Annotated in this window: 41 protein-coding genes and 5 pseudogenes (1 of these 46 running past the window's edge); 26 read left to right on the forward strand and 20 right to left on the reverse strand. The window is 59.1% G+C overall.

Annotation, left to right across the window (positions count from 1 at the left end):
* Positions 1–49 precede the first annotated feature (49 nt).
* From ACFSNN_RS31785 to ACFSNN_RS31795, 3 genes and pseudogenes are all read left to right on the forward strand, one after another.
* Positions 50–1075, forward strand: a pseudogene (locus ACFSNN_RS31785) (tyrosine-type recombinase/integrase); the annotation flags it as partial.
* 270 nt (positions 1076–1345) lie between these two features.
* Positions 1346–1615: a DUF1488 family protein gene (locus ACFSNN_RS31790; protein ID WP_134466122.1), complete on the forward strand. Its 270-nt coding sequence runs from the start codon at positions 1346–1348 to the stop codon at positions 1613–1615.
* 486 nt (positions 1616–2101) lie between these two features.
* Complete coding sequence (locus tag ACFSNN_RS31795; RefSeq protein ID WP_244323276.1) at positions 2102–2281, forward strand: transposase; 180 nt, start codon at positions 2102–2104, stop codon at positions 2279–2281.
* Positions 2282–2381: 100 nt separating this feature from the next.
* Here the strand turns inward: ACFSNN_RS31795 and ACFSNN_RS31800 are convergent, their stop codons facing one another.
* Positions 2382–3215 (reverse strand): hypothetical protein, encoded by an 834-nt coding sequence (locus tag ACFSNN_RS31800; protein WP_134466124.1) that lies wholly within the window; start codon positions 3213–3215, stop codon positions 2382–2384.
* A 462-nt stretch (positions 3216–3677) separates the two neighbouring features.
* Positions 3678–4928 carry a hypothetical protein gene (locus ACFSNN_RS31805; protein ID WP_134466125.1) on the reverse strand — a complete coding sequence of 417 codons (1251 nt, stop codon included), beginning with the start codon at positions 4926–4928 and terminating at the stop codon, positions 3678–3680.
* A 300-nt stretch (positions 4929–5228) separates the two neighbouring features.
* On the opposite strand from ACFSNN_RS31805, the gene ACFSNN_RS31810 reads away from it, so the two are divergent.
* Positions 5229–6515 carry a hypothetical protein gene (locus tag ACFSNN_RS31810; protein WP_134466126.1) on the forward strand — a complete coding sequence of 429 codons (1287 nt, stop codon included), beginning with the start codon at positions 5229–5231 and terminating at the stop codon, positions 6513–6515.
* Positions 6516–6639: 124 nt separating this feature from the next.
* Here ACFSNN_RS31810 and ACFSNN_RS31815 read toward each other — a convergent pair whose 3' ends face one another.
* The 4 genes from ACFSNN_RS31815 to ACFSNN_RS31830 form a co-directional block, all read right to left on the reverse strand.
* On the reverse strand, positions 6640–7872 hold the full coding sequence (locus ACFSNN_RS31815; RefSeq protein WP_134466127.1) for an HNH endonuclease: 1233 nt from the start codon (positions 7870–7872) through the stop codon (positions 6640–6642).
* A 212-nt stretch (positions 7873–8084) separates the two neighbouring features.
* The gene (locus tag ACFSNN_RS31820) at positions 8085–10409 is read right to left on the reverse strand and encodes an ATP-binding protein (RefSeq protein WP_134466128.1); all 2325 of its coding nucleotides are present in this window, start codon (positions 10407–10409) and stop codon (positions 8085–8087) included.
* A gap of 567 nt (positions 10410–10976) precedes the next feature.
* Complete coding sequence (locus ACFSNN_RS31825) at positions 10977–11453, reverse strand: hypothetical protein (RefSeq protein WP_134466129.1); 477 nt, start codon at positions 11451–11453, stop codon at positions 10977–10979.
* 198 nt (positions 11454–11651) lie between these two features.
* A complete protein-coding gene (locus ACFSNN_RS31830; RefSeq protein WP_134466130.1) occupies positions 11652–16940 on the reverse strand; it encodes an NACHT domain-containing protein in 5289 nt (1762 codons plus the stop codon).
* A 436-nt stretch (positions 16941–17376) separates the two neighbouring features.
* Between ACFSNN_RS31830 and ACFSNN_RS31835 the strand changes: the two are divergent.
* Together ACFSNN_RS31835 and ACFSNN_RS31840 are read left to right on the forward strand one after the other, a co-directional pair.
* Positions 17377–18311 (forward strand): annotated as a pseudogene (locus ACFSNN_RS31835) (SOS response-associated peptidase family protein).
* A gap of 171 nt (positions 18312–18482) precedes the next feature.
* Positions 18483–18758 (forward strand): hypothetical protein, encoded by a 276-nt coding sequence (locus tag ACFSNN_RS31840; protein ID WP_134466131.1) that lies wholly within the window; start codon positions 18483–18485, stop codon positions 18756–18758.
* Positions 18759–19124: 366 nt separating this feature from the next.
* On the opposite strand, the gene ACFSNN_RS31845 is transcribed toward ACFSNN_RS31840, so the two are convergent.
* The gene (locus ACFSNN_RS31845) at positions 19125–19886 is read right to left on the reverse strand and encodes a hypothetical protein (protein ID WP_134466132.1); all 762 of its coding nucleotides are present in this window, start codon (positions 19884–19886) and stop codon (positions 19125–19127) included.
* 187 nt (positions 19887–20073) lie between these two features.
* Here ACFSNN_RS31845 and ACFSNN_RS31850 point away from each other — a divergent pair, with 187 nt between their 5' ends.
* The gene (locus ACFSNN_RS31850; protein ID WP_377779205.1) at positions 20074–21501 is read left to right on the forward strand and encodes a hypothetical protein; all 1428 of its coding nucleotides are present in this window, start codon (positions 20074–20076) and stop codon (positions 21499–21501) included.
* A 477-nt stretch (positions 21502–21978) separates the two neighbouring features.
* On the opposite strand, the gene ACFSNN_RS31855 is transcribed toward ACFSNN_RS31850, so the two are convergent.
* On the reverse strand, positions 21979–22506 hold the full coding sequence (locus tag ACFSNN_RS31855) for a hypothetical protein (RefSeq protein ID WP_244323235.1): 528 nt from the start codon (positions 22504–22506) through the stop codon (positions 21979–21981).
* Between the two features lie 234 nt (positions 22507–22740).
* On the opposite strand from ACFSNN_RS31855, the gene ACFSNN_RS31860 reads away from it, so the two are divergent.
* The gene (locus tag ACFSNN_RS31860; protein WP_134466133.1) at positions 22741–23361 is read left to right on the forward strand and encodes an SEL1-like repeat protein; all 621 of its coding nucleotides are present in this window, start codon (positions 22741–22743) and stop codon (positions 23359–23361) included.
* 376 nt (positions 23362–23737) lie between these two features.
* Here the strand turns inward: ACFSNN_RS31860 and ACFSNN_RS31865 are convergent, their stop codons facing one another.
* Positions 23738–24211 (reverse strand): hypothetical protein, encoded by a 474-nt coding sequence (locus tag ACFSNN_RS31865; protein ID WP_134466134.1) that lies wholly within the window; start codon positions 24209–24211, stop codon positions 23738–23740.
* A gap of 607 nt (positions 24212–24818) precedes the next feature.
* On the opposite strand from ACFSNN_RS31865, the gene ACFSNN_RS31870 reads away from it, so the two are divergent.
* Positions 24819–25082 carry a DUF4224 domain-containing protein gene (locus tag ACFSNN_RS31870; RefSeq protein ID WP_134466135.1) on the forward strand — a complete coding sequence of 88 codons (264 nt, stop codon included), beginning with the start codon at positions 24819–24821 and terminating at the stop codon, positions 25080–25082.
* Positions 25083–25145: 63 nt separating this feature from the next.
* On the opposite strand, the gene ACFSNN_RS31875 is transcribed toward ACFSNN_RS31870, so the two are convergent.
* Positions 25146–25586 carry a hypothetical protein gene (locus tag ACFSNN_RS31875; protein ID WP_377779206.1) on the reverse strand — a complete coding sequence of 147 codons (441 nt, stop codon included), beginning with the start codon at positions 25584–25586 and terminating at the stop codon, positions 25146–25148.
* A 385-nt stretch (positions 25587–25971) separates the two neighbouring features.
* Between ACFSNN_RS31875 and ACFSNN_RS31880 the strand changes: the two genes are divergently transcribed.
* Positions 25972–27354, forward strand: a complete 1383-nt coding sequence (locus ACFSNN_RS31880) for a hypothetical protein (protein WP_134466137.1) — start codon at positions 25972–25974, stop codon at positions 27352–27354.
* Positions 27355–27511: 157 nt separating this feature from the next.
* On the opposite strand, the pseudogene ACFSNN_RS31885 reads toward ACFSNN_RS31880, so the two are convergent.
* Positions 27512–28018 (reverse strand): annotated as a pseudogene (locus tag ACFSNN_RS31885) (sigma-70 family RNA polymerase sigma factor); the annotation flags it as partial.
* A 178-nt stretch (positions 28019–28196) separates the two neighbouring features.
* Between ACFSNN_RS31885 and ACFSNN_RS31890 the strand changes: the two are divergent.
* From ACFSNN_RS31890 to ACFSNN_RS31900, 3 genes are read left to right on the forward strand one after another with little or no spacing between them, the layout of a single operon-like run.
* Positions 28197–28832: a hypothetical protein gene (locus tag ACFSNN_RS31890; RefSeq protein WP_134466138.1), complete on the forward strand. Its 636-nt coding sequence runs from the start codon at positions 28197–28199 to the stop codon at positions 28830–28832.
* Positions 28829–30829 carry an integrase core domain-containing protein gene (locus ACFSNN_RS31895; protein WP_134466139.1) on the forward strand — a complete coding sequence of 667 codons (2001 nt, stop codon included), beginning with the start codon at positions 28829–28831 and terminating at the stop codon, positions 30827–30829. The genes ACFSNN_RS31890 and ACFSNN_RS31895 overlap by 4 nt, the downstream gene beginning before the upstream one ends.
* Positions 30830–30857: 28 nt before the next feature.
* Positions 30858–31835 (forward strand): AAA family ATPase, encoded by a 978-nt coding sequence (locus ACFSNN_RS31900; RefSeq protein WP_134466140.1) that lies wholly within the window; start codon positions 30858–30860, stop codon positions 31833–31835.
* Positions 31836–32650: 815 nt separating this feature from the next.
* On the opposite strand, the gene ACFSNN_RS31905 is transcribed toward ACFSNN_RS31900, so the two are convergent.
* Both ACFSNN_RS31905 and ACFSNN_RS31910 read right to left on the reverse strand, forming a co-directional pair.
* Positions 32651–33301, reverse strand: a complete 651-nt coding sequence (locus ACFSNN_RS31905) for a hypothetical protein (RefSeq protein ID WP_377689529.1) — start codon at positions 33299–33301, stop codon at positions 32651–32653.
* Positions 33298–33570: a hypothetical protein gene (locus ACFSNN_RS31910; RefSeq protein ID WP_134466142.1), complete on the reverse strand. Its 273-nt coding sequence runs from the start codon at positions 33568–33570 to the stop codon at positions 33298–33300. Before ACFSNN_RS31910 ends, ACFSNN_RS31905 begins: the two co-directional genes overlap by 4 nt.
* Positions 33571–34655: 1085 nt before the next feature.
* Here ACFSNN_RS31910 and ACFSNN_RS31915 point away from each other — a divergent pair.
* From ACFSNN_RS31915 to ACFSNN_RS31925, 3 genes and pseudogenes are all read left to right on the forward strand, one after another.
* The gene (locus ACFSNN_RS31915) at positions 34656–34967 is read left to right on the forward strand and encodes a hypothetical protein (RefSeq protein WP_377747638.1); all 312 of its coding nucleotides are present in this window, start codon (positions 34656–34658) and stop codon (positions 34965–34967) included.
* A 737-nt stretch (positions 34968–35704) separates the two neighbouring features.
* Positions 35705–35773: pseudogene (locus ACFSNN_RS31920) on the forward strand (hypothetical protein); the annotation flags it as partial.
* 568 nt (positions 35774–36341) lie between these two features.
* Entirely contained in the window at positions 36342–36938 is a 597-nt protein-coding gene (locus tag ACFSNN_RS31925) for a tyrosine-type recombinase/integrase (protein WP_341868470.1), read from the forward strand.
* Positions 36939–37245: 307 nt separating this feature from the next.
* On the opposite strand, the gene ACFSNN_RS31930 is transcribed toward ACFSNN_RS31925, so the two are convergent.
* Together ACFSNN_RS31930 and ACFSNN_RS31935 are read right to left on the reverse strand one after the other, a co-directional pair.
* The gene (locus tag ACFSNN_RS31930) at positions 37246–38229 is read right to left on the reverse strand and encodes a ParB/RepB/Spo0J family partition protein (RefSeq protein ID WP_134466144.1); all 984 of its coding nucleotides are present in this window, start codon (positions 38227–38229) and stop codon (positions 37246–37248) included.
* Positions 38226–39434, reverse strand: coding sequence for a ParA family protein (locus ACFSNN_RS31935; protein ID WP_134466145.1), 1209 nt, complete (start codon positions 39432–39434; stop codon positions 38226–38228). The genes ACFSNN_RS31930 and ACFSNN_RS31935 overlap by 4 nt, the downstream gene beginning before the upstream one ends.
* Positions 39435–40276: 842 nt before the next feature.
* On the opposite strand from ACFSNN_RS31935, the gene ACFSNN_RS31940 reads away from it, so the two are divergent.
* Positions 40277–41659: a replication initiation protein gene (locus ACFSNN_RS31940; protein WP_134466146.1), complete on the forward strand. Its 1383-nt coding sequence runs from the start codon at positions 40277–40279 to the stop codon at positions 41657–41659.
* Between the two features lie 391 nt (positions 41660–42050).
* Positions 42051–42770: pseudogene (locus ACFSNN_RS31945) on the forward strand (IS6 family transposase).
* Between the two features lie 76 nt (positions 42771–42846).
* Here the strand turns inward: ACFSNN_RS31945 and ACFSNN_RS31950 are convergent.
* Entirely contained in the window at positions 42847–43422 is a 576-nt protein-coding gene (locus ACFSNN_RS31950) for a hypothetical protein (protein ID WP_134466147.1), read from the reverse strand.
* Positions 43423–43854: 432 nt separating this feature from the next.
* On the opposite strand from ACFSNN_RS31950, the gene ACFSNN_RS31955 reads away from it, so the two are divergent.
* The 4 genes from ACFSNN_RS31955 (at position 43855) to ACFSNN_RS31970 (ending at position 48264) form a co-directional block, all read left to right on the forward strand.
* Positions 43855–44556 (forward strand): VirB8 family type IV secretion system protein, encoded by a 702-nt coding sequence (locus ACFSNN_RS31955; RefSeq protein WP_134466148.1) that lies wholly within the window; start codon positions 43855–43857, stop codon positions 44554–44556.
* Positions 44556–45437: a TrbG/VirB9 family P-type conjugative transfer protein gene (locus tag ACFSNN_RS31960; RefSeq protein ID WP_208949653.1), complete on the forward strand. Its 882-nt coding sequence runs from the start codon at positions 44556–44558 to the stop codon at positions 45435–45437. The genes ACFSNN_RS31955 and ACFSNN_RS31960 overlap by 1 nt, the downstream gene beginning before the upstream one ends.
* 111 nt (positions 45438–45548) lie before the next feature.
* Positions 45549–46403, forward strand: coding sequence for a TraB/TrbI/VirB10 family type IV secretion system protein (locus tag ACFSNN_RS31965; RefSeq protein WP_377765114.1), 855 nt, complete (start codon positions 45549–45551; stop codon positions 46401–46403).
* Positions 46404–46584: 181 nt separating this feature from the next.
* On the forward strand, positions 46585–48264 hold the full coding sequence (locus tag ACFSNN_RS31970) for a site-specific integrase (protein ID WP_134466150.1): 1680 nt from the start codon (positions 46585–46587) through the stop codon (positions 48262–48264).
* Between the two features lie 32 nt (positions 48265–48296).
* On the opposite strand, the gene ACFSNN_RS31975 is transcribed toward ACFSNN_RS31970, so the two are convergent.
* From ACFSNN_RS31975 to ACFSNN_RS31985, 3 genes are read right to left on the reverse strand one after another with little or no spacing between them, the layout of a single operon-like run.
* The gene (locus ACFSNN_RS31975) at positions 48297–48998 is read right to left on the reverse strand and encodes a hypothetical protein (protein WP_134466151.1); all 702 of its coding nucleotides are present in this window, start codon (positions 48996–48998) and stop codon (positions 48297–48299) included.
* A complete protein-coding gene (locus tag ACFSNN_RS31980) occupies positions 48988–52590 on the reverse strand; it encodes a VPA1269 family protein (protein ID WP_166799453.1) in 3603 nt (1200 codons plus the stop codon). The genes ACFSNN_RS31975 and ACFSNN_RS31980 overlap by 11 nt, the downstream gene beginning before the upstream one ends.
* Before the next feature lie 37 nt (positions 52591–52627).
* Positions 52628–54055, reverse strand: a complete 1428-nt coding sequence (locus tag ACFSNN_RS31985) for a hypothetical protein (protein ID WP_377689899.1) — start codon at positions 54053–54055, stop codon at positions 52628–52630.
* A 203-nt stretch (positions 54056–54258) separates the two neighbouring features.
* Between ACFSNN_RS31985 and ACFSNN_RS31990 the strand changes: the two genes are divergently transcribed.
* The 4 genes from ACFSNN_RS31990 to ACFSNN_RS32005 all read left to right on the forward strand — a co-directional run bounded on the left by ACFSNN_RS31990 (position 54259) and on the right by ACFSNN_RS32005 (position 57037).
* Positions 54259–55020, forward strand: a complete 762-nt coding sequence (locus ACFSNN_RS31990; RefSeq protein ID WP_208949669.1) for a hypothetical protein — start codon at positions 54259–54261, stop codon at positions 55018–55020.
* 75 nt (positions 55021–55095) lie between these two features.
* Positions 55096–56073, forward strand: coding sequence for a deazapurine DNA modification protein DpdA family protein (locus tag ACFSNN_RS31995; protein WP_244323237.1), 978 nt, complete (start codon positions 55096–55098; stop codon positions 56071–56073).
* Positions 56074–56279: 206 nt separating this feature from the next.
* Positions 56280–56762, forward strand: a complete 483-nt coding sequence (locus ACFSNN_RS32000; protein ID WP_134466154.1) for a DUF2778 domain-containing protein — start codon at positions 56280–56282, stop codon at positions 56760–56762.
* Positions 56759–57037, forward strand: a complete 279-nt coding sequence (locus ACFSNN_RS32005) for a hypothetical protein (protein WP_134466155.1) — start codon at positions 56759–56761, stop codon at positions 57035–57037. The genes ACFSNN_RS32000 and ACFSNN_RS32005 overlap by 4 nt, the downstream gene beginning before the upstream one ends.
* 37 nt (positions 57038–57074) lie before the next feature.
* Here the strand turns inward: ACFSNN_RS32005 and ACFSNN_RS32010 are convergent, their stop codons facing one another.
* Positions 57075–57671, reverse strand: partial view of a 3'-5' exonuclease gene (locus ACFSNN_RS32010; RefSeq protein WP_134466156.1) — the 3' end only. The gene runs 879 nt beyond the window's last position; 597 of the gene's 1476 nt are visible here — the last part of the coding sequence; its start codon lies off the right edge, out of view; the stop codon is at positions 57075–57077.

A 57671-nucleotide genomic window follows, 5' to 3' on the forward strand; every position in this document is an offset into this window, starting at 1 on the left:
GTGTCCGCTTTAACACAGCCTGCGAGTATCAGAGAATCGTTACTGACTTGCGCATAGGACCTGGCTCGCGCTGCACGAGTCGCCGGCGACGCAGCGCACCTATCGCAAGGAAGCGGAGCGGCTGATCCTGTGGGCCATTGTCGATCGCGGCCGCGCGCTGTCGTCACTGACGACCGACGATGCGATCGCGTACCGGGCGTTCCTGCGCCATCCGTCGCCGCGCGGACGGTGGATCGGCCCGGTGCGTCCCCGCACGTCACCTGACTGGCGGCCGTTCAATGGCAGCCTGTCCACGCGCTCGGTTGCGCACGCGCTCTCGATTCTCGGCGCCCTGTTCCGCTGGCTCATCGAACAGCGCTACGTGCTGGCCAATCCGTTTGCGGGCATCAGGGTGCGTGGTGGCAGGACAGCTTCGACGCTTGATGCGTCGCGCGCCTTTACCGATGGCGAATGGGCACTGGTGCGCACCATGGCTGACGGGCTCGAATGGTCGTGCGGCTGGACCGTGCCCGCCGCGCAGCGGCTGCGCTTCCTGCTCGATTTCGGCTTTGCGACGGGTCTGCGCGCGGGTGAGCTGGTCAGCGCGACGCTCGGTCACGTCGAGACGGACGCACGCGGCGAACACTGGCTGCGCGTCACCGGCAAAGGCGGCAAGATCGCGCGGGTGGCGCTGCCGCCGCTCGCGTGGGAGGCCCTTGCCCGCTATCTGGCCCAGCGCGAGTTGCCGACGACTACCGCGCGCTGGCGGCCGGACACGCCGGTCATCGGCAGTCTGGAAGCGGATAGTGACGCCGCCATCAGCAGCGTGCGGCTGTGGGGCGTCCTCGAGCGCTTTTTCCTCCTTGCCGCCAGTGCGATCGAGACCGATCACCCGCCGCTCGCGGGGAAGCTGCGTCGTGCAAGCCCGCACTGGATGCGGCACACCCACGCCACCTTCGCGCTGGGGCACGGCGCCGAACTCACCACGGTGCGCGACAACCTTCGGCATGCTTCCGTCTCGACGACGTCAATCTATCTGCACGGTGACGAGGTCAAGCGCGCGCGGCAGATTGGCGAGGCTTTTACCCGGAGGTGAGCGTGCCAGCGCGTGTTACGGACGGGCCTTTTCAGGAGCCCTCCGGTGGTCGGCTGTCTTTTTGATAACAGCCGGATTGCCACGCCCCGCCGGATTGGAGGTACGAACCCGTCGAGGGCGGTCCGAAATGCTCCGCCTACGCGCGACGCTAATGCCGAGGAGCCAGTATTATTATGTCGACGATAATCGCTGGGCATCAGCGGGCCGCTACAAGGCTCCTTTGCCCGCGCAGGAATTATCGCCACGTCAGACAAAGCACTAAAACCACTCATGGAAACACTTGATTCCGAGCCGCAAATCGTGGCGAATGGGCGCGGCGTGTCATTCGGCCTCGCAAGACGGGGCACCACCGTCGAATGCCTCATCACGATTGCAGCGCTCGAAGCCTGCTTCTGGCTTGAACCTCGCGCCAGCGACGCCCGGGTGCTGAAGACCTTCCGTGACGGATACAGCCGCATCCGCGCAATCGCCGAACGCAAGCTGCTCGCCCATCTGTGCGCACGCCTCGAACTGACGCCGGACGATTTCAGGCGCCACTGATTGAAGCGAACGACGCTGGTTACGCCACATCGCTATCCGCAAGGAAATCGCGGGTTGCGCAAACTTCGCATGCCCTTTTTCAGGCAGGGCGAGGTCGGCGCCTGCTACACCATCCTTCTGCCAGACGGGGTTGCGGCGGAGCTTAGCGGGAGGCCGGGCATGCTTGACAGTTAGTTGCGTTATGAGCGTCGGGACGCCTCAAGTTCGTACGGACTGCGACGCTATGGCGTCTGGCCGAAACGGAGAAACCGACGGACATTGTGGCAGGGCGTTGTACCCGATGAGCCGCTCGCCTGCGGCGATAGCGTGCAGCGTGTTGTCGCCGACTCCGTTTTGATCCGGATGCCGAGATTCACTTGAACCGGCACGACGTCGACCTCGTTCTGGCATGGCGGATTTTGCGATCTTGCCGACCGGATCATGGGCGCGTCGGCAACTGGTTTATTCTGGCGTCGGCAGCAACAGCCCTACGAGAAGTTTGCCGCGATGGTCGGGCGTCATTGGGACGGGATTGCTTCCTATTGCAAGCCAGAAAACAAGGTGCCGCTCCGCTTCGTTGAGGGACTCAACAACAAGATTCGGGTCATCCAACGACGCGCGTACGGATTGCGAGATGAGGAGTATCTGCGCCTGAAGATCCTCACTTGCATGCTGCCTCGAATCTGAAAAATGGTGATTTTTCATCACACTTTTCCGCGAAGACCCGTTTTTGTTTTGTTACTCGGTGTAGGGCTTTGGTGGGGCTGCGGGGAGAGGACAAGGTCTCTTACGGACCCGTACATTTTTTCCATCTGCGAGTTGCCCCTGGCTTTGGAATCTCGTAATACCCGCCTTCCCTGACCCACGCGTCTATCAAGGCATTGCGTTTCTGACCGGTTGCCAGCAGATCACGATAGGCTTTGCCGGCCGCTTTCGGCCACGCCAATGGGTCGTGCGGGTCGAGGTGAATTCCCGTGCAAGCAACGAACATGGCTTCCGTTGTTCCGGCAATACGAGCCACTGAGGTCGTTGTGCTAGAAGTCGACGTGCCCTGATATGTTCGGGTCAATCGGCTGGCCGAATCGTTTGCGACGAGGCGCTCAAGTAGCGCGTCGCTCAACTGGCACTTGGCGTTAGGGCCCACATCCCTGCTTACGACGGTTACTCCATCGCTGAATACGTAGTCAAGAAGTGCGGTGCGCTTGTAGACCTTACAGGTCAGTCCTGCCGCGGGCTTTTCCCGGCACTGCGCCTTGGGCACCTCGGATATTTTGTAATTCCAGGTCTTTGGTTGTTCGCACTCGCGCCCGATATCTTCCTTCCCGGGCTCCGATGACCACTTCGCTGTCTGTGGTGAGCCGGGGACAGCCGCGTAAGGTCCAGGCCGTATCTCCGTAGAGGGAAACGGTGGGCCAACCACATCGAACGTTACCTCCGACTTCTCGACCACGACACCGGCAACAGGAAACTGACCACCTGATTGCACTATGATTTGACGAGCAGTAGCGTTCGCACATTTTAAATCGGCTGCGCCTGTGTCGTCCGTGCACGCGCTCGTGACCCAGTCGGCGATGCGTGAAGCGTCCGCCACGGCGAGCAGCGTACGGCCGTGGAGTTCCATGTCAGGTGTGGTGCCGGCGCGCGGATGGTTTTTGCAATCCAGAAGCTCGACGCTTTCCCACCCCGGAAAGTCCCTTCTACGTGGACAATTTATTCCGGCGCTGTCGCCAGCCAGGTCCGTGCTCGCAAGGTGTGCCTTAAAGTAGCTAACCATCGCTGTATGTACCTGCGCCGGTGTTTCGGCATGGCTGTAAGAAGCACCGCTAAATAAAATCGCCGAAGCTATAAGAAATCGTACGCGTATGCACGATAGACGGTGCTGGACAGGCATCAACTGGTGCGAACTCTGCATCGCGACTCCGGCGGTTACACGCTTGATGTGCGTATGTACTTGGAGTGCAGTCTACCCAACTGCGATTCTCGGGTCGGGCATGGCGGTTTTGCACTCTTTGAATCGCTCTCCCAAGACTGCCATAGCAACGCGGTTCCGTTGCTCGCTGCGACGATAACGCGGAGTCAACGCCTACTGCAGAACATTGATATTGATATGCTTGGACGGAACAGCGTTTTGCCCATTCGCATTACCAGGCGTTTGCGGCGACTGCGTGGGCGTCGTTGCGCCTCCCCCTTGCTTGAGTTTGTCCGTTGCCTGTTGCAGAGTAGCGACTGCCGCCGGACTGAGGCCGTTGAACAGTTGCTTGACCAATGCTTCTTGCGGCCACGGGCTATAGTACGTGCATCCTGCCGTGGCGCCTGTCTTCACGGCCTGCACCGGACCGAGATTCGGTGGCAAGGTTGCCAGTTGCTGACAAATGGGTCCGTCTTTATCCTGCTGGTTCGGACTTCCGAACAGATACCAAAAGAGTGCGACAACCTGGTTATCGGCCAATGGCTGAATGGGGCTGAAGAAACCACTGATTGCCGTGAGCGCGGACTTGTCTATCACCGAGGTGAAATTCAGCGTTCCGCCATTCGAGTTTAACGGGTTGCCGTTGTTGTCCGTCCCATTTGGCTTCGCAGTCGTGATCGCCTGCCTGACCAGTGTCGTTATCTGAGGGATCGTACAGATCTCCTGATCATCCATTATCGCGACGAGTGCCGTATATCCCGTTAGTGCGCCAGGATCGGTTCTCACCTTGTTCTGATGTGTGACTAATGCGTTCAACGTCAGTGTGCGCACCGAATCGATATTCTCGGCAGCGAATAGAAAGTCCTTGGTGTAAATGCTGGTGCCCGCGACGAACGTCGAAGTCACCAGAGCCGTCGCCGTAACCGCGGCGGACCCAGCGTGGGTCAGCGCGAGTATCGACGTCGCCAAAGTACCAGCGGCTGCCACGTAGTCGTTGGCGACGATGATCCAATGCTGTTTTTGCCCCGCCGACCGGAAATAGTCCCAGCAGGACGCGTAGATCAACAGGAAGCCCGCCTCAAGCATCGTATGTGCGGAGCTTTGATCTGTCGGAGTGTTCAGGGACACGGCTGCCGCGGCATTGAACTTGTCAGCCAGCAAGCCCATACCGCTTGCCACTGCCGGAGCCGCTGAAGCCGGTATCGGGGCCGAAGCTTGTGCGGGTGCCGCGGCGGTGGCGGATGGCGGAGCCATCCAGTTGGCGGTCATAATTGGCGTGGGGCCGGTTGGGATACTGCAGCCTGTCGCGAATAGCGCGCAAATGCACGACGCGGCAACGTTGCGCCATTGCCTGGCAAGCAAATGATTACCCACTCGGAATGATTGTGCTCGCGACACTTCTTTCCTCTTCTTCACGTCGTGCACGCGTGCGGTCCAGTAAAGGAATCATTCCGCACGCTGAGCACGAGGAGTCACGTCGCCAACCAGCAACTAAGATCTTTCATGTTCCAACTCTAGATGCCAATAACTCTGGCGACCTCGATTTTTCTCATTAGAGTGTTCGCTAGTGAACATTGCTGCGTAGTTCGATTTCACCCGATTTCTACCAATGCCTAGAATTTGCACTTGGTTGTTGATTCAATAATTTGCTGCCCGAATTAGCTGGCGCAGGCCAATGCAACCATCCGATGGGCGAAAACGCCGTCGTACAGGGAGGGCTGGGACATGCGGGAAAAGATAACGTTAGTGGCGTTCGTCCTGGCTCTCAGTTTCGCTGCCAATGCAGCAAAGGCGGCTGGCCCTGCAAGCGAGGCGGGTACGATCGCCAGAGATTCGGATATTCTGTTCCAGCTTCCGGAAACAGGTCAGCCGATCAACGATGGGCAATTCGGATTTGTAACGACCTTCAGGCAACACCTGGTGGCAATAGCCGCTCGCTGTGAGCTTTCGCTGCCGCAGCAATTGCTGGTGCCAAGCGGGAAGTTTGACAGCAAGACGGCGCAGGCCATTATAAAAGTTGCCGCATGTCACGAAGTGTCCTCCGCTCTGCCCGATGACGACGCCGCACGGAAGGGGGCGATTACATCCGCCTTGTGGAAGGTTGTAGTGCCTGACGCTCCTGCACCTGGGCTACTTGACCGTGTGCAGGCAATGACCTTTCAATTCGAAGGGACCGACTATGTGACTATCGAGTTCAACGTCGGGACTAAAGACCTCGGCATACTGACATGGGGGCCCCTTGGTGCAACGGTGGGGCAAGCGCATCAGGTGCAAACAATCTTGCGCGAGATCGACGCGCAGTTTCCAAAGCTTATTGACGATGCGTTTCCCGAGGAATCGGTGAGCATTCGGACGCTATATCGAACGGACTCCGACGCTGATAACGCCCGTCTGGTTCAGGCAGTAAAAGCTTCGCCCACCCGAAAGGCAGCCTGGCAACGCGGATTCGCTGCGCTCGGCTCCAACCTTGATGTCCGTAAAATATATAACGCTGCGATGGCAGAGACGGGCAAGTCGGGTTTGGTCGAGGGAATCGCTGACTTTTACTGCTCTTACTGGGCGCATGGCTGGGTGCCGACTGAAGTGGACATGGCTTTCTTTTTTGACCGTGCCGTTCAAACTGCGGTCTTTCAACCCAACACTAATCAGGCGGTCGGTGCGGCGAGCGGTGTCCTGGGCAAGAGCCGCGGGACTCCATCAGCGGCGGAAAGAAGGCGTGCGGTAGCCGCAAACTTCATTCTTACGACGGGGTGGGCAGAAGACCGGCTCGCGCGTGACGTCTCGTACTATGTAGGGGCGATACCTGAGGCCAGTATTACTGAAAAGACGTTCGTTGCGCTGCAACTCAAGAAAAATCTGGTGGGTGCTGACAAAGGGGGCGAAGTCGCCATTTGGCGCAAACGCTCGGGTTTTGAGGCTTCTAATTTTGGGCTTTCCGATGATAGGCTGGCTCCGCCCCCGACGATGATGGCAAAGTCTCGCCCGAAATGTATTGAGCCCGCCCATCCTTAGATGCTATGTGGGAGGGCAGCGACAGAAAGCCCGACTGCAGTAAAACGGGACTTGCACACTCGTTTTCTCCGAAGGAGCACGCAAATGGATACGCCTGACACCGCCCTCCCACATAGCATCTAAGTCACTGCCTTTTCTGCCGCTGCAACTCTAGATACTTCGAGTAGTGCTTGTCGAGCGCGTCTGCAGCAGGAGCGTCTGTGAAGCGATCCGGTACGACCGCCAACGACTTGCCATCGTACTTCCCGTAGTCAGTCAGTCGGAGCTGTGGTGCGACATGGACGATAGATCGTGAGTCGACGGACAGGATATAGAGGTCAAACAGTGTGTGAATGTCTGTCCGGAGTAGCAGCCCATTGCGCACGTTGTAGTCCGTGACTAGCGAGTGGGGGACGATGTGCGCTGCGTCCAGAAGCTCTTCAATCCGTGAGCCAGTGACGGCACACCTCGTTCGATACGCGTCCAAAAGCGCGCGCCGGAATTTCGCCTGACCACGGCGTGTCTTGATGGCGCGGTTCTGTACCTCATCGTAAGGGCCATCTGCTTCATCGGTTTGATCAATGTTGCCATCGATGGGCTTTTCGAACCCACGCACGATCACGCACGCCCCGCTGAAAAAATCGTAAGAGTGAACGTACCACTCCTGGCCGTCCAGATAACGCTTTTCAACCTTCGCTGCGCGTTCGGCCCGCTCTTCGCCCTCAGGTCGCTTTCCCGCTCCAACAATCACCCGCACCGGAAGTCGTCGCTCATAAGACTCCCGGATGGCAACGTCCAATGCCGCCGCACGCTGCGCCTGAGTCTTTGCCCGGTTGCGCACATTTGTATCCAGCGCGAGATTGTTGGCTATTCGCGCCCGTTCCTCTTTCCCAGCACGGGCATTCCGGTCAAAATAAATCCAACCGTCTTCGTTGATTTTAAATTCGCTGTACCAGAGGCAAAGGACGAAGCCCTCGGTCACCGATCCGAAGCACCACTCGTAGCAGAAGTTGGGATTCGACTTGAAGCCTTCATTCCAACCATCAATCGACACGCCCGCTTCGTGTAGAAGATCGTAAAGCGTGTCTTTCGATACTGGCTCGAGGCTCTGCAGTGATTCTGTTGGACGAGCATCTAATCGCCTGAATGTGACGAGTCGATTGGCTTGGTCCAGTTTTACCTGCCGCCAGCCTTGCTCCATCCAGAATCGTCCCGGATGACCATCCTTAGCTCGTGAGTTTGCCCAGAATGGCTTGAAGCGGTCAGCGGTCGGTGGTAGTTCCTCACCGATTATTCTTTCTACATCAGCAAACGAGAGTGTCACTTCACTGGTGGATTGCACTGCCAAGTGTGCTGCAAGCGACTGATATTTGGCCATGAAGCGCCTCTGCGGTTTTTGGTATTGGCGAAAATTTCAAACGGCTTGGTCAATAGTTCAACTGAGTGAAAGCAGCGTGAGGCCGATATCAATCAGATGGGTGCGCGAAGAGTGGGCCTCAGCACCTTGTACTCGGTGTGGACATGTTTGTATAGTCTCTGCAACCACCCGTCCGCCTCGGTTGCGCGGTCACTCGTCTGGTCCTGACCGCGTTAAGCAAGCTTCATCATGGCGTCGTAGTGGCCCTTGTCGTTGGCTTCGATGAGCGCGAGCAAATCCGCAAGGACGGCCGGTGCCTCGGAGAGTACAGAGAGGTCGTGCTCAGGCTCAGAGACCTGCTCCATGTGTGAATGCGTATGCAGGAACCGGACAATCCTCGCTTTCGCCGCCGCATCACCGGAAAGTGCGTCCATTTGTTGAGCGAGGTTTCCGGCTTTTCCCGGCACCCTGAATGATAGAAAGGACTCCAGCAATCGGCGTGCGATGTTCGGCAGGCCGTACGCCTCCGCTAAGCTCTTGGGCGCATCCATCGCAGCCCCTTCCTTCACGCACTTGAATAGATAGTGGTATTCGGACTCATACTCGTGCAGTAGCGGGTCAAGGATCCGCAAGTAGGCGTTCCGCTGTCCACCGTCGACTTTCATCGCCAGCATATAGAAGTGGCTTACCTTCGACCTGGCAGGATCGTACGGGTTATTTCTAATGTTGCCGGCAAAATTGAACCAGTTCTTGACCTGCCTGAAGAACCCAAAGTTGTGAGTCAGCACGAAAAGCTGTTTCGCGTCCTTTGTGCGTTCTTTCATGTAGCCGAACGCGCAATAAAGGGAATTCGCGTCAAGACTCGATACCGGGTCGTCGATCACCACGATTCCATCTTTCAGATTGAAGCCGGTGTCTCCCAGGGTCTTGAGGAAATACATGAACGCAATGGCGGTGCGCTCACCATCGCTCAGGTGCATCGCCGGCTGCTTGCCGCGCATGATTGTGTAGCCATTATCCTTGGGTTCGAAGCGCAACTCATCGCGTCCCAGGTATGCCGCCATTTCACGGGTCAACTCCTCAGCGGGCCGGAGATGCTGCCGGATCGCGCGTTGAAGCACAGCAATCTGCTCTCCAATGGGGCGCAGCCCTTCCTGCATTGCTTCGTGCGCTGCCGCCAGATCCTTCACCTGTTGTTGGCGCGCCGACCATTCGGAGAGCACCTTCACACCCTCGTCGAGCTCCAGTTGGGCACGCGCAGCGGCGGCGGATTTCTCGAAGTTGTCCGTGTACTCGTTGTGCGTGTTCACCAAACCCGCGATGGCCTGCATAGCCACCACCCCTGAGTTTGCTCCGACCGCCTTGATACCGTTGAGGATCAATTCCACGAACTTCCAGAACCCGGTGACTGCGGCTGTTTCGAAACCAGACAGAAATTGGCTAAGGTCCAGTTCCGCGAAAGGCTCCCCTTTCTTGGCGTCGACAGCCCGCGAGAGTCCGTCGAGATACATATCCACGAGCATGGAATGCTGGTTGAGCTTCTCAACGGCGGCGTCATAGTCCGCGTGCAGATGTGGATATAACGCCGCACGCTCCGGAAGACCTCGCTCCCGCGAGGTCTTCCGGAGCGACTCGATGTCTGATGACAGTTTTCGGAGGCGATCCTGTTGCGCCTTGAAGCGATCATTGAAGTGCGCTTCGAGTGCAGCAAGCCGCGCGGGCTCCAGCTCCTGCTTGCAGAAATGGCAATGCGTCTCACCGGCGGAATGTAGACGCAAGCCTCGCTCAATCCAGTTTGCGACTTCGGGCGCATCGACCAGTTCCTGAATCGTACTCGCAACGACAGTCGTCCTCAGCTCGTCGGCTATGGTCCCCGTGAGGCTTGCAAGGTCTACGTCCGCAAAGGACGATACCGCGATCTTTGGCAGCGGCCTTCCAGCAAGGGCATGTTCCAGCCGCGCCCGAATGGCGCCGTCAAGTTCCGCTGGTGGCATTCGGGTCGACGCAATACGATTCATGAGGTCCTTAAATTTCGGCGCCTCATAGTTGATATATCGCGGATCGCCCAACAGGAGATTCCGTATGCTCCTGGCCTGGTTGGTACAGAAGGTATTGAGCTCCATTGTAGCGACGACCTTCTCTTTCGCGACCGCCGCGAGTTTGTTCGTCAGCTCGTCCTGCTGTGCCCGTAACGCCACAATTTGCTGCTGCTTTTCGGTGCTGTCTTCGCCTAGATAGAACACCGGCGGCAATTCATGCCCCGGCGTCTCGAAGACGCTGCGATCGACAAAGTCCCGATTGAAGACGCGTACAGCTGGTATGGCGACGGACGCAAAGTCGGTCCCTGTTACGACGTTTCCGTCGATCACCATTTCTACCGCACCGGTATCAGGAAGCACCTTTCGTTGCATATACCGGAACAGCGACGACAGGGATGTTTTTCCCGCACCGTTCCAGCCATAAATCAGGTTGTATCGTCCAAAATCAGGGAGACCGTCCCATTTGAAGTCCCGAAAAATCCGGTAGCCCTGCAGTTTTTGAATTCTTGTAATCGCCACGTTGGCCTCTCAGCGCCCAATAGAATTTGCAGCCCTGCCTCGGCTATGGCACTGGCCGCAACTGGAGTGCAATTATGCATCCAAATCGGACCGCCCATGCCCAGGTATTCGCGCTAGCTAGGAGCAAAATCATGCGCGATCTGTCGAGCACGCTTGACATCATCCGACAGCGCATAGCGTATCGGCATCGGAAAGGTCCGTCGGGCTGCCGACACGGGACTCGCGGGCAACGAGGCGCGTTTTTATACGCCTCAGATTGCCGCCCAAATGCGTCTGCAAAGGCGATTCTCAATCGAGAATATCTTTAGGGGCTATTCCGAGTGCTTGCTTCGTGATGTTAACTGGGATGCCCTGCTCATGACAGTTCTATTCGGTAACGTCCACAGGCAGCGCGACTCACTCAGTGCTCTGCCCTGCGGCAGTTTGCTGGAGTCACTTTTGAACCGTTTCCTTCGGGCGTAATGGCTCTCTTGCCACAGTGGATGAATCAGGCATATGGTTCAACACCCTGGTATTAAGGCAAGTTCGGCGTTCCCACGCTTGTAGGAGCAAGCGGCGGCGCCGACTCTAGCCGTGATTGTAGGCCCCGCGCAGATCCGTTGGGCACTGGTCGACTAGCGCGACGAGCAAAGTCAACGCAGCGCGCACCAACCGCTCGTCGCGGCCAGCTTCTGCCTCAGGGGTGTGCTTGCCACCATGAAAAAGGTTGTGCCTTACCCGTGTCGCCGCGTCGACGGCCTGAGCAATCGCGCTGGCGCCACGCAAGGGCACGGCCTGCCAACCATCTGCAAAGGACAGGAGCTTTGGTGGATCGCTTGTGAGCAGTGCAAGCGCCAGCGCCACGTCGCCTCCTCGCGGTACGTCGAGCCATGTGGATGCATCGTTGGCCAATCGTTGCCACGCCGGCGCAGCGATCCCGTGGTCATCGCGCTTATAGCTGGTTTCCTTCATCGCATACTCGCAGCGGGCGAATACCGCAAAGAATTCTGCGACCAGGTCTCTCGGGACCGCAACGCCGTCGAACGGATCCACCAGCGCCATCATTTCACTCCGATAAGTTCAGCGATTGCGTTCCGGCTGACACGCAGCCAGCCGTCGATCGAATCTGCCACCTGAACCCAGCCGCCCCGCGTGGCCTAAGGGTCGAAGTTGAAGACCCTCGCGCGGGTAGCCGATTCTACTTCGCCGCGCCGTTAGACCAACCTAGCCTTCGCAACGACCCACGATGGGTGACTACAGAACTCACCCGGTTTTGGCCTTTCGGCGAGCCGCGAGACGCTCCTCAAGTGCCCTCGCCAACGGCGTACCGGATTGCACCAGGATGTCCACGATCACGGTAAGTTCTGTGCTGTCAAGCACTGTTGGCGAGACTGGCGTGTCGAGTACCGCCTTGTCGATCCAGTCGCACAGGCGCCGCCCGATCCCGTGATCGATCCAGAACTCGGCATTCGCACCCTGCACGCGCCACCACGCCGCCACCGCACGGGCCATGAACATCAACAGATTCGCGTGCGGTTTGACTTCCAGTAGTCCGAGGAACGCGATAGCGACGAACATGGACCCGGCTGCTTCCTCGGCCAATTGCGTGAGCATGGTCAGGAGCAAGTCCGCGCGTGCGGCTCCAGGAGGAAGGACGTAGCAGCGAGGTCCTCGTCCGATTTCGTGCTGCCCCATGAACATCGCAGCAATAGCTCCAGCAACATGAACTTCAACGCCCGACGAGCGCTCGGACGCCAAGCGGCGCCATGCTCTGGTCATTACGAGCCGCTGCGCCAGCGTGTCGCGGATCGACACGGCCGTGCTGTCCAACACGTCGCTGTCATTGAGCCACAGCCGATCCAATTCATGGAGGACGGCCTCCACGGCATCGAGGAATCGTTCTTCCGGCAATTGGGCGAGCGGATCGAGCACATACTCATCAATGCCCGCGCTTCCGGTCGAGACGGCGCCAGCGAGCGCGGCCGCGAAATAGGCGTCGTTCCATTCGTAAGCGAGCTCGCCCGGCTCCTCGTCGGCCCCGCACCCCACACCATTCGCGCCAGCGGTCCAAGGCCAGCAATGCCGCACCAACGCGCGCAGCAGATCGGGATGATCTGTACGCCAGAGTTCAACCGCAACCGGCAGCCATCGCGCCGCTACCACCGCGCTTAGCGCAAAAACGCGTGACGGCACAGGGGATCGCTTCTGTCGTCGCCGCGTATTGCGCAGCGTGATCCCGTGTCGCTCCTTGGGCGGGTACGGGTCGGGGAGTTCAGGCCAGTCGGGCTCTGAATCCTCGCCCGCAAGCCAGTGCAGTTCTGCGGTCACCGCGCTCTGCAGTCGCGCCAGCTCTGCATCCTTGCGCGCTGCCTCTAGAGCTCGCTGTCGCGCAAGATAGTCGTCGACACTACCGAAGTCATCGTCGTCGTGTTGCGGCACGGCATAGATAGCAGATGCAAAGCCAAGACGAAGCAGCGACCTTTCGACCTCCGGGCGCAACGGGCGCTTCGCGGCCACCTCGGCGCGCAGCACCGATGCCATGCCCGTATCGCGTCGAACCGTAAGGTGAAGCAGGCTCGTTAGAACCGCAAGCTCTGGATCTTCGCGGTATGCGGCAAGCAATCCTACGGCCGCGATCGCGGCCGGGTTGAACTGCAGTTGCTTCGGGACACCGCTATCGTCCGGCTCGCGTAATGCCGCTTTTGCCAGTTGCGCGCGCGCCCAATCGCCGTGCGCGGCTTTCAGTTCCCGCGAACCATCGCGCATCACCAGCGCCGCGAGGATAACCCGGGTGCGCTCGATCCATTCATGCTCGTCATTGTCTGGATCAACCTGCGACGCCGAAGCGTCGCGCGTCGCCCACTGCACGCCCTCCTCGAGGATCTGTACCGGACAACTCGCTTCGGCGAGTGCCCGCATGAGCCGCCCCCGGATCGCAATCTCGACGCTGCCGCGCTGGGCCTTTTCCTGTAGTTCGGCCAGTAGCCGCGCTTCATCGGGCGGGGACACGTATTCGACGGTCGGCTGGCCGTTCTTATCCACGCCGCCTGACTCGTAGTTCGCGAGATCGAGCTGATTCAGCGCACACATGGCGGCGAACCTGGGATCAGCCATGCCTCGACTCTCGCCATCTGGCGCCCCGATTCGTGCCGCCTCACCCTGCAGTGCCTGCTTCATCGATTCGCGCACATCCGCGGGGCCATGCAACGCGAAATCGACGAGCACGGCGTCGAGCGGCATGCGGCGTGACGGCCGACGTCGCAAATCGTCTAATCTGACCGACCCCGCCGGCTCTGGATGCACCCAGACAGTGTAGATGTCGTTGCTGTTCAAGTAGTCGTTGGAGTATCGATCACGATCCCTTGCCAGTAAGTCGGCCGTTGCCGCAAACGGCCACAGGCACTCCCGCGACTTTGGCCAGTGCGACAACATCACATCGACCGCGACGAGCAGACAGGCCGCTGGGGATTCCTCAAGGCCCAAGACGTCATCGATCACCGCCGGCACAGGCTCGTCGCGCTCGATGCGCAGGTGTGCCCACGCTTCCAGGGCCATCAGAGCCGACGCCACGATGCTGCTGTCCGGCGAGCGGGACCACATATAGGTCTGGCACCATGGGAACGAACGCCGCCCGCTGGGAAGTGGAACTTCGATGCGGTTGTCGCCAGGCTCACTGCCGCGAGAGCGCCGCCGCACCGCGTGCGTCACAACACCACGCACCAGCCGCAGCCCCTGCTCCTTGTCCGCCTGCAACAGATCGAAGAACGGCGCGCGCGCCGGCGACGCGGGGAAATACTCGTTGTCCCATGCCGAGAACACGTCCCTCATCCGCGACGAGCGATCTTCGTCTTCGTTGTCCCTTTTGGTCAACGCCTGCAGGAACAGATCGGCCATAGCTCGCGGCGCCGCGTAAGGAGCGGTGCCAACGAATCGCAGCAACCTGCGGAAAAGATCGTGCCAATGCGGGTGGGTGGCCACCCCCTTGAGGTAGGACTCTGCGTCGGTCGGGCGAAGCCTGCACCACATAAGAAAGGCCGTTCGAAGATCGTTCTCCTGTGCCGTCGTCATAGAGAGCCCCGGCGCATTCTTGGTGGCTATCCATGCGTCGAAACCCGAGGCCCTCGGGTGATTCTTCGCTTCGACCTCGACCAGCCACACATACAGGCGTGCAACCAGCACAGGCGACCATCCGTCTTGCCCCGCAAACACGTTGCACCAGCGGCTGTAGAGGTCGACGAACTGTGGCACTGCGGCGTGGGGCAACTGGTCTCCAATGGCGAGAGACCAGACAATCAGGTTCAGCCACGCGGGGCCGCTTGGCGCTACGAAGTCTTCAGTAAGCTTGCTCGTGTCGATACCGAGCGCCGCCCAGAGTGGTGCGGCCGGTTGAGAGTCGACGGTGATAACCGCACGAACGAGATCCGCAAGTGGTTCAGCTTTGTCCGCGGCCAGTGCCGGCAAGCAGCGGTTGAGCACCTCACCCGCGCGTTCCGAACGCGAGAGGGCGAGCAATACCGCTCGTCTCCACGAACCGTGCGCGCCGGGTACGCTGACTCGATCAAGCAAAGCCCACCATGCCGTCGCGTCGCTGCCCAACTCCGCGGACAACTGCGCAGCGAGCTCCACGCCGCGTAGCACGCGCACAGGCGTGGGAGTATCCAGAACAATTGCAGCAAAGTGTTCAGGTTCTTCATGGAGGAGGCAGCCAACCGCCCAGTCACGTAGCACATCATGTGCTGGTTCAACGCGAATCGAGCTGAGCGCACGCAGCGAACCGCTTCCGGTCAGCGCGACGACCGCTTCTGCCGGCAACGTGCTGGTGTCCATCGGAGTCGATGACGCCAGCGAATGCACCGCCAACGACCGCATCAGGCGCCGTCGCTCCAGGCGACCAGCGGCTTCAGCCGAATCACCCGTTGTCCACCACTGCCATGCCATCTGCGCTTCGCTAAAGGGCGCCGAGGCCTCGGCTACCACGCCACGCGCCAGCCGGTCCAGTCGGTACAGGTTACGCACTAGCTTCTCGGCGGGATGCCCGGGTCTCAGCAACGCGGCAAGCGCGAAATCCGCATTCCGCAGCTGAGCGACCTCGTCGCCGGTGAGTTCGTCGATAATCAAAGGCGACGCTTCGCCTAGCTCTTGCAGCGCTTGCGCCGGCAACCACGCGCGCGCGTCGGCATCGAAGTCCGGCCGCGCAGTCATGACTACGCGGAACCCGCGCACTTGCGCTGCAGCACGGATCAGGTCCGCGACGGTGGCCCGCTGCCCAAGGTCGTCGAAGCGATCGAGGCCGTCAATGAACAGCGTTCCCCCACCGTCGCCCGCCAGGTCAGTCAGAAACTCGCGCGCCGACAACTCACAACCAAGCTGTGCCGCCAACGCGGCCCAACCTCCCTCCGGGACGCGATGCGGTGCAACGATGACAACACGGGACTCGACACCGATACGTTGCGCCAGGTCCTTCAGCACACTGGACTTGCCGACGCCGCCAGCGCCGCGGATCTCAAGATACCTGCCCTGCTCAAGCGCAGAGAGTGCGGCGGCAACATGGCCGCCACGGTCGATTGCCACGCCGTGCACGCGCGAGCTGATTGTGGACAGCGTGTTCTCGGCGGTCTCGGCGAGCCGTCCGCGCGCGACATGCAAGCGCCGGTCGCCTGCGAACCGGTAATCGCGCTCGGCGGCAAGTCGCTCGCGCAGTGCGGGGCCATCCACATCCCCTCCAGCTGCATCGACCTGCAACGCGATCAGTTGCAACGAGTCCCACAGTTCGCCGGCTCGCCCCATGTCCTGCGGCGCGAGTAGCAGCGCGCAGCGCTCGCGGGCCAACTGCGCACAGACCGACCCGGGTTGCTCGAAGTCAAACGCCAGCACTTGGAAGCGAGACAGCAATCTCCACACGGCCACGTCGTCGTGCGCCGCGCCAGCCGTGTGCATGTGCTTGCGGAACGCCGCTACGAAGTCGCGCATTGCTTGGTGCGCACCACCGGGCTGGTTCAACCTACCGAAGAAGTCTTCAGCGCCCTGATACTCGCGTGCCCACCTCAGCACATCCTGGATGTGCTGCTCGATCCTGGTCGACGTGCGTGCAATCGCTACCGCGAGCTCGTAACGCGTCGTCGCGAACTCGGGCTTGGCCACAGCCCGGCAGGCGAGCGCGACCACGTCCGCAAAGATTTTGTCGCTCGCTGTGAAGGAAATCGTGCGCTTCGCCTGCAGTTCGAGGATGGCTGGGCGGCCTTGGCGGTCGTGGCCGGTGACAATGACGTCATCCATCGGGTGGTTGAGCCCGGCACGTTGGAACGCTACGCGCGTGACAACGACACCCGGAAGTCCGCGCGCCTCCGCACCCGACAGCAGCGGCAGCAGGTACTGCGCGCCGACATGCCCCTCAAGCAGAGCGCCGGAAGGCCCAGCTGCGGCCGGACTGACGACGGCAGGCGCGTCATCCGCGCGGCGAGGTGCGCGCCTGGCTCCCGTCGCCGCGGAATTCTCGGCAACCTTCTTGCTCTTGCGTGTGGGCTTGGAGGACTTGGTCTTCAGTTTCGCCATGTTCGTCTTTCGCTTTTACGTCGGCCGCCGCCAGTCTCAGGTTCGTTTGGCGCACGACGGACGGGTAATTGTAGAGCTTGTAGCGCCGAGCGTGCCTTGTCATCCCGATCGAGAATCGAAGATGCAAAACGAATTGGCCCCAGCTCAAGGATGCTACTTCCTAATGTCCGCTGCTTTGGCATTCGAGTGTCGCCAACGAGCCGGGTCCGGGCATCGACTCTCCGTGGTCATTGTTAGGGCAGCCATCACGAGTGGGCCAGCGTCGATGACCGCTATGGTTGAAGAGCGGTAGTCGAACTCGCGCGGACGGCTGTCCTCCCAGTTTGAGAAGGACCCTACGCTCCCGACGAATCGTGGGACCGCTCAGGGATCGGGTTGAGATGGATGTCATCAGGTTCTGAGAGTGTCTATCATCAGAACAGGAAACGGAGGCGTCATGTGCTACTCGGCCCACATTCAGGCGGACTACCGTCGGTATGTCCGGATGTTCGGCGCTCACATGAGCATCGAAGAGTTCGCGCGTCTCTATTTCGCGCGCGCTGAAGGTAGTAAGGCCAATATTCCAAAGGGCATGGAAGACGCTTTGTCGGAGCCGCAATCGGACGCCGAGTGCGAAATCAAGGCATTCATCGATCGCTTCAACTCGGACCAGATGGTGCGACTTGGGCAGGCCCTGTTCAAGCAGCGAGGTCGCCTCGCCGATGCCGAACGCTCACTCCAAGCCAAGGTCGCGAAAACTGCGACTGAGAGCAAGCGTATTGCGACAGATAAGATTGGATGGACGCTGGCCGCGTCGACGACATCCAGTGAACTGAGCCCAAAGCGCGTGACTTGCGCATATTCCCGGGGCATTTCGCACCTGTGATGATGATGGAAAACGGCCAGCGCGTTATCAACGCCAATACGCTATCAATGCCGTCCTGCTGGAAGGCCTGCCTTCTATGACACGAAATGTCCCGGAAGTACAACGCGCGCCGCGACAATCTCGATGGCTTCTGGAAGCCGCTATTCGGTTATTCTCACGGCATCATCCTGGTCAGCTCTTTCTACGAAAACGTCTCGCGTGCGCGTATGGAGGGGCGTGAACTCGAGCCCGGTGAGAAGGACGAAAATGTCGTGCTCGAGTTCAAGCTCAATCCGCCACACGACATGCTGGTTGCATATTTATGGTCTCACTGGACTGGAAAGGGTGAGCCGGATTTACTGTCTCTTGCGGCGATTACTGACGAACCACCGCCCGAAGTTGCAGCGGCAGAGCATGACCGCTGTGTCATCCCGATCAAACCCGAGAACATCGATGCTTGGTTGAATCCGGATTCAGGCAACCTCGAAGCGCTGCATGCGATTCTGGATGAAAAGGATCGTCCCTAGTATGAGTACAGATTGGCTGCGTGAAAGCTGTTCATCGAGGTACTCTTCGCTAGATTTTCAGCCCTAGTTCCATACGCAGTACGCGGAGGTTGACTCGCAAACTTCCGTACCTCAGATTGAGGCTCCGCATCGTCGTCGATCTGGTGGAACCCACACAGCTACGGAGTTTCTGTGAACGAAGAGAGTGAAATGATCAAAGCCCGTCTTGATGCACTGGAGACGGTCGTTTCTCTTATGGCGAGGCGCGATCCTGGGGCTCTTCAGGCGGTCCAGATGGCCCTAACCAAAGAATATGAAGCAGCTCTGCAGGAGGCCAACACACCACCTGAGACTGGATTTCCCGCTGCGGTTAGAACTGAATTCCGCCCCATACGAAACCCGTTAGCAGAGCAGGCCCGCGTGAACGCGTACGAGGATCTCCGTCTGAAAGTCGGAGGAGCGACCTAACCCAACTTTTCGCTAAAGCGTCGGCGCATTCGTGACGTTAAGATGACTAGACACTGGGAGTTGAAATGATCTATGCCATCTTGACGCCCGAGGGCGATACGCCTCTCGGCTATTACTCTGCCACCGAGGCACCAGCTCGCCGACCATATGGCGAGAGCAACTGGATTTGCAGGTCGCGACGAGTGGATCGCGCAGACGCGTCTTGAGATGCTCGGGTACGCCCCCGTCCATTGAGGGTGCGTTAATTTGACCAACGCAGCAGCACGAACAAGAGTGCTGGGGGGCTCAAGCCGTAGCGACATATCACGATGAGACGAAGCCCGCGTCTACTCCTGAAATGAGGCCGCCCCTGGCAGACCTTGCGTCTCAGCGTCGGTACTCGGGATTGCATTTCCCGGTCGCGGCCCAATACATCACGAGGTCGAGGTCCGTCGGCTTGTTTTGGTGAAACACCGGACCGCGTCGGATGACCTCAGAGACGTTTTCGTCGACTTGGGAGAAATCATGCATTCCGCAGGGTGCCGATTTCGGCGAACGGCCGCGTAGGACCAACAAATAGATTTCGTCGCCTTTCTCGTCTCCAACACGCAGATTCTTCACCGCCTGGACCATGATCGACTCGACCTTGATGTGCTGGCGCGCGAGAAGCTTCTGCAAAGGCTCACCGGTGTAAGTTTTGAACGGCGCCAAAGCGGCCGCAATGTTACTTTGACCGTCGATTGACTTGGCGTCAGCGGTGACCAGACAGTCGGCGTAGTAAGCGGGCGCCGCCCCATCCGGAGTCATGTTCTTCGCGAACCCGCCATAGAGTTGCTTGACGAGAGCTAACACTGTCGGCGGGTTGATCTCGTTGCCAGTATCGCCCAGGATTTCCGTAAAGGTGGTTGCCGCGTTCACGCCCGCGTTTCGGGCGGCGGCAATCTTATATGCGAGCGCGCCGACTCTCTGGCATTTTCGTTTGGTCGCTTCGTCCGGTTCGTTGCTTGCTGTGTCAGCTACGCCGGAATCGAACTGACCAGGTGCTCGGTCTGCATTACCTTGTAAAGCCGCTGACCGTCCGCCGGTTGTCGAAGAAGCGCTGCATGCGGCTCGATAAGGCTTTCCGGCTGGCATTGCATCTGCTGTCATGGACGCTCCTGATTGTCTGTCTAGCATGGCTTGTATGATGGGAGGCTATCACCAATTTCGGGGTCGTTCACGCACGATGAATATCTACGATCTGTACAAGCCATTCAGGAATCAACTCCGGAAAGTGGCGTTACGGCCAGCGTTGGAGTGCATATGGCAATGCCAGTTGCACGTGGATGTATCGGGGATGCTAAAACTTCGGACGAGAGCGGGCGGCCCAGTCTTCGAGATCCATGTGTGGGAGCTTCATCTTCTATCCCGTGAAATATTGCTGCACGCGGCAGGCGACGAAAATACACTCGCTACGCCTCAGGGTCTCTTTCAGATGATCAACCACATTCGTCGGATCAGCGAAGGGACCTCGGAGCGCACGATCAGCTCTGGTGACGATGCGATGCGCGCGTTGCATACATTGATCCACCAGCAGGCTCGCTGGCAATATCCGCAAGACGAGGCCCGTATGTTCCGAGCCTTTCATATCTACAGCGATCCCGAGTTGGCGCCTATTTTTGAGCGGGTAACGGATCTCTCGGTGAGAGAGATGTTTTTTCTAGCGATGGGCATCGCTGGCGCGGGCAAGAAAAAGGTGGTTACCAGCACGGCACAGGATTACTCGGCGTTCGGCGTAACCCACGAGGCGCGCGACAAATTCTTCAAGATGGCTGGTACAACCCTGACTGAGATTCGTCGAAATATCGAAGCATTGCAGCGCGACGATGAGGGCTGGGCATTCACATGGAACCCGATGGAAGCCACTCCCCTGATCAACCTGGACGATCATCAGACACCTATCTACTGGCATCCCTTCCCTGAATTTCTGCTTCGGCGCGTTACCGAAGGACTCTTCTATGATCTCGGCAAGGGGAAAAGCCAACTCGGGATCGAGTTTGGCAATGAATACGGACGAGCTTTCGAGCGTTACGTACTGCGTGTCCTATTTGAGATCTTCGATTTGGGGCGGTTTTCCGTCACGGGCGAGCAGCCTTACGAAGTTTCCGGAAATATGCGACATGGCGTGGATGCGATCGTAAGCGACACCACGGGAAACATATTTATCGAGTCTAAGACGCGCCGGATGAAGCAAGGGGCCAAGGAAACAGCGGAGGGATCAACGCTTGAGAAATCGCTCGATGAGCTTGCTGAAGCCGTCGTCCAGTTATACGAAAACATCGATGATGCGATTAATGGGCTCTCGAAATGGACCCCCAACGGGCGACCTATCTATCCCTTCGTCGTAACCTACGAGGACTGGTATTTGTTCGCTCCACAGGTATTCGAGCTCCTCAACGAGTGCGTGAGGCGGCGACTCGAAGAAGCTCAACTTCCCTCAAGCCTAACTGAGACGATGCCGTTTTTCGTCACGTCTATTGGCGAGTTCGAAATAGCCGGACAGGACATTGCCCGTCTGGGTGTCGAGCGTTTCTGCGCCGCCGGCACGCTCAGTGAGCATCGACATTTTAAACTCAGTATGTTGGCAGAGACGACTTTCGCGGACGAAAACATCATCCACCGACGTTTGCTCGAAAACAGTTGGAACGAGATTTTCCCCGAGATGCAAGCCTGGGCTGGCATGGCCGGGCAGACCGAAGGTTGGTGGACTACACCCGCAGGCTAGATAAGATAACAGGTGTGTTGAGTCTCGCGCCCACCCGCTTTGTTTCCGGCAGTCGCAAGTTCGAAAGTGAGATCGCGAACGATATGGTGAGCGTCCGTTTACTGAACGAAGCCGCCATCTGAGCGGCCGACCATTGGTCCGGACGAATGACGCTTGATGGCCGACTTACCCCTCTCGACTAACGGCGAATCCCGGCAATCAACTGTCTTTTGATAAATTGCGGAAGGCGTCCACAGTCTGGATCCTCGGCGTGCCCGGGCGTCGGGTGACGGGCGCCCGTGGCACGACATCGAGTAGAGTTCACCCATAGTTTATTGCGCCATAGACCCGGCCCGTTGTCGCGCGCACTGCCGCAACCAGGCCGTCCAGAAAACGTGCGTTGTCCGCCGGGCAGTCCCGGTCGAGCGCCGCAACCGCGCACATGATCGCGCGCACCGGCGTGGCACTCCATTCGATGCGGGTCGTCCGACGCCCCTTTCAGAACAGCGACGCCTGACGCGGATCGCGCGCGGGCGGTCGCGAAGCGGTGGCCGCCTTGCGACTGCGTGCGGACGCGCGCCGCTGTGCGACGCGGCGTAAATGCGCGATCAGGAACACGCTCTGCATGCTCACCGTAAGCGTGAGTGCAAAGAATCCGATGTCGCCCGGCATGCCCGGACGGTATGCGCGCAGCGACGGCCGCAGCGCAAGACGCCGGGCGCGGGCGATTAACTGGCTGCGGCTCATCCCGGGCCAGCAGTCAGCCATGAACTGGCGGACGGTGGCAGGCAGTGACTCGGGGGCGACGTCGCCGGGCAACGCCAGGGCAACGAGTTCAAATGCATCAGCCATCGTGGGACAGCGCTCCTTCTCCAACGTCGTGCGAAGCAGACTGGCGAACACTGCTGCCTGCGGGCTTGCGAGCCCGTATCTGCCATCAGGTTCGTATCCTGCCACAAGTCGCGACAGGAATACCGCCGGTATCCATGCCTGACCATTCACCATGGTTTGCGCCACCGCCTTCATGTAGGAGGCGCCAATGCCTGCAACCGCTTCCTGTCTCCACGCACGACTAACCCCGCGCTGGGCGACGCCAACAAGATCGAGGCGTTACTCTGAATCGCCACCTGATTGGACGTGGCACCGGTGCGAGCCCTCCATCTGGCGAGCGCATGCGACGGGACGCACGAAATCTGAAAGTTGCAATCCGCAAAAGGTGAGCTAGAATCAGGTGCATTCTTCACCAAAGGATCGCTCACCATGCAAATGGAAAGCTGGGTAGGAGCAATCGAGCGTGAATGGCATCAGTTGCGCCGCGCCGACCCTACACTGGATGTTGAAAAGTTTTCCCGTCACGTCATTGCGGCAAACAAGACGGGCTTCCTGTCGCCAGAGTCGCTGGCCGCCATCGCCAATGCCCTTCTCACCAGCACGCTCAATCGCGCGCCGCATCTGGGCCGCTGGTTGCTGGAGCGCATCGGCGCGAACCGGCATCCAGCCTGGCGGATGGCAATGGCCATTTCGCTGGTCACACCAACGGGAGGCGAGGCAGACCTTGAGAGAGGTAATGCGATTTTTGAAGACGTGATGAAGGATGAGACCGCGGACGGCCATCTTCGCGGCATGGCCGCCGCCGCGCTGGCCGATAGTGCACGGCTCGGGCGGGGCATGCAGGAGGACGTGAGCCGCGCGCTCTGGCTCTACGAGCAGGCCATCAAACTGGGCCACAAGGCATCGGCACACAATCTCGGGCTTTTCTGGGAGGGCGCGTGGGGTGCAGAAGACAGGAGCGGTATCCCGGACCGCACGAAGGCCATACAGAACTATCGGCGCGGTGGAGATGACATACGTTGCCAACGCCGTCTGGCAGCGCTGCGGTGAAGCAATCCGACCGCCTGCCAGTCGAGCCGGGGGAAGAAGTCAGGAGGTGCAAACGCGTTGCGCGTGGTCGCAGATATGTGCCGGCAGGCAAACTGATGCCGCATTTGCCGGCGCCCGAATTGAAACAGTCAGTTCTGTAAGTCGCCAGAACCTCACGCTTCGCGGGGCGCATTCATGACGACACAAACCGAGTACTGTCGGCACGCCCTCCCCCTGGGACTGGCATCATGGACTGGCGACATCCGGCACCCGACGCACGCCCTGGTCAATGGATAACGGCGAGGTTGCGGAGGAGAGAGGGTCCGCCGAGGATGCCATTTTGGTATGGGTTTGATAGGAGGGGGGCGAATCTATCCGCCAAACGCCCCACCAAAGCTTATGAGCCTTCCAGCACCACAACGTTGCCATCGGCCCACGGCCAGAACGTCGAGTGGCAAAGGTCTTGAATCTGAGGCACGGTCATTGAAGTGCCATCAATACGCGTGCCGTTCACCGTTACGCTGTCGAAAAGGAACTTAGGCTCGAGATTCAAGCAGTCCTTCTTGCCAAGTCCCTTGGCGGTGATCGAATAGCCCATACCGTGTACGCCATTTTTGTCCACCGCTGCGAACGAGAGCTTGGACCGATCCAGCGTCCCTGTGAGCGGCTTCGCGATTCCAAACGAGTCAGCGGTCGCGTCAGATAGACTGGCGAACCGGTCGCCAGACTGAATGCCGTAGACCTTGAGTTGCGCCGCTACTGTTTGAGCATCGGCGAGCGTGAAAACGGACCGCTGACTCTCATAACCCAAATAGCCACTGTACGCAGCGACCAGCGCCGGAATAAGGCCAAACCACCAAGGAGAATCCATTCGTCAGAGCTCGCGAGTGTTGTTTCCCTTGTTTACGGCGTGTGCTGAAGAAACTGAAGTCGAGATCTGGTACGCGGCGCACACGCTCTAGCGTGCAGGCGCGATCAAATCGCCGCGCTAGCGAGCTCATACCAGCGGTTCCAATATCCTGTGTTTGGTGGAGGCAGTAGGTTTGAAACCGGCTGAAGGCAGCCCACTTTGCAGGCCGCCGGCCAATCTCAAGCTTCACCATTAGCCAAGGTGTCCTTTGGTTCGGTGGGAGGTGGCGCAGCCTTTCTTTTCCTCGTTTTGCGCTTCTCAGGCGGATTGTTCTGCTCCTCGGCCAGCTTGATCCCGGCCCGTATCAGCGCTATGCAATCCTCCCATGTGCAGCTCGCCGTTATCGATGCGACAAATTCTATGGAGCCGCACGCGTCTTCGAGCGCGGCCTCCTGCGCATCGAAAATTGTCTGCCATTAATGCCTCAAAAACCGCCTTCTGAGCGCGCTCGATCTCCGCCTCGACCGATTCTCGATGGATTTCGATGGCGGCAGAGCTTGTATATGGAGCAATTGGTTCGTTTGCCATATAAGGTTGGACGCTGAAGATAAACGGGAGACGGATCCATATGAGCCGTTACTTGAATCGAGACGAACTGGCTGAACTGGTGGGTTGCAAGCCGCGGAGCCTAGCATGCATGAAACGATGGCTCGCCCGAAACGGGTGGGTCTATGCCGTCAACATCGCTGGGCTGCCGCTTGTCGCACGCGAGTACTACGAAGCCAGAATGTATGGCACCCTCGCCAAAGCTGACGTCAACATCCCTGAACAAGAGCCCAATTTTGCCGCGCTTGACGCGATCGCCCGGCCGCGCAAAGGTACGCGGCTGTGAGGTATCAACCCGCTGCAAACCGGCCTCGACGTCGACGGTCTGATCAACAATTCGCTGGCGTTATTAGCTCAGCAGGGTTCGCGTCTCGTCGACCATGACCCGACGCAGGTCATCGATGAGCGCCCGGATCTGATCTCCGCTAGTCTCAGGCAAACCGAGGCGCTCGACAACCTGGTCTGGCAACCTGTCGAGCCCCTTCCCAAGCCGCTCCAGCATTGTGGTCAGGGCCTGCCGCATCTGCTCAGCGACGACCAGCTCGCCACGATCGCGGCGCAGCTTGTCCTCGAGACTCTCCGCCCTTCGTGATGCGAGGGCGCGCATTGTTTGAATGCAGGTCCTCACGAAATGCAAGGTGACGGGATCACGGCGGCAATTGGCTAACAGGCTTTCCTGATCGATACCAGCAATGCGATTCAGCAAGGTGCTGTGTGTGCTTCTGTAGCGCTTCGGAGGTTGGCAGGCACATGTGCCGCTGACGATGTGAGCGCGAATAATGATTAGCACTAGAAATCATTTCGGCCTGAAGAAATCCAGCCGGTCTCTTTTGCCTGGCTGACTGCGGAAGTGGCCCATTTCCTGATCATCGACGGATCAACCGCCGGCGGGAGCTTTGACGCGGAACGTGAGAGAGCCGGCGAATCGGTCTTTTATCGCCTGCCTGATATCTGAAGGTTTACCGTGATCGGCGGAAGGGAGACGATGGGTTGCCTTACAGGTCGAACTTAACCAGACCGCGGCTCGAAAATGCAGAGACAGACGCAGTACCGCACTATGGCCTGGCTCTCCGCGCGTGTTTTCGCCCCACGGTGTCGTTGACGCGTCAAATGCCAGCATCGCCTCATCTATAATCGCAGGGTCAGCAAACCAATGATCGCAGGAGCCCTACTTTATGAGTCAACCCCGCGGAGGATATGCGGGATCCCAGGACAGCGGCCAGCGCAAATCTCGTCACGCGAAGCAATCTCAGCCTAGCCGGCAGAGATCACCGTACGTCAACGCGCCTGCTCGAGACTCCGCCCAGACTGCCTCCATTTTCAAGACACGATCGTTCCAGTTTCTGGTCGATACGGTGGGTGCAGAGAATATCGCCCTGGGACTTGGATCGAACATGGCGCGGGTGGCCGAACTGGCGAAGGGCGAGAGGTTCACGCCCGAGACCGCCTTTCACATGGAAACCACGCTTGGGTTACCTCACGGTTTCTTTGACCAGCCCAATCCGGCGCTCGCGGCTGAAACCATCGCCCGCCTGAAATCACCGCTCGATTTTGTTCCGACCGACGACGAACCAGAAGCCGTGTCGGAAACACCCATGCCGCCTTCCGTCCTGAACGGCGGCCAGCAACCATTTCTTGAAGACAGTTTGTCCGGGGAAGCGCAGATGCCGAAGAAAGCAACGGGCGGGTCGCCCAAGGCTGTCAGGAATAGTCGAAACCAGATGGCCGAACCGCCTGCTCCTCAGGCGCCGCGAAAGGGCGCGCCCTCGAAGCACAGGACATCGCCTGGAACAACCCAGCAGCAAGCGCTGGCATTAGACGACAGCGCCGCGGTCGAGGCCATCCGGCGCGCGAACCTCCACATTCTCACGGGTCGCAACGGATCGAAAGCAAGACTGGGTGTAGTCATGGCGATGAGCGGATCCAACATGGCCCATCGGCTATATGGCAAGAAACGCCTGGACGGTGTTGAAGCAAACCGTTTCACGGAACGACTTGGTTTGCCAGCTGGCTGGCTGGACACGCCGCACTTGGAAGCCGAAATTCCGGAGTCGGTGTCGCGTTTGCTCACGCCTGCTGCGCGCGGTCGTGCATCCGTTGAACAGCACGAGCCGCTCGCGGCCACAACGAAGGATGGCGTGCCAGAGAAACCCGTCGATGCGAAGGCGCACACGGGGCGCGCGCGGGCGGGCGTCCGGACCGGTCCGGAAAGCTCCCCACCTGCTTCGGCGGATGTCGCAGCAGAAAAAAAACCGGTAGTCGCCAGCCAGCAGGATCATGCTAGCGATGCCCCTGACGTGCTCGCGGGTCGCTCACCAGAAGAAGGTGATGGCGAACACCCGGCAGCCGCACCGGCAACCGAGGAGTCGCTCCCAGTCGCTGCAATCCCGCAGCAATCCCCGGTGTCGCTCCCCGCTTCCGTGACCAGCCTGGACAATCTTCACGGTATCGCGCCGATCGCGGAAGCCTTGCTCAAGACGCTGGCAGGTAAGGCACGCACGGGTCGGCTGGACGAACTGAAGGCGCTGGAGCTTTTGCAGCAGGCAGTCCTGTTGTGAATGGGTCGTAGCGCGCCACGACCTGTTCTGCAATGACGCATGAAGCGCATCGGGGTAGCCTGGCCCCGGCGCGCGCGAAGCATCGCCCTGCCCTCTGACCGGCGGTGAGATTCCGTCCTCCCGGACAACGCAACGCGCCGAAGCCCGGGTTGGCGGCTCAACGATCGAGAAATTGCCGCAGCTTGTCGGCCCGACCCGGGTGCATCAGTTTTCGCATCGCCTTGCTTTCGATCTGCCGGATCCGTTCACGCGTCAGATCAAACTGTTTGCCAAGCTCCTCGAGCGTATAGTCAGACGCGGTATCGATCCCGAAACGCATCCGCAGCACCTTTGCTTCACGCGGCGACAGCGCATCGAGCGCCTCATCGATCGCGGCGCGCAGGTTTGCCTGTACGGCTGCATCCGCGGGCGATGCCGCCATCGGATCTTCAATCATATCGCCCAGCGTCGCGTCGGCGTCCTCGCCCACCGGCGTCTCGAGCGACACGGGTTGCCTCGCGACCTTCAACATGCCGCGAACCTTCTCTTCCGGCAGTTCCATGCGCTGCGCGAGCGTCGCAGGATGAGCCTCGTGTCCGGTCTGCTGCAGGATCTCGCGTGAAATCCGGTTGAGCTTGTTGATCGACTCGATCATATGCACTGGCACGCGAATCGTGCGCGCCTGACGTAGGACGTAAAAAATCTGTCACCGGTCCTCCCCAGCAACCGGGGCAAGAACGCGCGCATATTGACACTTTTATTGCCCTTTGAATCGGCATGAAAGTGTCAACTCACGTATGTCCGTATTAAATTTGCCAACTCGCGTCCTACACTTCGAATCCCGTCCGTAGGAGCCCGACCTCATGGCGGATACCCTTCAGGTAACCAGGCCGATCGCGCTTGGACGTCCACGCGGCGCACACCGATTCGAAGCCTTCAGCCCCAAGCTCGCGCGACGCGTCATGTTCTACCGTCGTGCGTTGCTTGAACAATGGTTACTGCTCGAGGCGAACCCGAAGGTGATCACCTTCTGCGAGCGACCGGGCTATGTGCAGATCAACGAAGAGCGTCACCTCGTCGATTTCTGGGTGCGCTACGTTGATCGAGAGGAGTTGGTTGTACTAATCGAACCGCTTCGGAAATGCAATGTAGATGGCTCATGCGCCGAGCATGACGCTTGCAACGCAGCGGTCCGGGTTGTTGCATCGGCTGAACTCGCCGCGGCGCGTGCGTGGACGGACAACTGGCAGCGCATCCTCCCCTACCTTGTTGCGAACCGGGGTCTCGTGCCGGCAACGTTACCGCCCGCCATCATGCAATTCGTGGAGGAGCCACGGCGACTGCTCGATATCGAGCGCGAGTTCCAGACCAGCGAACCGGTGATCGTTCGCGCTGCCCTGTTCAGCCTGCTCCACACCGGTCGCGTCAGCGCGTCGGCACTTCAGACGCAACCGCTGTCGCTGCTCACCTCCTTCACAGCGTTAGAGGCAACATCATGAGTCGCCGCAAGCCGGAGTTGCAGGCAATCGATGTCAACGCATGGCCCACTGTCGCCCATACCGAACTCGACGAGCCAGTCCGCCGCAAGTTCGAGGCACGTCGGCAGGCCATATTGCGCTATATCGCTGGCGAACCGATCAGGGCCATCGAGAAGTCGACACACTTCAATCGCCGGCAGCTGTACCGCTGGCTTGAGCGCGCCCAGACCGTTCACCCTGACGGCCGCCCTTTCGGCTTTCGGGCGCTCATCCACTATGCGCGCATCGCAGAATATGCGCGAGTGCGTGACGTGCAGGTGCGCGGCGAGCGCGGCAGCCGCGGTGCTGCCGGAGCGCTCACGCAGCTGCTTGAACGCTACCCGACGTTGACGGGGTGGCTGCTGCTTCAGCTAAAACAACGCAAGGTATGGCTTGAGCAGGTCCATTCTGACGGGCACCTCCGCACGCGTCTGCGCGGCCTGCAGTCTCTACACGACAATTTCCTGCGCCAATGCCGCTCAGTCGGCTTGACCGCGGCCGACTACCCGCTGAACACGGCAGACCACGCGATTCGTTCGCTTTCGCGAAGGGTGAAGGCGGAGATGCTGGGAAGCTTTGGCTCGGCTGCACGCTCCGCGGGCGCCACGCATCTCAAAGGCCTGCCGCGTGTTGACGACTCTGGTCCACCCGCAGCGGTCCGACCATACCAGGTCGTCGAGTTCGATGGCCACCGGCTGGACGTCCGTCTGAAGGTGGTCGTGCGCGATCCGCTGGGTTTCACGCACGAATTCGAGATGGAAAGAGTATGGCTGCTGGTGATCATCGACGTTTGCACGCGTACCGTGATCGGATATCACATCACTTTAGCAAGGGAATATGGCCGCTACGACGTCATCAAGACTATCGAGAATGCACTGACGCCTCATCGCCCGCGAACGTTCACAATACCTGGCCTCACGTACGGACCACACGACGGCTTTCCGTCAGGGCGCTTGCCCGAACTGGCCTATGTGACCTGGGAGTGGATCAGGCTCGACAACGCGAAGGCCAACCTCGCAAACGAGACGATGACGGCGTTGTGCGAATTCGTCGGCTGCCTCGCTGATGCCGGCCCGAAACACAGCCCGGACGAGCGGCCCTATATCGAACGCTTCTTCGGCACGATTGCCAGCCGGCTGTCTTCACGTTTGCCGGGATACACCGGTTCGCACATACGGGACCTTCGCCGGGCGCTCTCGGATCCCAGGGGCGATCTGCGTCTCTACGTCTCACTCGATGAACTGGCGGAACTCGTTGAGTACGCCATTTCAGGCTACAACGGCACACCGCACCGGGGGCTCAACAACGCGACTCCGCTGGAGGCGATGGAGTACTTCGTGCGGGGCCGCGAAACGATGCTCGTCTGGCTAGCCGAACACCAGCGAAGGACGCTCTGCCTGATGCAGTCGGCACGGCAGTGCCGCGTACGCGCCTACCTGCAACAGGGCGTGCGTCCGCACATCAACCTGTATGGCGTGCGCTACACAAACCATGTCCTTGCAACGAGTGCGCACCTCATCGGTCAGCAACTGCTGATCTACATGAATGCCGACGACCTGCGCTCCGTGCGGGCTTTCCTGGCTGACGGCATGGAGCTGGGCGTACTCGAGGCGCAAGGCGCGTGGCGTGTGGTGCCACACAACCTCAAACTTCGTCAGCAGATTCTCAGGCAACCGGGCAGGCGGCGACGCAACGCTAACCTCGGTCTCAACCCGATTGAAGCCTACGTCGACGAGAAGATGAGGCAGGCAAAGAAGACCCGCAAGGCTGCGACGGAGCTCGCTCATGCGACGCGACTGCTCGGTTCGGCACCGACTGTTCGCACTCCCGTCGGTCCGCCCCGCCCTTCCGGGACAGATAGCGTCAAACCGGCTACGGCACGAGAGATGGAGGCGCAGGCGGCCACGGTCAGCGAGCTTGCTCCACGCACGTCAGTTCGGCCGCGAAAGCTTTCGATCGGCACCGGTCAGGTGTTTTAACTCCGCTGTTCAAGCTGCGAGGTATGTCATGTCGCTTCAGATTCCGCGTCCGGTCGATCCATCGCTGCACCCACTCGTCACCGGCAATTATCGTCTTGCCACCCCGGCGATCGAGGCGTTCTACGAACTCGTCACACGCTGCCTGCGCTACCGCATCATGGGCGCGCTGATCTATGGGCCGTCGCGGGTTGGTAAAACGCGGGCCATCGAATACGTTCGGCTCCTGCTCGCGCGTCAGTACCCGAAGATAACGACCTACCATGCGCAGTGCGAGCACAAGCCGCGGCATGCAGAAGGTCCCTTCTTCGCGAATCTGCTGGAGGCGGTAGGCGATCACGCACCGAACGCCGGTACCAGTTCGGCCAAGCGCTCCCGCCTGTCGCTGCGTATTCGCGAGGCAGCCGCACGTTCAGGAAGCAATGCCGTACTCCTGTTCTGTGACGAAGCCCAAAGGTATAACGAAAACGAGTACGAATGGTTGCGAGACGTGCACGACGTGCTTGATCGCCAGCAGATCAAGCTCTTCACGTTTCTCGTCGGGCAGGAGGAACTACTCGCGCAGAAGACCGCGTTGCAGATCGCGCGCAAGACGCAGATCGTTGCGCGCCTCATGGTCGACGAACTCGCGTTCTACGGTATCCGCAATGCCCACGATGTAGCCACGTGCCTGAATGGTTACGATCAGACTGCTTACCCGGAGGGCACTCCATGGAGCTTCACACGTTTTTACGTGCCAGAGGCGTTTGACGCCGGCTATCGTCTCGTCAGTGACGCCGCGCTGTTATGGCAGACGTTCGAGGCTGCGCATCGTAAGGCAAGCTTGCCCGGCAGCCTTGAGATTCCGATGGAATCGTTCGCACGCGCCGTCGAGATCGTACTCAAGGAAAGCGAGGTCAAGGATGCACCGGGTTACTGCCCCGAGGCAGTCTTGTGGACCCACGCCGTTCATCATTGCGGCTATATCCAGTCCCGCCATGCCACCGGACGCGTCCTCGCCACAGCCTAGCTGCGAAGTGCTCAAGGCACTCCGCTTCCCTATCCTGACATTTGACGAGTGGCAGACCAGGCGACCGCCGCGCGGCGGATTCAACGTTGATTGGCTCATGCCAGGCGAATCCCTCGTCTCGATCCTGTGGAAATTCGCCTGCGCCAACACATTGCCAGGCGATATGCTGATCCACCTGATATGCCCCGATGCTGATCCACTCGAGGGCGTGATCCCGCTGCGAAGCACGCTCGACCCCAATCACCTTCGCCGACTGCTTCGACTACCTGTGCACGTGTTGCGCACATCGTTGCTCGACAGGACGCGGGGCGACCGGTACCACGCGGCTTTCAGGTATTGCCGGCAATGCGCGGCTCACGGCTACCATAGTGTGCTGCATCAGCTTGCGGAAGAGGATCGCTGTGCGGCCCATCGGCAAGAACTCCGCACGCGCTGTCCGCAATGCCACCGGGAGAGTCCGTTCATTATCAACAGCGCCGTGATCGAAGCGCCATTCCGCTGCGTCTGGTGTCGATCACACTTTTGCTATGGGCTCCTCCCGGTCCGTTCGACGAAGTCCGCGATGCGACGGCGGGACCGCCTCGCGATCCAGGATCGAGTGCTTCTACGACTAGGCCGTGATGCCCCGGGTGTGTCGAGCGGGTAATCGCCGCATTTCGGTGCCCGCCGCGGGGTGGCAAACTGCCACCTTTTGCCGACCGGTTCGTGGCGAAGCAGTGGAAAGGGGTTGCGGCGAATGACGGTTAGTTGCGTATCCGCAGCGCCGACGCGAGGTGGCACATTTAATTACGCAGCAGAGACAGATTTAATACGTTCTACGGCGTTGCGCCGGCCGCGCGCGCCGTCGCGTCAAACCGTCGATCCTCGAGACGTCGCACCCACGTCGCAAGCGTTCGGTCGCCGAGATGCCGTTGGTTGAATGGGTACAGATCCGCCGTGACCCCCGCGCGCCGACATTGATCGAGAAAACCCCGATGCATGCGACGAAGTCCGCGCAGCACCTCACGCCGGCGGCCATTTTTTCGCTGGCGTTCGCTGACCCTGAGTTCTATCCAGTCGGCGATGTCCGGATACCGGCCAAGCAGTTGCGTAAATGCACCGCTCGCCCCACTCTTTCCGCCTTCTTGAGAGGTCTCGACCGCCGTGCGGCGTTGATACGCTCTTATATGACAGTAAGGGACCAACGCACGCAATCCAAAAATCCGCCCGTCAGCATGCAGCGCGACGCATCGCTCAAACAGCCGGTAAAGATCGCCGGGCTTCACACCGGTGGTCCGCCCAATCTCGCGCAGAGGCGGATGTCCGTCGACGAACCGCGCCACGGCCTCGACGCGCCGTCGCAAGACATGCTGGGCACTGGAGGACAGTGCGACCTCATCGACGCCTGGCCAGCAGCTGACGTCACGAAGCTCTGCCGGTATGGAATGGCGATCGAACCTAAGGTCGCCAAACGCGATTGTCTTCACGCCGGCACCATGCGACTCGTGCGGCTGAGCGGCGCGCTGGCGAGTGTCGGACAGCTGAGGCGCTCGTCGAGCAGCAGCGCGAACGCCGCCGCTCGCGCGAGCATAGTGCCAGTGAACGACGGGTCGTTTTCCAGCTCGCCCAACGTTGTACCGTCCTCACACCGCGCGAGCACCCGCCGTTTCATTTCTTCTGTGACCTGTGCGCGCGCAACCGCGACATGTTGAAGGATGCTGGCCTGATTCCCAAAAAGCACGGCATTGGCATCCACCTCCTGCGGTGGGAGGGGGTAAAGCGCCGCCCGCTCCCGATTCGCCCAACAGGCAAATCGAATCGCTGGATCTGGGCATCCTGTGAGCACTCAGCACCGCGCAATACGATCAGGAAACGATCGCCGTCGACGGCGCGGACCCAGAAGTCGACCGTCCGGGGAGGCCGTAAGTCCGGAATGCGAAGTGGTCGTTCGCAGTAAGCCATGACATTGTGGTCAAACTCGAGCTGGAGCCATAAGTTCAAGAGCCGGTTACCAAAAGCGTCAGGCGGCGGCCGATCTTGGGACCATACACGTCGTGACGATGCACGCCGTACGGACGCTCATCGTCGATTGCACGAACAAACGGCAGGTCGGCCATTGCAGCCCCCAACCTCCAACGCGATGCTAAAGTTCAAGTACATAATGCAGGCTATCGATACAGCGCTTGCTGGCCGTGGCCGGTAGCAGCGACGCAAAGGCGGCAATCGTCCTGCCAGCCATCCCAGCGGGAGTTCCGCGCCGTCGCGTGGTTTTACCCGCTTGCGTACAAAATACAACGATAAACGTATTGATCACTACAGCTCCGGCCAACTGCAGGTTAAAAGTGCTCCGGCGCATTGAATTGACCCCAGCAGATCGCGTCACCCCCGCGGCATCGCCGAAACCTTCGTGAAACATTTCTAGCGCGGACATAAATAAACGTTTGGAAACAAGGCGTTGACGTCCACTCGCTTGACTCCCCTCTGTTTCACGAATGGACCGCACCGGCCACACCTTAGTCAAAGCGAAACATTTCGTAGTCCGAAGGAATTGACGCGTTTTCTAAACTCTTCTTCGAGTCGACGCGGATTCAAATCTTTCCTTCGTCTATGCCGAAGCAAAAAGTTGGCTCGGGAGGGTCGAGTCCACGCGCAGCTCACAGTGGCTTCGCGGGGATCGTGGCATGACTTTCCCTTCGGCGGACGGAAAGCGCCGTGATGCGCCGAATCAAGGCGACCGTGCGCCAATCGTCGGCCGCGATGCTAGACCTAACGGTTGGCGTCGATAATTATTCAATCCCGATTAGCAGCGCCTTGCGACAGCCGGGCAGCCGCGAGTACTTCATGGACGTCCCGCTGCGCGCCGTGATCGCACTTGGTCACAAAAACTTTGCAAAAACGGCCGGAACCTGGCGCGCGCTGCTGGCGGGCCTACATGGCACCACGTGGTCCGACGACGCCATCACATACTTCGAATCCGAAATCGGCACGCAGCATTTCCCTGCGCCCGACGCAAACCTTCCGCTGGATCAGGTGGCCGTCGGCGGTATGGTAGGCGTCTCGAACGGCATGCATCGCGCAACGGCTGCCATCTGCTGGCTGGCGGACCCAAGGCGACGATGCCGTCCTGCGCAAGGTCCGCGTCACTGTCAGTGATGTCTGGCCGACCTTGTGCGCATTCGTGGCGAAAGAAACCGCGCAAGGCCATACGCTGGACTTGAGTCGCAACGTCCGCGGCCCCTCGCAGCGATGGCTCCGCGTCGGCCGCGGTTCGTGTGTCGAGGTTTCGAGCTAAGAGATGACGAGTTGGCCCACGTCGCGGACACTCGATCCGCTGCCCGGCGGCTTTTCGATGACGCGCGCCGCATCAGGTGGAGCTATGGTGCGGACTGGTCGAACGTGACCTGGGCTCGGCTGTCGACTCATGCCGCTGACGCACTGCGGGATGATGCATGGCTGCGCGAGCAACAGGCAAGCCCGCGCTATAGCGAAGCGACGACCTGAAAGGACAACCATGGCCAATCAGCGCCAGACTCTCACGAACGAGCGCGCCTATTCGCGCACCGACTTCACGGCGCTGCGTGCCTTCGTGCAACGCGTGCCAACCGCGACCATCGCTCGCTTGTATTTCACTGAAGATGAGGACGGACACGAGCCGACCGCAGCATGGGTCGAGGCGTACCTGCGGCGCATGGAGGCCGTGCTGGTGGAACTGGCGCTCGAGCACGGCTCTCCTGTGCTCGCCGACCACCTGAAGGCCTCTGCAAAGGCGCACGGCAGCGCGCGCCTGACGGCAGTCAGCCTCAAGATGGTTGAACAGGCTGCGGCGCTGGCGGCCGCGCAGCCGCAGCCTGGCCTGAAAGCGGAAAGGCATCGCGACCCTTGGCGGTCTAATCGACTCCTGCAACGGGCGTGGCGGCAGCTGGTGGCGAGCCGTGCCGCGGATCGGCGCGAGTCGTGCCCGGCTGATCGTGGCTTGGTTGCGCCGCCATGAAGCGGTCCTCGGGCGACGCGTCGACGCGGACGTGGATCTGGCCGACCCGCTGACCGCGCCGACGAGCGAACGCGTCACGGTTGGCGGAGGCTCGCGCTCGCTGGTGCCGCTGGAGCGTATGACCATCGGTCATGCCCTGTCGGGCGCGAACGGATCAAACCGGTCCGTTGCCTTTCCCTACATCAGCGCACACCACGATCTCGATGCGGTGCGCGCCTACCTTTATCGCTTCCGTCAGCAGCCCAAGACGCTACGGGCATACACGAAGGAACTGGAGCGTTTTCTCTTATGGTCAGTCACCGTCTGCCAGAAGCCGCTCAGTTCGCTGCTCGCCGACGACTGCGAGGCATACAAGGACTTTCTGGCCTCGCCCGATCCGGATTTCGTAGGCCCGAGGGAACCGCGCAAAAGCGGCCGGTGGAAGCCATTCGCATCGGCCGGGCTGGGCGCGGACAGCCAGAAGTACGTGATCCGCGCGCTCCGTTCCGCGTTCGGCTGGCTCGTCAGCGTCCGCTATCTGGCGGGCGGTGCGCGTTGTGCTGTTGCTAGGTTGCGACTCAGGCCTTCGGCGAGAGGAACTGGCGCGGGCCACTCGCGAACGGCTATCGCCTACTTCGTTTGGCGATGCGAACGCCGCAGTATGGCAACTGCTCGCGATCGGAAACCGCAGCAAGGAGCACGTGGTGCCCGTCAGCCCTGCGACCATCGACGCGCTCCGGATGCACTGGCGCGATCGCGGCCTTGACTTCAGTACGGCCACAAGTGGTCCCTTGCTCGCCCCGATGTATATTCCGCGAACCCGGTTGGCACAGAAGAAGCATGCGGAGGGAACTCCCCTCGCCTGTCATCCCGACTCGCTCAACACGATGGTTGACTGGGCCATGAAGCGGCTTATCGCCGGGATGCCGGATTTGACGACGGCCGAAATGAAGTTGCTGGCTGGTACGTCCCCTCACGCGTTTCGCCATACCTTCGGCACGCAAGCGACCGCTGAAGACGTGCCGCTTGACGTCGTGCAGCGGGTCCCCGGGCATGCATCGCTGCAGACTACTTCCATCTACGTTCAAGCCGAAAAGCAACGGTTGCTGCGCGAGGTTGGCGACTTGTACCGGAAAAACGGCGGCGCTGAGTGATCGATTCGCCTTGCGTTCCGGCTGGTCGTCGGCGGTGCCAAACTTAGTATATAAGGTTACCCGGCACAGCCCTGCTATGGTCTGATGGGCCTCGTTGGCGGCAGTGAAAAGACCATCGGTTGAACTGGTATCCCCAAGTCGCGCCGCGTCTAACCCGTCGGACCGACGACAAATCGGTAGCGGTCGTTGCTTCTTATATGGAGTTTTGTCGCCGTGTCCCAAATTGGGACACGGGAAATTGTCCGCCTAGATCGGCGATCACTTTGGGTCTGCGTGTCCCAATTTGGGACACGCCATCTCGAACGCCTCAAACGGCGCTATCGCTGCTTCCTGAAAAAAGCTCGGAAATCAGCGCTCGTATCTGCTGCTCCTTGTCATCGGTGAGCATTCCAGCCCTGATCTTAACCGTGAAACCGACTGCATCCTTTGTGATCGATCCGGCTTGGTTCTTCCCGGCAAATATCTTTTCAATGCTTCTGTCAGTGACGCCAACACCACCCTTGTCGCCATTATCAATTGCCTGCTTGATCGCACGAACCAGCTTTGTTTGATCGAGGTCGCCTGCTACGAGCCTCGCCCAGACATCCCTTGCGATTTCAACGGCTCGCTCATTTTTGTCGCGCAACGCTGAAACCACGCCCTCCGCGGCACTCGCGCCAATAAGTCGTGGGTGGATGTCTAAGTCCCTGATCACAAAGTCGGGCAAATCGCCGAATGCAAGGTATCGGTAGAGTTCTGAGCGGGAGATACCTAATCCCTCAGCCATCCGCTTGCGGTTCGGAAACTCCTTTTCTGTGCTACGGATGGAGCGCGCAATTTCATAATCCGACAAATCGTCACGAACAACGTTTTCTACAAGCGCCAACATCGCCATCTCTTCATCCGAGAGTTCGATGATGACAACCTTGATAGTCTCCCTCCCGATCATCTTGTGTGCGCGCCAACGGCGCTCACCAGCCACGATCTGAAAACCACCGGCTGCACGCCGAATTACGATAGGCTGAACGAGACCCGCTTCACGGATCGATTCCGCGAGTTGTGTTAGCTTCGCTTCATTGAAGACCTTCCGCGGTTGCCACGGGTTCGGAACGATCTCAGAAACGCGAACTTCGGACTCCATCCCCGACTTTTCAAGTTCGACGATCCGTTGCTGTGCTTGCGCTAAGGCGCCGGCCATTCCCGGCGCAGTACGTGGGCTCGCGGGTTTTTCTTGCTGCTGGTCGAGTTGAATATCCTTTGCCGCTCGAACCTCCGCAGTCTTGCTCATCATGCGCTCACGCAAGTTGCTCATTGTCCGGCCCTCCATTGCGCCACGTACTGGTCGTCAATCCACTTGCAATAGTCCAACAACGGTTGTTTAACCCGCGCCAAAGTCTTCGCAACTGCGTCAGAACGGGACAAGTCAAACACGGTCGAGAATGCCAGGGCGCCGTTGCTCATTACCGAGCTTGCTGGAACTTCTGTCGAATGGAGCCAATCCCCATATGCGCGCTGAGACCACGAGCGTACAACCGGCGCTGATGATGTAGTGCCATAGTCCACCCTAGAAAGAAGCACAGAGATGAAGTCGTACGTTTTATCGACTTCATGTTGGACGAAGCCATGTGCGACCTCGGCGAACAGTGACCAGAATGACACCGACGAGATAAAGTCCAAGCTCTCCGGAACCAACGGCATCACCATTGAATCTGCTGCCATTAGACCGTTAAGCGTCATGTAGGAAAGAGACGGCGCTGTATCGAGAATGATGTAATCGTATTCGGCCCGTAGTGGCTCGATGCCTTTGCGAAGTACAGACCAAAACTCGAAGCCGGGGTTTGTCTGTTGCGCCGTCGGAAGATGAAACTCTGCGTCGTGAAGATAGTTGTGTGCAGGAATCACATCGAGCCCGTCCCAATAGGTGCTTTGTACTTTGGTCCTTAGTCCACCTTCCATGCTAGGGTCATAGATGAACGGAAGCACAGTGTCTTCCCACGTTACGTCTTTCTCGGCGTATAAGCCGCATAGCTCTGAAAGTGAAGCCTGAGGGTCAAGGTCAATGACAAGTACTTTCCGCCCGCGCAAACTCAATCCCTGTGCGATACACATTGTGGTCGTAGTCTTACACGATCCCCCCTTGAAGTTGGCAGTGATTAACACACGCCCGCGATGCTCACGCGTCCCGGTTACCAGCGGAGTTTGATAGATATCGGACACCTGTTGCACCCACGTCCGGACCTCTTGTAAGGAGAAGATCCGCGCCCTTCCAGTACCGTGCGCCACACCCGGTGGCAACTCGCCACCTTCCTTGGTCGCCAGGTAGTTGATCTTCTGGCGGTCGACGCCGCATAGCTCCGACAGTTCACCGATCGTAAAGACAGGGGGATTCTTCCGCGGACGGGGAGCCAGGATTTGATCGCGCAGTTCGTTCGCCATGACCGACAAGCGTTCGGCAAACTCCCCTAGGTTGGAGAGCTTCACGCGCCTATCTATACCTGGCAATTCGCTCAGATTCATTTGGATACTTCCTCTTTTTGTCGAAGGTGAGGGAATTTCTCAACGCTCGCCTTCTGTTTTAACGGTTTTAGGCCATCAATGTTCCGAACCGTAGAATACTCATCACGCTGTCGAAATGCCATCAATTTCGATCTCGAAATTGGAAAAGCGATGTTTACTCACAACAAAGTTATTGAATTCAAGTACTTGCGGAGAGCTTCCGCGTGTGAGAGCGCTGATGCAAAAGGTGCTACGAAGACCGGAGAGGCAGATCGCCGCGCATCGAACTACCGCGTAACACAAAACACCTCACCTTTGATCTCAAAAAGCTGTGTAGTCTGATGAGGCATTCCGGTGGTTCACAATTTACCTCACCATCCACAACCCTTTCGCCATACGCGCGTTGCGCCTGGCGGTATGCAGGAGCACCTCCTGCCGATACAGCACGACGGTCCCGAACGCCGAGCAAATACGTGCTATGACTGGCGCTACTGCTTCTGCACTTCCACCTCGCTGGCCTAGGTGGTTTGTTTTTATTGAAAAACAAAAACCAACTAACAACTAACGGAAGGCACGCCATCTATAAAAATCAATAGCTTGCACCCACAAGGTGAGGCGTCCTGTGCCAGAAGTGCTGTTAATTGAGCGCCACGGTGAACCGTTTACCACTGCAAGGTGCCCTGAATTGGGAAGCAAGGTGAGGTATTTGGGAGGAGATGGTGAGGCGAATTGTGAGTCTCTCGCCAAAGGTGAGGTTTTCTGTGCTGGTCGATCGACAAGGTGAGGTGATCTGTGTTGACAGGTCACCTTGGCATCGGTACCGTACGGTTCCATATCATCTTGGACGCCACGCTGGAGGCTAAATGACAGTAGCAGGGCAGGTAGCCACGTCGCGGCAACTCGCCCTGGCTTTGTTCGACGACGCGAACGCGGAGGACTTGCCCGTCGAAACGGCCCGGTCCGATATCGGTTTCGCCCGGAAGAATGTCTTGATTCGAATCGTCGATTTGGGCGTCGCCGCTCGACGGCTGATCGATGCGGCCTATTTCATTGTTGCCCAGGACGGACAGGTTCGCGACCTATATGACGTGGAGCTGGATTACTTTAAGTGGCTCATGCGCTATTCGAGCCGCAATAACACGCACCTTGAACAGGTCATCACGGAAGCCCAGCGGGCGCTGATTCAAGCAACCACCGCGCCGGACGATGATGGCGAGAAGCCTTTTGGTTCGGTGCAGTTGATTGGACGCGTTTCCTTCTCAGGCGGCCGCTTCCAGTTCCGGGTCCCGACAGATCTCATTGGCATAATTCGTGGGCCAGGCAAGTCACATTGGCTGAGTCTGCGTGTTACCTCTCTCTTCACACTCAGCTACGCGCGGGTTCTGTACGACCACTTGCTTCCCTACGCAGACGAGGGAGAAACTGAGTGGCTAACGCTCGACGAATTGCGCTCATGGCAGGGCTCGATCGGCGCCAAGGCACTGGAGTTCAAGTACTTCAAACGTGACTGGCTCGCGCCGGCCGTGGAGCAAATCAACCAAGTCTCGGACCTCACACTCTCATACGAGACGCGCAATGAACAGGGATCTCGCAAGATTGGCCGCCTGAGATTTCAGGTCGAGCGCAAAGAGATGGCCGAGCGCGTACTGCAGACCCACGAACAGGCGCAAGCGATATATCAAGCGCTGAAGCAGGAATTTGGTCTTTCCAGTACTCAACTCAATCAAATTGCAGCAGAGCGCGAAACCTACAACGATGAACGATTAGAACAGGCGATCGAGCGAACGCGGTTCAGCCTGAGATTAGGCAAGGTGTCGAAGAGCCCGGCGGGGTTCTTTATGAAGGCATTGAAGGAAGGTTGGATCGTCTCCGACGCCGAGCGGAAGATGGTTGAGATTCAGAAAAACCTGGCGTTGACCGAACAGCGCGACGTTGAGGTTAAAGAGCAGGCCGCGAGTCAGATAGCGTTGCGGATTGCGGCTCAAAATATACATGCGCACGACCGCAGGGTCGATGAAATCCGGCGCGGGTGGGAAGCATATGAAGCGGCAGAGTTGAGGCAGCGGGATGACTGGAGGCGGACCTACAAAGCCAGCGCAGCGGGGAAGCTCACCCTCCGGCGCCTTGGCATCGATCCGACCAGCGATCTGACCGAATCTACGATTGAGCGATATCCCGACCTGAAAGATGGGTTCGCGGGCTATGTGTTCAATAAGGCCAAGTCTGGCAAAGCCAAAGACCGATAGCGCGGCGAAAGGTCCGGGACCTTCTGCTTTCGATGCAACGTAGTGCCCTTTGGCACTACGTCTGGTCCGGCTAGCCCGGGCTCGATTCGTCGCTCCAAGCTCCGGCTTTCGAAGGTACGGTTCAGTTGGCAATACCTCATTTGTGCAGTCCCTTCCGTCACTGGTCAGCAACAAATTGGCCGACGCCCTCACCAAGTGCTCAAGTTAACGCAAGTAGGTTAGCAATCGCTCGAATCTGGGAGACTCAATGCGAACAGAACCCGATCGCGTGTCCTCTACCAGCGATAACTTCAAATCGTTGCGATCCTCGACCGACTCGTAAGGGCTCGGGTGCAAATAGGGTCGGCGGATCGGGTAAAGTTGTCGGAGCAAAACGAACTGATGACCCGCGATGAGCAAGCTGACGAGTCTGGATGAGTTGTTCGAAGGACGCCATTTTGATCGGGAGATCATCATTCTGTGCGTTCGCTGGTATCTGCGCTGCAAGCTTAACCTGTGCGATCTGGTCGGAATGACTGCCGAACGGGGATGATCGCTGGCTCACACGACGATCCTGCGCTGGGTGAAACGCTATACGCCCGAGTTCGTCAAACGCTGGAATCGCTTTGCTACGCCAGTCGGTCGCTCGTGGCGCGTCGACGAAACCTACATGAAGATTCGCGGCAAATGGGTCTACCTGTACCGGGCGGTGGATCGGGCTGGCCAGACCGTGGCCTTCATGCTCAGGGCGAGGCGCGACGTGGCCGCGGCCAAAGCCCTTTTCACCAAGGCGATCAGACATCAGGGCCAGTCGCCGGAGACTATCACGCTCGATGGCTACGCTGCCTCGCACCGCGCGGCACGCGAGATGAAGGCCGACGGTCTGCTGCCTGACGACACAAAGGTCCGGTCCTCGAATTATCTGAACAACCTGATAGAGCAGGGCCATCGCCACATCAAGTCCAGAACGAAAGTGATGCTCGGCTTCAAACGGTTCAGGAGCGCCGCGACCACAATTTCAGCTATCGAATTAACGCATCGCATTCGCAAGGGCCAGTTCGATCTCACGGAGCGCGGCCTCAAGGAGATCACTGCGGCCACCGTATGGAGTGCACTCCTGTCCACTCGATAAGTTATCCTTCCTATAGGAAAATTCTCAAACTGCGTTCCTATTTGCACCAGAACCCTCGCAACCATGAAGGCTTCAATCAAACACCGCGTTTCCCCGTGAGTGGCATAGCGGGCATCCAGTCCTTGCCGTCACTCGTCGTAAGCAGAAGGTTGAGGATCTGCTCCAGGTGCGCTACGCGGGTCGCCACTTGCTCGAAGTTCGGCACATCAAGCCGAAGATATTTTTGTCCATGCACAAGGCTTAACCTGACGCCCTTTCGCTCCTTTGGGTGCCCAATAGTTAGTATAGCGAATACGTCTTCCAGCGAGCAGTCTTCGGAGACGTACTGGGTTCGACGAACAATCTCAGTCTCGCCGAGCTGTGCCGATAATCTTCGAAGGGTGTCAGCTTCCCGGAACGAGAGGGGCTGGCCAATAAAAAGACGAAGCACCGCTTCCGGCAACCTGGCTGTAGCAACCATCCGTGACATCTGAGATAGAGAGACGTCAAGATCAGACGCTATGGCTCGTTGGCTCGGCCACACGCCTCTCACTAGTACCGACAAGTAGAACTTCCCCATTACGAGGAGCGGCGCCCCTTGTTCGCGCAGCTTTTTATGAATATTGGTTGCCGCTTCACGGTCATCGATACAAGTTTCTTGGAGCGCAAACATTTGCAAAGGTCCTGTAATAATCCGGCGTCTCTGCAAAGGCAACCCCGCCCTTCGTTGCAGATTCAGTAAAAGGACCTTGAGCCGGATCAGGTCACTTTTATTTTGGGCTACCGTGCGACGGAACGTTGCGAGGGGCCGCTAAGTGCATGGCTGTAAAGCGGAATAAGCCATAGATCGGTGGATAAGGAAGCTCCAACAACGGCCGTCCCTCCTGTGCAACGCGTGAAACGCGCGTGGGACAACTCTACTCGTTTTAATTCCTGCGAATTCACCGAAAGCTATGTGTTTTTGCCCCTCATTCTGGCTTAAGACATCGAGCCGGCTAAGCGGCAAAGCTGTCACGAAAAAGCGGCTGAAAATAGCACTTCTTTTGCATGTCTGGCTTCCTCTTGGGGCTGATTGAATTGAGTCGGCCCCAATGGATCGACCGTCATGCATTTATTCCGCAGCAAAAAGCAGATCACCCTCTCCACCGCACCAGGCGGTTACTCACAGGATGACCCTGAGAAGATTATCTTCGACATGGGCGCGCGTCTGCGCACCGAAGCTAATCACTGGAAGACCTTCTGCTTCATTCTGGCGTTGATTGCAGGTGGCGCGGTCTACACGCGCAATCCGCCGCCGTCGGAAGTGAAGTCATATGGTGTCTCATCCGACGTCAACGGTCATGCCATAGTCACCCAGCTTGCGGCCTATAAGCCAGACGACCAGGCGATCCGTACATCGCTGCGTGAATCGGTCGAACGCTGGTGGACGATCGAGCCGGTTTTGACGGACGACATCCAGACTTCGCGGATGGCAAAGAACATCAACGGCGTAAAGGCCATGATGGTTGGCAACGCACGCAATCAGTTCGGTGACTGGGTCAAGGCCGATGCGCCATTCCAGGCCATTACATTGAATCCAAAGTTGGTGAGAGAGGTGCGCGTCACTAACGTCGCGCTGCTCGACGACTCAACAGGCGTGGTCGAGTTCACGACCAGCACAACCCAGTCCCCTACCGACCGGCCTGTCGTCCAGAAATACGCTCTGACGATCCGCTACCAGATCGTCCCTCCGACATCCGAAGACGCGCTCGGGTCCAATCCGTTCGGAATTTTCTATCCGTTGTTCTCGATCCAGAAGACCCAATAATGATTGCCTCCCGCACGCTCGCTTCGTGGGCCATCGCATTCGCTTGCGCCGGAGCAGCCTGTCCTGCCGTGTACGCCGCAAGAAAAAGCACGCCCAGTTCGGCCGCCTCGTTCGATCTCGCTACAGCAATGAGCGATCCGATGAGCCCGGTTAACCCGTATAACGCCGGCTCGGACCCGATCACCATGCCGGGAGATGCGCGGATGGTTGTCTTTCCTTATAGCCGCGACCAGATTTACCGGATCATGACCGCGCCGCTCAAGAACACCACCATCGAGCTGGCGAAAGGCGAGCGGCTGACGACCGATCCCGCAATGGGGGACTCCGTCCAGTGGGTTATCGATACCGACGGCGAGAACCATATATTCGTCAAACCCGTTAAGCCCGGCCTCGTCAACACGCTGCACCTGACGACGAATCTCCGCGAGTACGACATGACGCTCGTCTCATCGCCGATGGGTGGGCTCTTCTATCAGACGGTGCGCTTTAACTACCCCGGTTCGGTTATGGCGAAGGTCCGTGCGAGAGAACAGGTGGGCGGCGTCGGCGGAGGGCGGGGTGATGATGCTGGGGGGCAGACTGACTCCGGTCCGATCGGCGTCTCCCCCGACAAACTTAACTTCGACTACAAGGTGTCGGGCTCTGCGTCCTTCAAGCCCGAAACCGTATTCGATGACGGCAAGGCCGTGTGGCTGCGCCTGCCTGCCGACGCACCCTTCGCGATTCCCGTCGTGAAGGATCACGGCGACTACGTCAGCCCGAACTTCATCCGTCGCGGGCAGTACATCGTTGTGCAGGAAATGGCCGACGAAATCGTGCTGCGCGCGCCGAACGAGGAAGTGACCATTACGCGTCGCCGCCCGGGCCTGTTTGGATTCTGAGGAAAGCCTATGAACCAACCGAACGGTCAACCGGACAATCAGCGCGCCAGTCTCTTCAAGGGGAAGTCGCCCCGTAACGCGCTCTTCGCGGTAGGCGGTGTCGCGGCTATTGTGATCGCGGCGCTCGGGTTCTACTACCAGGTCCAGGAAAGCGCGAAGATTGACGCAGAAGCCGCGCTGAAGAAGAAAGCGAAAGCCGCTGAAATCGTCGACAAATCGAACAATCCGCAGGACGTCAGCAAGATCATTGATGACCAGCTGAGTTCCGCGCGCAGGCTCGCAGCCTCCGAGGCACGGGCGGCTGCGGCCGCGCGTACGCCATCGACAGGAACTCCGGCGAATGCCGGAGGTGCGACGCCCGCGCTGACGGCCGATGGTTTCATCAACGACGAGCAGACCCGCAAGATCAAGTCTGAGTCCGATGCGGACGCGATCTATGCCTCGCCGATTTTCAAACCCGGCCTGAAGGTTAAGGACACGGCGCCGGCAGCACCCAACCAGCTGGCGGGGATTCTCACGCCCGCGCAGGTGGCCGCGCAACAGGCTGCTGCGCAGCAGGCAGCAGCGGGTTCGGTCGGTGACCGTGTGTCGGCAGCGCTTGCTGGAGCCGGCTTCGGCGGCCAGGCACAATCGGCACGTCCATATTCGAGTCAGGACCACGATTCAGGCTTCATCAAGAACGTGTCCGCGCAGTCAGGCGGTCAGGACTTCGCGCGTACCGGCTTCGTCGGTCAGGCACGCGGCTGTGTGCTGTCGCCTCCGCATCACATCGGTGTGCTGTCGACGGAGCGCATGAATTCTGATCGTCCCGGCACCGCCTCGCTGATGGTCGAAAAAGATGTGTACGACAGCATTCGTGGAATTGTTGTCGCACCATGTCACTCTACTTTTTGCGCCGCGGGATACGGCAAATCGCGGTCCTGCGGCGTTTCTGTGGCCCCTAACGATCGGTACATATCCCGATGAGGTACCGATTCTCGTTTTCGACCTCATCCACCGACGTTGGACTGCTTGCTGTTCCCGTAAATGCTCACCTATAACGCTGCGGCGTAGCGTCCTTTCCGCATGTCGTTCCGATAATTATTCTTATCAGAATGGCCGGATATGCCGGTCAAACTGCGCTTCTATCGAAGGTGGAGGAGGTTCCATGACCGACCCAACGACAGTGACATTTCCTGATTCTGACTCGCTTGCTGCCTTACGCGCGTGGTGCGGCGGGTTGTCGTCGCGTGCTGCCGTCGTCCGCTTCCTTCCGGAACGAGTGGGGCACGGACGTTCAGCACGAGGTGTCTTGGGCGCGATACGACGGACGCTTGCCGAGTTCGCCGCGCGGGTGGGACGGGCTGATTTGGTCCCGTTGATCATGCATCCGTCGGACGGTCGGGGCCGCCGAGCCAAGGCTCTCGCCTCGGCGATTGAAGAGCTCCGTCATGCTTCCGTTGCTACACCCACGATCAGCGATCCCGTCGAGCAGTGGCTCCCCCAGAGAACGGCGCTCGCGCTGAACGGGTTCGGGATCCGGACGCTCGCCGATCTGACCATTCGAATTCCGAGGCGGAGGCAGTGGTGGAAGGTTATCCCTGGTCTGGGCGTATCAAGCGCGCAGCGCATCGAGAGGTTCTTTGCGGAACATCCAGACCTCACTGAGAGGGCACGCGCGCTGGTGGAGAGAGAACGCCGTAATGAGATAGCGCCTTGGGAGCATCTCCGCCTGCCGCGGGAGCTAGACGGATCGGCCGGTACATTCAGGGCGCCGGTGTCAACCTGCACGCTTGATGCAACCAACGACTACGAAGCCGTGCAGGCTTGGCTTTCGTTGCAGGAGTCTGCGGCGACACTTCGCGTGTATCGGAAGGAAGCCGAGCGGTTAATCTTGTGGGCGGTTCTCGAGCGCCAGCGGGCGCTTTCTTCACTTACTACGGAAGACGCCGTCGCGTATCGTGCGTTTCTTCGCCAGCCGACACCACGCGAACGCTGGGTTGGACCGTCGACGTCGCGGGGCGCTCCAGATTGGCGACCGTTCACGGGTCGGTTATCCGCGCGCTCGGTTGCGCAGGCGATAACGATTGTCGGTGTGCTGTTTCGCTGGCTTATCGAACAGCGGTATGTGCTTGCGAATCCTTTCTCCGGTGTGAAGGTCAGAGGCGGGAGTGGCGTGCATTCCTTCGACGCGGACCGGGCTTTCACCACGAGCGAATGGGCGTTATTGCGGGTGTTAGCCGACGGCATCGAATGGTCAGACGGATGGAGTTCCCCTGCGGCCCAACGATTGCATTTTGTACTCGACCTCGGCTTCGCAACCGGGCTGCGCTCGAGTGAACTGGTGAGCGCCACGCTCGGTGACATCAGAGTCAATGCACGAGGTGAGCATTGGTTATTGGTGACAGGGAAGGGACATAGGAGGGACAAGGTCGTTCTGCCGCCTATTGCATGGTATGCGTTGACGAAGTATTTGCTGGCCAGAGGCCTGCCTGTGACGCCAGAGCGTTGGGGCACCGACACGCCTCTTGTGGGCCGCCTCGACGGCGAACCGGCTGGCGCCATCAGTAGCAAACTGCTCTGGCTTGTATTGAAGCGCTTCTTCCACCAGGCGGCCAACCGTATTGAGGGCGATCATCAGGCTTTGGCCGGGAAGTTACGACGTGCGAGCCCACACTGGATGCGACATACCCACGCCACGCACGGACTTGCGCATGGCGCCGCGCTTACTACCGTTCGCGATAACCTTCGCCATGCGTCCATATCGACAACCTCAATTTACCTGCACAGCGATGAGACAATGCGTCTTCATCAGATAACCGCGGCTTTCCGAACGTCGGCGCCGTGACCTCATCCCGGCCATTGACCGGTGCCATCCCCCTATCGCTGGGTTTCTAGTGTACGCATCATCCAGACTCTGGCTTGATTCCACTGCGCCGGCGTCAGCAACACATGCTCAATCCCGTTCCTCAGAATCGTGAGCCGCGTCGCATCATCGCGCGACTGAATCTGCATTTGCTCGTCGCGACCATTAACAAACAATTCCAGCAGTTCGCGCATCGATCCCGGAAGCGCTTGACCGTCAACTGTGGCGATCTGGAGAGCGAATTCGTCCGACGGGCCGGACCGAATCGCGTCTGCGAGAGGTACCGGGGAACTCTCGGTTCGCTCCTCGAGGAGACGACTGAGATGGACGTTCTCATCGTGCAGGCGTTTATTGTCCGCTCTCAGCAAGTCGATGTAAGCGCGTGTCTTCGCGTCGATGGACGTCGTCGGATATTGAGCTGACTGAGCGGAGCACACTGCGGTATGTTTTTCGACCGAGCGCCTGGACGTCTGGCCATACTCCAGAACGCGACGCGATATGTAGGCCTTCAGCAGCCGGTTGTTCTGGATCGTCTGCTGCTTTGGACCGCCGAAGCGTTCTGTCGCTGCCGCGGCGACACGACTGTAATTCATGAGACCCCTGACGACTTCAATGCCGTCGCATGCCTGGCGGATCCGTTCAAGACTTACCCGCGACTTGGGGCCAAGTTCGGACATGAGCCGGCTGTAAATCTGCTCTGCGGTCTCAATCAGCATGATGGTCCTTCTGTTCATACAACGCTGAGCGTTTCGTGCCGCTGGACTCGACCCGCGATGCGCTAGGAACGGATTCGCCTAGAACATGGCTTGTCCATCGACGGAATTCAGCGCGGCGCTCCTCAATGATAGGCAAGGGTGTTCCGTCGTCGATGCAGGCTTGAACGGCGGTTGCTCCGGCGAGCTGCTCAACCATGTTCGCCATTAACCAGGCAGCTTCGTGCCGCTTCGACGCATCCGGGATGTCCATCAGAAGATGCTCAGATGCTTCATGGCGCAGGATTCTGTCCATGAACTCACAGCAACGGTCCTTCGACAGTTGAGATGCGCGAGCGAGGCCGCCCTGAATGTTGGCGGAATCGAGAATGCCCCGCACCAGCGAGAATTCGCCACCCCGTTGGAGACGTACATTGATTTCGTCTCGAATGTCTTTTCCGTCGGCCGCAGCCAGCAACGCCAAGCGAGCATCGTTGCTTCGGTTTTCCTTCTCAAACTGTTTCCACCGATCCAGCAACTTTGACGATTCCTCGAACATCATGTAGCGGTTGAACCACTCGAGCACCAGAGGCTCGCACCGTTGATCGATAGTGGAAATCTGTTCCTTGATGACTTGCCGGTCGAAGGCAAGTTTGCGGCGCTGATCGCTCTGCAACTCCTTTGTATCAGTCCATGCAAGTTCCGACAGATGCCCGTACAGCGACTTCCTGGACCGACCGTGCATGCGAAGCTCCAGCATGAGTTCGTTCATCGCCTGCGCTTGCTGTATCAGGAAGGCGGGGCCCGTACTGAAGAACCGGCAGTTCCCGCATCCCCCATTTACCGGCTCATACTTGCCGAGGTTGATTTCGAGACCGTCGCCGACGGGTACGCCGCCCATGTGGCACGCTGTCCCGCCCAGTGGGCAGATCCCTCCCGGGACCGTCCGCCAGCCAGAGTATTGCTCCATCAGGCGATCATCTCTGATGCTTCGGTAACGCGGATTACCAACCCATAAGTCGGTCGCCGACGAGAGTGCAGGGCGCAGGCTTTCCCAGCTATCAACGACGCCGCGCGCAGCGAACGCCGCCGTGAGCTTTTCCTTTAAGGCGGCTCGCTCTGACTTCGCGTAGTAGAGCGTCATTACCGCTGTGGCGTGACCGGCGATAAACTCCTGGACGATGCTTACGGGTACGCCCATTTCGATGAGTCGCGAGATACCCGCCACTCGGAGGCCATGAATCTGGTAGACGCTCGCGCGCCCTTGGTACCCGAGGTTGGACGTGCTGGATGTCGTGAGCGTGACAGGTCGCCCCTCGGCTGCCAGACGTATCTCGACTTCGAGCGAGAGTGCGCTGAAGAGCCGATATATCTTGGCCGGCTGAGCGGGTAAGTGGATGCGAGTGTGAGCCGCGTCGTTCCTGTAGGCATCGGCGGAGAGGTCGGCAAACACCGGTGTGAACATCGGAAGCCGCTCAGCGACCTTCCTGTTTACATGCTTCTGCTCCGAAGTGGAGTCCATGAACGATACCGGCAACGGATTCGGGGCATACTTGTCCATCCATTTGATTTGCTGAAACAGAACCTCATAGGGGCGGTTGAGCCATCGCCCGGCGGCCCGCGCCTCCGGTTCCCCGCTCTCGTTGGCGGTGAATGGCCAAGGAATCTCATAACCCCTGCGGTTAAGCGGATCCCACATCTGAGTCTTGTTGGTATTCACAAACAGACCGATCTCGTGCAGGTCGAGCACCGAATCCGCGATAGGTTGCAACACCCCGCTCGCGCGACCGAATCGCTCTGCCTGAGTTTCACCGTCGGGATATCTCCACGACGCCAACGGGTGCTGATTCTCCTCATACACATGCCGGTCGATGTTCCAGATGCGCTTGTCCATCAAGCCGCGGTCCAGCCAGCGCGCCTGTTTGCCACGTATTGGGATCATGAGGAGGAGGGCGAGCATTGCACAGCGAGATGGGCACCATACCGTCTGGGCGGGCGCCTTGCCGTCCGCGCCAAACCACTCGAACAGATCAAATGCGGCGGGGCCCTCTCGCGCCCAACGATATGTGGGCACACCGTCGATGTCACAGTCTAGAAGCACGTCGATCATTGCTTCATGAATGGCTGTGGGAAGCCGATGCCTGGTCGTCTTCGACGGCTTTGTGAGTCGAAACGGATTCTCCAGAGGACCGAAGGGATTGTCTTTCAGTGGTAGCGTCGGGTCCGGGCGGAGTTTCAACGCATTGCAAACCAACGCAAACGCAAGCGCGGGCGCTGTCCACGCTGTCGCCGGCGGCTTCCCTGTTGTGATACTCAGCTTTTCTGGCCGCACCAGATAAGCGCGAAACGTATCGCTTCGCGTCGGATCAAACGGGTCATCAAGATCGGTAGGCTCAATGTCGGTTGGCGACAGAAAGCCCCGTTCCGCAGCCCATGGCAATAGGTGTCTGTACGCGGCACCATTGTGCTGAGGGCTAACTTCAGATGCGTTATCGCGAATCTCGGCGAACCTGGCCCAGGCAGGACCATAATCTCGAGCGATGTTCGGCGTAGACCAACGTCCTTCAATGCCGACTCGCGCCTTCCGCTTCAGCCCGTGGAGTTCAGCCATTGGCCAGGGCGGCAGGCTTGGATCGCTTACCTGTGCCCGCACGACGAGTTTTTTGAACAGCCCGTGTGTCGCTTCGCCGAATCTGCAGTCTTCCATCCACTGACGGACGTTTTCGGGAACGTCCTGTATGGTCCGCACAGTTGACGATGCAAGAATCGTGGACAGATGGATTCGCGGGTTGGGCGGTAGCGTGTCCCAATCCCACGTCGTATCGATCAGGCGACATGCAGCTACCAGGAATGAAGTGGAGCGGCTAGGAAGCAGCAGGTATTCGCGATGCGCCAGTAGGGTAAGGGCGAGCGTACAGCCGTTCGCCAGTGCCAATGCCCTTAGCGAATCTGTTGGATGTCGCATCTCGGCAAACGGAAGCTGAAGCGTGCGGCAGCGGTCGAGAACCTCCTTGTTTCGATCCAACGCCCAGTCACGGCTTTTTTTGTGATAGTTCCACGTGAATTGCCGCAACGTGCACATGTTCTGCACGAGTTCCGCGAAGCTATGGCTGGCATGGACGACAGCCCTGAAGTACGGCAAGCTGAGGTGAAGCCAGGAGATCGCCTGGCTTTTAATAGCGATAGGCATCCCTTCGCCCAACCGATGCGATCGCACAATCTCGTCAATGATGGCCTCTTTCTGAGATGACGGATCTCTTGGATAGGTCTCTTCGAGATAGTCCAGAATCTTCGACCACATCACCTGATTCCAGTTGCTACGGAAGCGCCGCGCCTTGAATCCCTCCAGATCGTTTGCCTGGAAACCGTTCCGGAAGCTCGGGTTTTTAAGAAGCATCTGCGCGAAGTCGCCGCCTGCAAGCGCAAGGCAACGCTCGACGCGCTGAGCCACCGCCGGGCGGAGCCGCCGTTCATACTCGGCGTTGAGGAAGTCCAGGATCGCTGCGACCTCCTGATCCGCTCTGAGCAACACTACGTCCGTCCCTGTGTTCAGCAATAGCTCCTTTTTCGACCAGAAGCCGGTGGCTTTTTTGAGTTGACTTTGATCGCTGCTCACGCTCAACGGTTCGAACTTTATAAATCCAGGCATGGGTTTATTCTTCTATGAATCGATATCGGGGCGCCCAATGCTTGGGTAAATCAAGCACGGGTCGAGGTCTATCAGCTCTGGCGTGGGCCGACGGCGACATAAAAGCCGTACCAACGGCGTGTCGGAGTTGTTCTCGCACCACTTCTGGCGATAGGTGATAGTAAGTTTCGGTACTTAGCTGGCTTGCGTGGCGAAGCAGTGCTTGCGTGGTCGGAAGCGGATGGTGCAAGACGCTGGCGCAGTAGTAGCCGGCAAGATGTCGAAGGGAGTGAAGTCCGAGGCCAAGATGACCGAGCTTCAGTCGGGACAAATCGCGCATCCACATTTTCCGAAGAGCTGGAATGGTCATAGGCATTCCATGGCTCTTCCTGTCGAGCTGGATGTAAAGCCAGGGGTGAAAGGGCCAACGAGGCGGCTTGCCGTGGAAGTTCTCTGCAAGGTACATCTTCAAGCAGGTCAGGTAGTAGACGCCCAAACGCGGGTCGATCCACAGTGCTTCGTGACCAAACAGTTCAGGCGATGCGGACTCGTCAAAGTGGAATGACATACCTTTGAATCCGGAGTGCATACCGCCTCTGCTGCCATACAGCGTGCGAGGCCTCAGCCGATGAAGCTGAGGTATCTCGTCGCGGAACTCTTCATTGGCCCACTCCGACTGAAGGTAGGTCGAGCGGCTTCCACGGCGAGACTTGCCCGTGGAGTCGAACCATCGCCATTCGCCGGTCTCGGGGTCGTCGAGGCGAACACGCGCCTCGCCCTGTTTTGAGACTCCGAAGACGTCTTCCAGGTAAAGATGCAGTACCTCCGAACCGCGCATTCCGAGCCCAAACAGTTGCAGGTAAAGCATCTTGTCGCGTGGGTTCGAGCATTGCTCGACGAGGTCGACGAACGCCTCCAACGGAAAGACCTTGTGTGTCGATTGACGTTTTCCAGTATGGCGCTTGTGGACCGCAGGAAGCTGATGGCTGTGCCGACGCTGAGTGAGGGAGCGGGATGGAAAAAGATGCAGTAGGAGATCCCACTTCTCTCTACTCCTGAAAGCTGCGTGCGATTGCACGGCGTCGAGAACGACGGTATCGAACGGGTTGAGGCGCCGGGCGAGATGGTAGGTTGCTTGCCACTCGTCAAACGTGTTTATCCCGGCAAGATAACGTTTAAGGTTGTTGCGATTTGCAGGTTTCCATCCGAGCCATGAGTTCTCGTCTGGCGTGCCGTTGCCCGTTCCTCTTTGCTTAGCTTCGAGAAAGTCCGTGACCAGCGTCCTTTTTGATGCCGGGCTTAACTCTTCATCGCCATACCGCCAGAAACAGAAATCACAAAGATGAAGCACTGCTCGTAGGCGTTCCTGTAACAAGGATTGCCCGACGCCGTTCCGGATCATATGACTGACCCATTGATTGATGACGTACGACGGTTGACCGTTCAGGAACACCAGCGGAAACCGGTACTTCGGGAACTCTCTAGTATGGATGTACTTGATTGACCAACAGCGGCGTTGCGGCATGAAATGAGAGAGAAACAGCGGAGCGGTACTGTACCTGGATAGAACTCGACGGGATAGGTTTCAGCGCAGAAAGCTTCTCAATCGGTATATCCGAACAGGGTCGCATAAGTCTGGATCTCCTGCGCTATCTGTTGACACTTGACGCGCTGGAGGTCGAACGGGCTGAGCAGCACGACGCGGATCTCGCGGCGGGGCGTATCGAGGACAACGCGGAGAACCGGGAGTTGTGCGAGGTGCAGTTCGAGATGATCACACCGGCTCAACTGGTGGCGATCGACTTCATGCTGTCAATGCACCACTACGCGCCGCACGCTTTTCCGGCGCTGTCCACGTGGTACGAAGTGAACCGGCTGGGTAGGCGGTATGTCATTCCAAAGGTGGAGCCATTCCCCAAGGTTCCGGTACCAAACTACGGTTGGTATCACGTCGGGCGCTTCGATGCCGAGGCTCCGGCTGATGGTTTGCGTGATTGTCTGGCCGAGCAGTGGAATCCATATCGGCACCCCCAGCGCATCTCGACGTATGCGCAAACGAAGCAGGGTGAGCGGGTTGTGTATTTCGAGGAAAGCGATCAACTGCACGTCGACGCTGTACGCGCGTGCGAGTTTGTCACCTGTTCATTCGATTACGCCTGGTACTCGCGTGTCCAAGGCCATCCGGCGATCGAGTCCACGCGCTTCTGGCTTAACGAAGCGATCCTGACTCTCCCAGCCGGAAGCGCTCAGCGCTATCAGGACATGGCGGTGCGCGGTCTGTATTTCGCGCGGCTCGCGGAGCGTTTGAATCTTTCGCCGACGGAGCTGGACCGGTATCTCATTGACAACGCGCTCAGCGACACAGAGGCGCACGTCGTTGACGCTGCGCAGCTTGATCTATTCGCACTCGCTGCGTAACCGATAAACGACTCTTTTCTATCCCTGCGGGGCATGCCCGCGAGGGGGCTGCTCCGCACTTTTTTGGAGTGGCAAATGACTATAGGACCACGCGTGCCCGGCATGCCGGTGCTGCAGAAAAACGCTCATGTAGATGACGGGCTCGTTGTGCGGGTCGGCATCCCTCATAGTGGCGGCCGGCTTGCGTTCCACGCTTTCAACGAAGGATATCCAGCGATGGTGTCGGCGTCCGCCTTCTGGAACCGGCAGACCGGCCACTTCCGTATCCCGCGAGCAACCGATCTCACGGAAATCGACTTTGCCCTGGATAGCGCGGGCTTTTCGGCGATGAAGCTTTTTCAGTCAAAGGGCGGACAAAGCGGAATCGCGGGCGTGTATCCCTGGACGATGGAGCAGTACGTCGAACTGGCATCCTGTTCAGGGGCAGCCTGGGTCGCCCAGCCGGATATGTGTTGTGAACCTGAGCTCGCAGCGGATCAGGATGCAGTCGACTATCGGGTGAACGCAACGGCGACGTTGCTCGAGGCGATGCTGCGAGTGGTCTATGCCTGGCAGGATCAGCTGGCGGCAAGTTGTAGCGCCGACGTTGTGCAGAACACTGTCCGGATTCCGGTACCCGTTGCACAGGGTTGGAAAGTTGACGATTACCGACGAAGCATCGACCTGTTGCTCCAAGTCTGGGAGCGGTGGACGCCGTGGATTGCGGCGCCCGTTCTTATCGGTCTTGGCTCGGTCTGTCGGCGGCACCTGACCGATCGCCGGCACGGGCTGTTCGCCATCCTCGAAGGGCTGGAAGCGCATTTGCCGGCCGGTTCCAAACTTCACCTGTTCGGCGTAAAGGGGCCAGCCCTCGAGCGCGTCAAGATGTATGACTGGGTGGCAAGCGTGGATTCCATGGCACCGGACTTTGCCGCCCGCGTGAAAGCGCGGCAGGCGGGAACGCCCAACACAATTGCTCACCGGGCGGCCGAGATGGACCGTTGGATGAGCAGTGCATCGCGCCGGGTCGCTCCTCGGAGCGGCGATCAGTTTCGCCTTTCGTTCAACGGCTAGGCGCCGATAGTGTCTTGATCAGCCCGCGGGTTCCTCTGGAACCCCGGGCTTTTTTTTCGTCTGAGACGGGCAGCGTCCCATAGCCCGTCTGCAGGGAGCGGGTTATCAATGCACGCGGCATATTCTCCGAACGACTACACCGTGGCGATTGCGCAGATGTAGCAATTTGTCATACCTTACGGCAATCACAGGTTCAAAGGTCTGGTATGCCCGCACAATGCACATTTGCACTCAATGGTTTGAAGGTCTCGACGCTCCTATGCAGCGGTTTTGGCGGAGTAGCCGCTTTCTCCGGCAACAAGGATCACGTCGATAACCCTGCAGACACTGCTGTCGTCGGCGCCGGTCCGATCCCGAAGGGTCGCTATTACATCATCAGGCGCGAGACAGGTGGGCGACTAGGGCGCGTTCGTGACCTCGCGCTGGATATGTGGTCAAACAGCAACCGGGCGAGTTGGTTCGCGCTGTACAGCGCCGACGGCAAGATTGACGACTGGACATTCGTGAACGGCGTGAAGCGCGGCAATTTCCGGTTGCATCCGAACGGCCGCTGGGGTATCAGCGACGGCTGCATAACGCTCCCGTCGCAGGCGCAGTTTGACCGTCTAAGCGCCTACCTCCTATCTCAGCCGCCAGCGGTGATCCCCGGCACGGATATCCCCTACTACGGAACGGTGGACGTGCGATGAAAGGTCTCTTGCGCGTGGGCCTTGCGGTCCTGCTCACTCCACTCGTATTCATCGGCCTTTCGCGAATTGACCCGCTTGCGCGCTGGGTCGGTAGCGACGCCGTATGGACCGCGCTGACGCCGTTATTTCGTATATTCGGCGCCGTTGGCATGGAAGGCGAAGAAAGCGTAGTGCTCTGCGTGCTGCTCGCCGTCAGCTTCATCACTGCTGCGCTCGTCGTCTGCATTGCATCGGTGTTTATTCAGAGGCGAAGACAGGACCAGGCGGCCCGGTAACCTCATTCATCTTGCTCCTTGCATTGACTGGATAGCCTTATAAGCTTTCGGCCGCCTCCTTGAAAACTTTAAGTAGATCGTTGCGCAACTCTGACACGTCCATTTCATTCCGGGCGCGTGTAAGGCCCACATACAGCAAGCGCTTCTCCTCGTCGGTAAGCGTAGTGCGTCCATCGTCGTCCGTCCTGAAACGGAAATCGCCGCAGACCTTCACGCGGTTCCATTCAAGTCCTTTGGCGCGGTGAATCGTTGAGACCACATAATCCGCCTCCGCTTCCGGGGAAGCGCGGGACAGCATGTCGCGCAGAAAGGCGGTTCCCTCCCGGTCGATGATCTGAACGATTGGCAACAGATCGCGGCCGGCGTAGCTCGACGCATAGTCCTGCACGTCGCGCCACGTCTCAAACAGCGCGAGCGACGCCGGGCTGTAGGTGCGTTGACCCCGCATCAGGCGGTCCGCGCCGTCAGCAAATGCGAGGATCTCTTCAATGTTCGCGCGCACCGCGACCTTATGCCCGCTCTGCAGGCCGTTTGCCAGAGTTCCGATGACGGTCACGTTCTTGCGGCAGAGGATCGCGTCGAAGCTACGGGCAAGGTCATACTCCTCGAAGAATGCAGACGCTATGTGGGGCTG

Source organism: Paraburkholderia dipogonis (genome assembly GCF_042680985.1).
Taxonomy (GTDB): domain Bacteria; phylum Pseudomonadota; class Gammaproteobacteria; order Burkholderiales; family Burkholderiaceae; genus Paraburkholderia; species Paraburkholderia phytofirmans.

What these genes read in the sequence shown, in the direction of transcription:
- ACFSNN_RS31790 (WP_134466122.1), top strand. Translation starts at nt 1,346, where the DNA reads ATGGAAACACTTGATTCCGAGCCGCAAATCGTGGCGAATGGGCGCGGC.
- ACFSNN_RS31795 (WP_244323276.1), top strand. Translation starts at nt 2,102, where the DNA reads ATGGTCGGGCGTCATTGGGACGGGATTGCTTCCTATTGCAAGCCAGAA.
- ACFSNN_RS31800 (WP_134466124.1), bottom strand. Translation starts at nt 3,215, where the DNA reads ATGGAACTCCACGGCCGTACGCTGCTCGCCGTGGCGGACGCTTCACGC.
- ACFSNN_RS31810 (WP_134466126.1), top strand. Translation starts at nt 5,229, where the DNA reads ATGCGGGAAAAGATAACGTTAGTGGCGTTCGTCCTGGCTCTCAGTTTC.
- ACFSNN_RS31815 (WP_134466127.1), bottom strand. Translation starts at nt 7,872, where the DNA reads ATGGCCAAATATCAGTCGCTTGCAGCACACTTGGCAGTGCAATCCACC.
- ACFSNN_RS31825 (WP_134466129.1), bottom strand. Translation starts at nt 11,453, where the DNA reads ATGATGGCGCTGGTGGATCCGTTCGACGGCGTTGCGGTCCCGAGAGAC.
- ACFSNN_RS31830 (WP_134466130.1), bottom strand. Translation starts at nt 16,940, where the DNA reads ATGGCGAAACTGAAGACCAAGTCCTCCAAGCCCACACGCAAGAGCAAG.
- ACFSNN_RS31845 (WP_134466132.1), bottom strand. Translation starts at nt 19,886, where the DNA reads ATGACAGCAGATGCAATGCCAGCCGGAAAGCCTTATCGAGCCGCATGC.
- ACFSNN_RS31850 (WP_377779205.1), top strand. Translation starts at nt 20,074, where the DNA reads ATGCTAAAACTTCGGACGAGAGCGGGCGGCCCAGTCTTCGAGATCCAT.
- ACFSNN_RS31855 (WP_244323235.1), bottom strand. Translation starts at nt 22,506, where the DNA reads ATGAAGGCGGTGGCGCAAACCATGGTGAATGGTCAGGCATGGATACCG.
- ACFSNN_RS31860 (WP_134466133.1), top strand. Translation starts at nt 22,741, where the DNA reads ATGCAAATGGAAAGCTGGGTAGGAGCAATCGAGCGTGAATGGCATCAG.
- ACFSNN_RS31865 (WP_134466134.1), bottom strand. Translation starts at nt 24,211, where the DNA reads ATGGATTCTCCTTGGTGGTTTGGCCTTATTCCGGCGCTGGTCGCTGCG.
- ACFSNN_RS31870 (WP_134466135.1), top strand. Translation starts at nt 24,819, where the DNA reads ATGAGCCGTTACTTGAATCGAGACGAACTGGCTGAACTGGTGGGTTGC.
- ACFSNN_RS31880 (WP_134466137.1), top strand. Translation starts at nt 25,972, where the DNA reads ATGAGTCAACCCCGCGGAGGATATGCGGGATCCCAGGACAGCGGCCAG.
- ACFSNN_RS31890 (WP_134466138.1), top strand. Translation starts at nt 28,197, where the DNA reads ATGGCGGATACCCTTCAGGTAACCAGGCCGATCGCGCTTGGACGTCCA.
- ACFSNN_RS31895 (WP_134466139.1), top strand. Translation starts at nt 28,829, where the DNA reads ATGAGTCGCCGCAAGCCGGAGTTGCAGGCAATCGATGTCAACGCATGG.
- ACFSNN_RS31900 (WP_134466140.1), top strand. Translation starts at nt 30,858, where the DNA reads ATGTCGCTTCAGATTCCGCGTCCGGTCGATCCATCGCTGCACCCACTC.
- ACFSNN_RS31915 (WP_377747638.1), top strand. Translation starts at nt 34,656, where the DNA reads ATGGACGTCCCGCTGCGCGCCGTGATCGCACTTGGTCACAAAAACTTT.
- ACFSNN_RS31930 (WP_134466144.1), bottom strand. Translation starts at nt 38,229, where the DNA reads ATGAGCAACTTGCGTGAGCGCATGATGAGCAAGACTGCGGAGGTTCGA.
- ACFSNN_RS31935 (WP_134466145.1), bottom strand. Translation starts at nt 39,434, where the DNA reads ATGAATCTGAGCGAATTGCCAGGTATAGATAGGCGCGTGAAGCTCTCC.
- ACFSNN_RS31940 (WP_134466146.1), top strand. Translation starts at nt 40,277, where the DNA reads ATGACAGTAGCAGGGCAGGTAGCCACGTCGCGGCAACTCGCCCTGGCT.
- ACFSNN_RS31950 (WP_134466147.1), bottom strand. Translation starts at nt 43,422, where the DNA reads ATGTTTGCGCTCCAAGAAACTTGTATCGATGACCGTGAAGCGGCAACC.
- ACFSNN_RS31955 (WP_134466148.1), top strand. Translation starts at nt 43,855, where the DNA reads ATGCATTTATTCCGCAGCAAAAAGCAGATCACCCTCTCCACCGCACCA.
- ACFSNN_RS31960 (WP_208949653.1), top strand. Translation starts at nt 44,556, where the DNA reads ATGATTGCCTCCCGCACGCTCGCTTCGTGGGCCATCGCATTCGCTTGC.
- ACFSNN_RS31970 (WP_134466150.1), top strand. Translation starts at nt 46,585, where the DNA reads ATGACCGACCCAACGACAGTGACATTTCCTGATTCTGACTCGCTTGCT.
- ACFSNN_RS31975 (WP_134466151.1), bottom strand. Translation starts at nt 48,998, where the DNA reads ATGCTGATTGAGACCGCAGAGCAGATTTACAGCCGGCTCATGTCCGAA.
- ACFSNN_RS31995 (WP_244323237.1), top strand. Translation starts at nt 55,096, where the DNA reads ATGACTATAGGACCACGCGTGCCCGGCATGCCGGTGCTGCAGAAAAAC.
- ACFSNN_RS32000 (WP_134466154.1), top strand. Translation starts at nt 56,280, where the DNA reads ATGCCCGCACAATGCACATTTGCACTCAATGGTTTGAAGGTCTCGACG.
- ACFSNN_RS32005 (WP_134466155.1), top strand. Translation starts at nt 56,759, where the DNA reads ATGAAAGGTCTCTTGCGCGTGGGCCTTGCGGTCCTGCTCACTCCACTC.